We start from the raw sequence: 57671 nt of genomic DNA, 5'->3' as shown, positions 1-57671 counted from the left end.
TTGGACCGGAACCGATGATTAAAATTGATTTTAAGTCTTCTCTTTTTGGCATGCTACTATGGGTATTGTTTTAATCGTTAAATATAGGTCAAAAAAAAGGTGCTAAACTGAAACAGTAGCACCTATTAATTTATACGTTATCGACAATCATTTATTTTTTGTGTCGTGGTTCTGAGGAAACAGTAAGTTTTTTTCTCCCTTTAGCTCTTCTTCTAGCAAGAACTTTCCTGCCATTGGCTGTTGCCATGCGCTCTCTAAAACCGTGCTTATTTCTTCTTTTTCGCTTTGAAGGCTGATATGTTCTTTTCATTGTATCTCTTTTATTATGAAACCAAAGGCGTCTTGAAAAATTCTGGGCGCAAATATACAAAGAGTTTTTGCATTGACAAATCCTTTCTAAAAAATGTTTGTATTAGTTTTGTTGCAGAACAAAATAAACCAAAAAAAGTGGGGCGTCAAAACTTACACCTAACAATAATTCTTCTTTTTATTTGTATAACAACAAGTTACACCCAAACACAGTTAGGTTATAACTTAGAGCCTGGTGCTGTTTTTAAGATAAAACAAGAAGCAAAACAGTTAATGACTCAAGAAATTCAAGGAACAAAACACGAATTAACCAATAATTCAAGTGGAATTTTTCAATTTAAAATTCTAGAAAAAGAGCCCTCAGCTTTTAAAATTGAACTTCAATTTGTTGAATTTGGATTAAAAACGGAGTCCAATTTGCAAGGAGTGATTATAGAGGTGCATACTAATAATCCTGTTGAAGGTGATGTTACTTCTAACATGTTTGCGCAACTTGTAGATAGACCTTTAATACTTACCATGACCAGAGAAGGTAAAATTATAACGGTAGACGGTGGTGATGAACTGGTTGATAATATGGTAAACAATGCAGGCGATTTAGATGAGAATACTAAAAAAATCATGAAGAACTCTTTGAGTAAAGAATTCAGTTCAGCAGGATTGGCGAACAGTTTTGAACAAATGACCTACATCTACCCTACACAACCAAAAAAAGTGGGTGAAGAATGGCAAACCAATTTTAAAGGAAAAATAACCGCAACCAACAATTGGACGCTAGAAAAAGTAGTAGGTAAAACAATTTTTACTACTGGTAACGCAGAAATGACCATGCAAAATGCAGATGCAGGATTTTCTATAGATTTGACAGGAACGCAAGAATTATTGGTAGAGGCAAATGCCTCTACTGGATTTATAAATAAAATGATGGTTTCTGGCCAAGGAACCGGAACATCTGTTATCTTGGCGAACGGTGTGGAAATACCTACCACCTTAGAACAAACAATTACTTACGAATTAATTACAGAATAACAACACCCCTATGTTCAACAAAAACATAAAACTAGTTATTGCTGCTCTTATTATTGGGTATGCTGTATATCAATTTATTGAAGGAAATATTGGCAATGGAATTGCATTAATTCTATTGGCTAGTATTTTTGTTTTCTTATACTTTAGAAACGAGATTATATTGATGTCTTTCTTAAAAATGAGAAAACAAGACTTAGAAGGTACCGAGCAATGGTTAACTAAAATTAAAAATCCTGAAACTTCTTTGGTTAAAAAACAACAAGGATATTACAACTACTTGCACGGTATTATTTATTCTCAAAGAAATCTAACGCAGGCAGAAAAATACTTTAAAAAAGCACTTAAGCTTGGGCTAAATATGGATTATGATGTAGCTATGGCTAAATTAAGTTTAGCAGGTATTGCTATGCAAAAAAGACGTAAAAGAGAAGCAACAACCCTTTTACAAGAAGCTAAAAAATTAGACAAAAACAACATGCTTACAGAGCAAATTAAAATGATGCAACAACAAATGAAGAAGATTTAATCTTCTTCATTTGTTGTACCTACAAAATACTATTTACTCTCTCTGTAATACCCCTTGTTAGGGATTTCTATGGTATATTTTTTACGAGAACTGTTGTTTAAATGCGGCTCTCGCAACCAAGGATTATGCCTTTTAAGCACTTTGTAGTTAATTTCATAAAGTGATGCAAACTCTGCCCAGCTGGTTACAGCCGTATCTACCTCCACAGTAAATGTTGGCACTTGTGTATAGTAATCTTCTTTTTCTAATTGAAAACCATATTTTTCTGGGTTTGAAAGAATCTCCTTTATCGCCATAATACGAAAAACGTATCTACCAGTTTCTTGCCCCAACAGCAAATCGTAATAGTCATCCACGTTTTGTATTTTCATATATTTTTGAATACCACCAGGACCGGCATTATACGCAGCTGCAGTAAGCGTCCATGAACCAAACTTATCTTTCCATCGCTTTAGATATTCGCACGCCACTTGAGTGCTTTTTTCTATATGGTATCGTTCATCTACATTATCATTCACCTCTAGTCCATATTCGCGTCCTGTAGCACGCATTATCTGCCAAAAACCTGTTGCCCCAGCAGGACTTACTACATTTTGCAAACCACTTTCTGCAACAGCCAAATATTTAAAATCTTCTGGTATGCCGTTTTTAGCTAATATAGGTTCTATGATAGGGAAATATTTGTGCGCACGTTTCATTAAAAGTACGGCATTACTCTGCCAGTAGGTATTCACCAAAAACTCCCTATCTATACGTTCCATTATTTCTGGGTCGTCCATTGGCGCTGGCTCTCCAGCAAAATTCAAATTCTCCGGAATATCTATAGCGCTAATTTGATAGGTATCTGCCACATTTTTGTCTACTTTACTAAATGTAGAAATTGTAGTTTCCTCATCATTTTCTTCTGTTTGCTGTTGTACTGCATATATAAGTGATCCCATTACAAAAAGGAACCCTATGCCTGCCAGAATATTTTTTAAATACTTCATTATTACCTCTTATTTCAAAGCAAGATACTATGAAAATACGTCACTTTCTTCTAAAATTATTGCTGGTAAATGTTCATTAAACCATTTAGCTCTGTAAATTATCATGGTATGCTTACCATTATTAACTGTAATACAATTCTTTATATTGTTTACAGGAAAAACTTTATCTGTATCGCCATGAATATGAATGATATTTTTAAGAGGCAACTCTTGTTTCCAATTTACAATTTGATTTATAGCCCAATGCAAATACCTCCTATCCCTTACATCTAAATAGATTTGATACAGTTTTAATCTATTTTTTACCTTTTCTCCCATAGCGTATTTAGCCAAAAACTCTACGTTCTCAAAAATAGACATCGGAAAAATGCGATGGATTTGAGTTAATCGTGCTAACCTAATACGTTTTGGCATCTCTTTATATGTTTTAACACTAGAGATTATTATTAACTTTCTAACCTTTAGAAATTTAGCCATTTCTTGCACAACCAATCCACCAAAAGAAACCCCTATCAATACTGGGTCTGTATGTTTAATTTGATGAGCCATTTGTTGCGCATATGCTTTTAAGGTAGTTTTCTTATCTGGAAGATGCCATTTTAGAAAGTGACAAGTAAACAGCTCAGGGTCTAATTGTATATGGTCAAAAATGGCTGGACTAGCCGCCATACCAGGGACAAAATAGACGTGGATTTTATTGGTGCTCAATGTGTAAGGCCTTGTGTTTACTAGGATATTACCAATATTTTAACTAACTTTACAGTCTATCCTTAATTGGAAAGAAACCTATCTATAGGATTATAGAATTTAAGCTGTTAAATACGATACTAAGGTATTGTTTATTTTTTTGCTTAAAGTTAAAAGTAAACCAAAACTATATAATGGAAATGGAGATTAATGACAACAGTTTCTTACGTCAGTTTGAAGCTACAGTTGATGGACAACTTGCCAAGATTGAGTATTCTTCTCAAGAAAGAAAAGTATTTTTAACCAAATTAGTAATCCCAGAAGGCGTTACGCAAGAAGGTTTTAAAGAAAATTTCATCAAAGCCGTATTACACCACTTGCAAGAACAAAATCTCCGTGTGGTGCCAACCAGTCCCCACATTGCCGGGTTCCTTAGAAAAAATAGGCAATACAAAGAAATGTTGCCAGTAGGCATCAGAATCTAAGACATTATACCCTGACAAATTAGTCAGGGTTTTTTTATGCTATTTCTTGTTGAGTAACAAAAGAAAATCGTACTAAGCCATCTTCATCTATTGAACCCAGTTCTACTTGGTGTAACTGATTTACCAATGCTGGATTCCAAGGCGTCTTTACTTTTACATAATTTTCTGTAAAACCATGAATGTATCCTTCTTTGTTTTCTCCTTCAAACAATACAGTTCGTATACTTCCTAACTGGCTCTCATAAAAAGCTCTCCTCTTTTTAGCAGATAACCCTCTTAGCATTTTACTGCGCTTACTACGCACATTTTTGGGGACTACCTCGTCCATTGTTGCAGCAACGGTATTATCCCTCTCAGAATAGGTAAAAACGTGTAAGTAAGAAATATCTAAAGCATTTAAAAAATTATAGGTTTCTATAAAATCTTCATCGGTCTCCCCAGGAAAACCAACAATAACATCTACACCAATGCATGCATGTGGCATCACTTCTTTTATGCGTGCCACTCTATCTACGTAAAGATTAGTAAGATATCTTCTACGCATCAACTTTAAAATCTTATCACTACCACTTTGTAAAGGAATATGAAAATGTGGCACAAAACTATTGCTTTGAGTTACAAAATCTATAGTCTCGTTCTTAAGGAGATTTGGCTCTATAGAAGATATACGCAATCTATGAATCCCATTCACTTTATCCAAGGCTTGCACTAACTCAAAAAAAGTATGCTCGTGTTTTTTATTTCCGAACTCCCCTTTGCCGTAATCCCCAATGTTAACACCCGTTAGAACAATTTCTTTAATGTCTTTGGAAGCAATTTCGGCCGCATTTTTCAATACATTCTCTAAGCTGTCACTTCTAGAAATTCCACGAGCTAAGGGTATAGTGCAATAGGTACATTTATAATCACACCCATCTTGCACTTTTAAAAAAGCTCTTGTTCTGTCTCCTATAGCATAGCTGCCCACATAAAAGTCAGCCTCATTAATTTCACAAGAATGCACCTCTCCCTTATCATTTTTTGTAAGATCATTTAAGTAGTCGGTGATTTTAAATTTCTCAGTAGCACCTAAAACCAAATCAACTCCATCCACAGCAGCTAGCTCTTCTGGTTTTAATTGTGCGTAACATCCCACCGCAGCAACAAAGGCTTCGGGATTCGATTTTTGTGCTTGTTTTACAATAGTTTTAAAGCGTTTATCAGCATTTTCAGTTACTGAACAGGTATTAATAACATATATATCTGCGTTCTCAGAAAAATCTACTCGGTCAAATCCTTCTCCTTCAAACCTCCGAGCTATTGTTGAAGTCTCAGAAAAATTTAACTTACAACCAAGAGTATAAAATGCTACTTTCTTCTTCATTAACTATCTAAAATGGCCTGCAAAGGTACAAAATTTGCGGTTTTTAAGCATTTAGCCAATGTAATTACACTTGAACTAATGTGTGTAAATTAATCTTTACGCCACTTTTTAGTTAGCTCAAAAACAGCTTCAAAAAGTTCTTTTTCTACGGCATCAAATTCTATATTTCTTCGTCCCATCATGGCTTTGGCTGTCTCAAAAGCTTTATTGGTCCTGTATGTAGTAAAACCAGAGGCACCACCCCAACTATAACTAGGAATAAAATTGCGCGGAAAGCCACTACCAAAAACATTGGCATTCACCCCAACAACGGTGCCTGTATTAAACATCGTATTAATGCCAGCTTTACTATGATCCCCCATCATTAACCCACAAAATTGCAAACCGGTATGCGCAAAACCTTCCGTTTGGTAGTCCCAAAGACGCACTGCTGCGTAATTGTTTTTTAAGTTAGAGGTGTTGGTATCTGCTCCTAGGTTACACCACTCTCCTAGAACAGAATTACCAAGGAAACCTTCATGACCTTTATTACTGTAAGCAAACAAGACAGAATTATTAACCTCTCCCCCCACTTTACAATACGGTCCAAATGTAGATGCTCCATAAATTTTTGCTCCCATTTTTAACACAGCATGCTCACACATGGCCAGCGCACCTCTGATAATACACCCTTCCATAATTTCCGCATCTCTACCTATATAAATAGGTCCTGTAGATGCGTTTAGAATGCTACATTCTACCTTGGCTCCTTCTTCTAAAAATATGTTTTCTGGTGCTATAACCGTATTAGTGGTTGATATTGGTGCACTTATCCTACCCGTTGTTAAAAGATTAAAATCTTCCCTTATAGCCTCATCATTCTTTGCAAAAATTTCCCAAGTATGTTTTATAGTTAATCCTACATCATTTAACTGCTTTATCTTATAATTGGAAGCATCATATTGTAAGGAATCTTCCTTAGAAACATACGCAACAATATCTTCTTTAAAAAATAATGCTTCTCCAATATTCAACCCGTTTATTTCTGCAAGCAATGCCTTTGTTGGTAAATAAGTAGCGTTAATTACCACATTGGTTTTTCCTAATTGTAAAGGAAATTTTTGAGCCAAATAATCCTCCACAAAATAAGAGACCTCACTAGCTAAGTAATTTTCCCATTTTTCCTTAATGGTTAAAATACCAACACGGATTTCACCTATTGGCCGTGTGTACGTAAATGGTAATAATGCTTGCTTGTCATTACCATCAAAAAGAATGTAGTTCATGCCTGAGTTTTTCTAGATTGTAAAAATAAAAAAACGCCTTCGTTACAATAACGAAAGCGTTCTGATATCATTGTAAACAAAAGTTTATTACTTCTTGAACTTTTTGTACTTGTTCTTGAACTTATCAATTCTACCTGCAGTATCCACCAATTTAGTTTTACCTGTGTAGAAAGGATGAGAGGTTCTAGAGATTTCCAACTTCACCAAAGGATATTCAACACCATCAACTTCAATGGTCTCTTTAGCCTCTGCGGTTGATTTTGTGATAAAAACATCCTCATTGGACATATCCTTAAAAGCAACCAATCTATAGTTTTCTGGGTGTATTCCTGTTTTCATTACTACCTTAACTTTAAATCTATCTCAATTTTTCAGGCTGCAAATTTAGTCAAAAAATACTCACACACAATGCCTGAAGCGTAAAAATCTAAAAAATATTTTTAAAGTTGTAACAAAATTTAAAAAAAGAATACTTACTAGCTGTAATCAACTAAATCAAACACAAAGATGGAAAACAACAAACCCACCACAGGCAAGGTAGCTCTAAAATATGGCATTATCTTAGGATTAATTGGTATCACTTTTAATCTTATGCTATATTTTCAAGACTTACACTACCAAATAGATATGAGCAGAATTTTTCTTGCTTTAGGCTTAGGTGTAGTGCTAACAATAATTGCCTCAATATTAGGGATTTTAGAGTTTCGCAAAGCGAACAACGGTTTTATTTCTTTTCCAGAAGGATTAAAAATTGGTGTTGGTGCTACCCTGATTAGCGGGGTTATCGGAATTATTTTTGGTTTTGTACTAGCACATGTCATTGACCCAGATATGACGGATAAAGCCATAGAGTACTCTACTAATATGATGTTAGAATCTGGTATGGACCCAGAAATGGTAGAAAAACAAATTGAAAGCCAAAAAGATCCCAATTACGTACTACAAATTGCTGGTGGTCTAATTTTTAATCTATTTATAGGTTTTGTAGGGACTTTAATCCCTGCCCTAGCTTTAAAAAAGAGTGAACCTCAATATTAAACAAAAACACTACTTTTGAGGGGAATTACTGTAACAAACAATGCAATTATCCATTGTAATCCCTTTACTTAACGAAGAAGAATCTTTGAACGAATTATACGATTGGATTGCCCGCGTGGTACAATCCAATCGTTTTTTGTATGAAATCATTTTTATTGATGACGGTAGCACAGACAAATCTTGGGAAATTATAGTTGCACTGTCAAAAAAAGACCCGCAAGTAAAAGGGATTCGGTTTCTAAAAAACTTTGGAAAATCGCAGGCATTGCATGCTGGATTTAAAATGGCGCAAGGTGATGTGGTGATTACCATGGATGCCGATTTACAAGACAATCCAGAAGAAATACCAGAGCTCTACCAAATGATTAAAGAACAACACTATGATTTAGTCTCTGGCTGGAAACGAAAACGGTACGACTCCGTCCTTGCAAAAAACCTACCTTCTAAGCTATTTAATTGGGCGGCAAGACGCACCTCTAACGTGCAGCTGCACGATTTTAATTGTGGCCTTAAAGCCTATAACATTAAGGTTATTAAAAACATAGAGGTCTCTGGGGAAATGCACCGTTACATCCCTGTTCTAGCTAAAAATGCAGGTTTTAGTAAAATTGGAGAAAAAGTAGTACAACACCAAGCACGCAAATATGGTGCTACCAAGTTTGGCATGGAGCGTTTTATAAATGGATTTTTAGATTTACTTACCATATGGTTTGTTTCTAAATTTGGCAAACAACCCATGCATCTTTTTGGGGCTTTAGGCGCAATGGTTTTTATTATTGGTTTTGCTTTTTCTGTTTATTTAGGAATAGATAAATTATTTATCAACCCAACTGGGAGATTAATTACGAGTAGACCGCAATTTTTTATAGCACTGAGCTGTATGGTGATTGGCACACAACTGTTTTTGGCTGGCTTTATTGGCGAATTATTCATCAGAACCAAAAAGGCACCTCAGAATTACAAAATTGCAGCAGTTATTAGCCCAGATTCTGTTGCAGAAGTAGATTAACCAAAAGTTTAAGTGCTTAGTAGGCATCACTTTTAAATAATTTAATACTTTAGTCGTTACTTCAAATTAGCAAGAAAATTCTTAAAGAAAATAGATAAAAGATATGGACTCCATCATTAAGACCGCACAATCCTGGCTTACAGATTTTTTTGATCCTCAGATAAAAGAAGAAATCAATCGTCTCATCAAAGAAGATTCAGAAGAATTACAAGATTCTTTTTACAGAAACCTAGAATTTGGTACTGGAGGTATGCGTGGTGTAATGGGTGTTGGTACCAATCGTATTAACAAATATACGTTGGGTAAAAACACACAAGGGTTAAGCAATTACTTAAAACAAATCTATGCTGGGCAAGAAATCAAGGTAGTTATAGCGTACGACTGTAGGCATAATAGCGATACGCTTTCTCAAACCGTAGCAGAAGTACTTTCTGCTAATGGAATTAAGGTTTATCGTTTTTCAGCCTTAAGAACTACTCCAGAACTCTCTTTTGCTGTTAAACATCTTAATTGTCACGCAGGTATTGTTTTAACAGCATCTCATAACCCACCAGAATATAACGGTTACAAAGTATATTGGACAGATGGTGGCCAAATAGTACCACCACAGGATAAAGAGATTATTGCAGAAATTAATAAACTTAGTTTTGAGGATATAAAGTTTGAACCCAATACAGCATTAATTGAAGCTATAGACACCGATGTAGATGAGGCTTTTTTTGAAGCTTCTGTTGCTAACGGCAATTTTAATGCTGCTGCTAAGGACGATTTTAAAATTGTATTTACAAGTATACACGGAACATCCATCACTGCTATTCCAGAAGTATTGAAGCGTGCAGGCTATAACAATGTTACTGTTATAGAAGAGCAAGCTACACCGGATGGTAATTTTCCAACAGTAAAGTCTCCTAATCCAGAAGAACCAGAAGCATTGGCTATGGCTTTGGCAAAAGCAGAGGAGATTGGAGCAGATATGGTTGTAGGTACTGATCCAGATAGTGACCGTTTAGGCATTGCCGTACGTAATCTAGACGGAAAATTAGAGCTTTTAAATGGTAACCAAACCATGGTTTTAATGACTAAATTCTTATTAGACCAGTACAAAGCCAAAGGTTTTAAAGGGAACGAATTTGTAGCTACTACTATTGTTTCAACTCCAATGATGGAAAGAATGGCCAAGGAATATGGAGTAGAATGTAAAATTTCTTTGACAGGCTTTAAATGGATTGGTAAGATGATAAAAGACTTTCCCGAACAACACTTTATAGGTGGTGGTGAAGAAAGTTTTGGCTACATGGTGGGTGATTTTGTGCGCGATAAAGATGCGGTAACCTCTACCCTCTTGGCTTGTGAGATTGCCGCCCAAGCAAAAGCGAACGGTAGCTCTTTTTATGAAGATTTAATTGATGCCTACGTACAATTTGGTTTCTATAAAGAAAAATTAATTTCCATTACAAAAAAAGGGATGAGTGGTGCCGAGGAAATTAAGCAAATGCTTAAAGATTTTAAAGAGAACCCAGTAGAATCAGTTGCCGGATCTAAAGTAAAGTGGATAGAAGACTACAATACCTCTATTGCTAAAAATGTACAAACTGGTGAGGAAAAGGCCATAGATATTCCAAAGTCTAATGTTTTAATTTACGAAACGGAAGATGGCACTAGAATTGCCGCTAGACCTAGTGGAACGGAACCAAAAGTGAAATTCTACATTAGCACCAATACAAAATTGGAAAAAACCGAAGATTATAAAAAAGTGGCAGCAGAACTTGACAATAAAGTCAAGAGTATTCTTGCTGAGCTTAATTTAGCTTAATGAACTATTTCAAAAAGATTCTTCGCTTTGCGAAGCCTTACAAGATATATGCAATTTTAAACATTATATCTAACATCTTTTACGCACTTTTTTCAACATTGGCAATGATATCATTATTTCCAATGTTGAACGTGCTTTTTAACCAAACGGAAAAAATATTTACCAAACCAAAATGGAGTGGTATAACCAATCTAAAAGATTATGTAACAGATTCTCTAAACTTTTACATAACAGAACAAAGCCAAAAAACCGATTCGGGCGAAGTTCTTATGTACATGGTTGGGCTAATTATTACCATGTTTCTATTAAAGAATCTTTTCAATTATTTAGCCATGTATTTTATTACGTTTCTACGTAACGGTGTCCTTAAAGATTTACGTAATGAACTATATAATAAGACTGTAGAATTACCTATATCCTATTATTCTGAAAAACGTAAGGGCGATACTATTGCGCGTATAACTTCAGATGTATTAGAAATTCAACATTCGTTTCTATCTATATTGGAGCTAATCGTTAGAGAGCCCTTAACTATAATTTTTACAATTATAGCAATGCTCACCATTAGCCCGAAACTTACATTGTTCGTTTTTCTGTTTCTTCCGTTATCTGGATTCTTAATCTCCTTGATTGGTAAATCGTTAAAACGTAAATCGGACAAAGTTCAGCAAGAGCAAGGCTACTTCTTATCCATTTTAGAGGAAACTTTGGGCGGACTTAGAGTTATAAAAGCGTTTAATGCAGAATCTGTATTCGCCAGAAAATTTCAGTCTTCTACGAAAAGATTTTTTAGTTTTTCGAACAGTTTGCTAAACAGACAAAACTTGGCTTCCCCAACCAGTGAATTTTTCGGAATTGCAGCCATTGGTGTAATTCTATGGTACGGTGGACAAATGGTTCTTGTTGAAAAAACACTTGAAGCAGAACTTTTTATTACCTACATGGCTTTGTCTTACCAAATTTTAACGCCAGCGAAAGCAATAAGTAAAGCATCTTACGGAGTTAAAAAAGGAAATGCTGCTGCAGAACGTGTTTTAGAAGTCTTAGAAACGGAAAACCCTATTTCCGAAATAGATAACCCTATTCAACAGGACACTTTCACCAAAGCTTTGAAGATTGATAATATTTCCTTTAAATATGAAGATGAATATGTGCTAAAAAATTTCAACCTAACCATTGAAAAAGGAAAAACAGTAGCTCTTGTGGGACAATCCGGTAGTGGAAAAAGTACCGTGGCCAACCTCATCACGCGTTTTTATGATGTTAATGATGGCGAAATTTTAATAGACGGAACCAACATTAAAGATTTTACCAAAAAGTCTGTCCGTGGACTTATGGGCTTAGTTACACAAGACTCTATCCTCTTTAATGATACGGTTAAAAACAATATTGCCCTAGGTAAAGAAAATGCTACTGATGAAGAAATTATCGCTGCCGCAAAAATTGCCAATGCACATGATTTTATTATGGATTTGCCAAATGGCTACAATACCAATATTGGAGATAGTGGCAACAAACTAAGTGGCGGTCAAAAACAACGTTTATCCATTGCTCGTGCTGTACTTAAAAATCCACCAATCATGGTGTTAGATGAGGCTACTTCTGCCCTAGACACCGAAAGTGAACGTTTGGTGCAAGATGCCTTGGAGAAAATGATGCAAAATAGAACTTCTTTGGTTATTGCACACAGGCTTTCTACCATCCAAAATGCAGACCTCATCGTGGTCATGCAAAAAGGTAAAATCTTAGAACAAGGCACACATGAAGAACTTCTCAAATCCAATAAGGGTTATAAAAGGTTGGTAGAGATGCAAAATCTGGCCTAGCTAGTATAAACGTTCAATAAGAAATTTTAGACTTCGTTTTAAACCTTTTCCTAAATTTAAGGTCAAAGGGTAAAACATCTTTTTTTGGTTGTAGAAGAAACATTAGTTGCAGAGCTAAAAAACAAAGAAACCCAAGGTAAAGCCTTTGAGGTGTTGGTAAACCATTACAAAGAACGGCTGTATTGGCACATTCGCAGAATTGTGTTAAATCATGATGATGCAGATGATGTGCTACAGAATACATTTATTAAGGTATACCGTAACATTGAGGGTTTTAAAGCCAACAGCAAATTGTATTCTTGGATGTATCGCATCGCAACAAATGAGTCGCTTACTTTTCTAGAAAAAAAATCTAAAAAACTAGGAAAAAGCACAACAGAAATGCAAGCGTATTTGGTTGAGAATCTAGAGGCAGATGTCTATTTTGAGGGTGATGCCATTCAGCTTAAATTACAAAAAGCCTTGGCCACCCTACCCGATAAACAAAAAATGGTTTTTAATATGAAATATTTTCAAGAAATGAAATACGAAGAAATTTCAGAAATTTTAGAAACATCGGTAGGAGCCTTAAAAACATCATACCATTTGGCTACCAAAAAAATTGAAGCGTACCTTAAAGCGCATTAAACCAATAGAATGAAAAAGGGTCTAATAGAAAAATGAAAAAGGATAAAGATAAATCGCATCAATTACCAGAGGGCTACTTTGAGCAGTTCAACCAACGATTAATGGATAGGATTGCTAATGAGGAAGAATCTAAGACCAACAGCATTATTCCAAAAACGGACGGTTTTAGCATTCCAGAAGATTATTTAGAAACCGTGTATGCCAATACAGCAAAAGTAGTAGAACTCAATACAGCCCCAAAAATAATAGCCATCAACAGCTACAAAAAATGGCTTGCTGTAGCAGCCTCTCTTGCTTTGCTGATAACACTGTATTTTAGTACACAGCCCAAAACAAATAAAGAACTAGTTAATTTTGATGGCTTGGCTGCGACAGAAATACAAGAGTATTTACAAGCAAACACAGACGAATTAACCTCTTATGAACTTGCTTCCCTTTTACCCACAGAAGCACTTGGCAATACACTTTTTGTAGATGAATCCTTAGAAAGTGATGCCATCTTGGAGTACTTAGATGAAAATGTAGACGAATTAGAAGACTTAAATCTGGATTATGAATTATTTGAATAAACTATTACTCAGCTTAGTTCTTGGCGTAGTGTTTGTTAGCCCAAAATTACAAGCACAAGAAGAAGGCAGAGACCGTATAAAATCTTTGAAAATTGCTTTTATATCAGAAAAGCTAGCGTTAACGCCAAAAGAGGCCGAAAAGTTTTGGCCTATATATAATGAACACGAGGATACTGCTGATTTGCTAAGGCAAAAAGAGCGTAAATACTTTGGAAGAAATAGTGCAGATGCGGCAACGCTGTCAGACGCACAAGCTAGCCAATTATTGAAAGAATTAGAGGCCATGCACGAAGAAAGATATAAATCTGGAAAAGTATATGTGCAAAAATTGAAGACTGCTATTCCTGAGAAAAAAATTATACTTCTTTTAAAAACAGAAGAAAACTTTAAAAGAAAACTTATTCAGCAATTTAGACTAAGGCGCGGCAATTAAACCATATATGGATTGCAGTAAAAGAGAGACTTAACGTCTCTCTTTTTATTTAAACCTTTTTTCATTTTTACAGTCTTACATATACAAACCATAAAAATTGTAGTCATGAAAAATGTAAAGAATGTTTTTATAGTGCTATTTTTATTAGGTGGTATGCTGATGACAACTGCCCAAACTACGGTAATTAGAACCTACCCTAGAACAGGAACTGTAGTAACCACAATACGTAAACCTAAAATTGTAGTACATAAAAATACCCGTTTTTATTTTGCAGATGGAGTTTGGTACAATGTAAATAACAAAAAGTATGTAGTGGTATCTGCACCAACAGGTTTAACCATAAATCGCTTACCAAGAGCCAGAAAAGTAGTGATTGTAAACGGAAAAAGACTTTTTAAATATAGAGGAGTATTTTACAAGAAAACAGGTAGAAATTTTGTGGTAGTTAATGTGCAACACCCATTACTATCTGTTTATTTTTGATGTTTGATTGATGGGAATGGGAGCGGTATAAACTGCTCCTATTTTTATTTGCCATACGCTAGTAATAACTGTTTTTTATACCCCAAAACCATAGCGATACCGTTTAACATAGAAAATCCCAATCGTTGTAAAGTGTAAGGTAGTTTTGCACTATAAGCATCCATCATGTACAAGGCAACCACACTTTTTAATATATTCTTGGGGAGCCCGTTTTTACCAATCTTTGTATCCCTTACTAACCCGTACATAATTCGCAATCCATCACTCAAGCAATCAGGATTTTTTACTGTAACCACAAATTGCGTAGCATTCTTACCTTCATTATAAAACCGATGTGGCGTAAATGGTTTTACAGCTATTTTTTGATTGGCCTTTAATTGCGTACTTCCTTCATTTGTTTCTAAAGTCAGTACACCATTTTCTACCAAAAACTCCTCCGTTATTCTAGAATGAAAATGCAATTCCTTTTGTCCTCCTTTAGGCTCTACAATAGTTCTAAAGCGTAGCACTGAGGAGGCATCCTCTAAAATCGAGATTTCGTCCTTTATATAAGGGTTTTTAAAAGTGGTTGCCTTCATAGAAAATTACAGCTAAAACGTTTGTTTTTTCTCTAATTCTGGTAGCGCATCATCTATTCGTTTTGCTAACACTGGCAATTTAATAGTGGGTACCGCAGGGAATAAATGATGTTCTAAATGGTAAAACATACTAAAAGTAAGCTTGTTTTTCCACCCACCTCTTTGCGTTCTTGCAAACTCCGGGTTATCATGGGTATCGTGGTGTACAGTCCATACAGCAAAAAAGGACATTAAGAATTCACCTATTAACATGACTATCATGTGATACATTAACCAATGTATTTCTAAATAAAAAACCAAGGTTACAGCAATGCATATAGAAACTAGCTTCAAAAGCATATTTCTTCTGTATTTTTTGTTTCCTATCTTCCAAGTAATCTGGTGAATTTTAAAAATATGAATGGGACCATATAATATAGCACCATACCACGTCATATGTGCAGACTTGCCTTCTTGGTCTTTCTCTGTTAAGCAATATTTATGATGTCTTAAGTGATTAAACTTTACCGCATGGATAGAAACCACCATAAGTATACTATTTAAGTATAAACTTAACCACGTTAAAAATTTGTTGGTCCCTAAAGAATTATGAAATCCATTATGCACTTGCCTTAAGGCTGTTAAAAAGAAAAAGCCAGAAAATGGTAAGGCAATCCAGTAATAGCCATACCAGGCCAAAGTCCAAGATATTAAAGCCCAAGGAATGGTCAAATTGTTTTCAATTAACATCTCCTTTAACGTCAATTTCCTCAAATCCTTCCAAGCAACTTTTTTTAAAATTTCATCATGAGTCATCCTAAAATTTTATTCTAAAACGTTAAAAAAATCGGTTTAGTTTTAAACCTTCTAGTTATCACTGTTTAAAACTCAATTTTGCTATGCGTCCTTTACCTGCAGCATAAGCAATAGAATCATTTAAAAATCTTAGCGTATAAAAACCTTCTTCTGATAATGTTTTCCATGTATGACCTTGGTCTACACTGTAATTTATTCCATTAAAACCAACGCTAACTAATTCTTTCCCATCGCTATGGGGTACAAATTGAACACAACTTTTATATCCAGGATTTTTACCATCTGCTACCAGTTGCCACGTATTTCCGCCATCTTTGGTTAACGCCTTATTGGCAGCGTTACCTTCTGGTTGCGCAAAATCGCCCCCAATTACAAAACCCGTACTAGCATTATAAAAATCCATACTATACATTCCATGGTAATCTGTTGTGCCTTTGATTGGAGTCTCTATGGCTGTCCATGTTTTTCCTTTATCTACAGATTTTAAAAAACGTTTTGTTGTAGCTACCAGTGTGATATCCCCCAGCAGAACAATATTAGAATTACTAGCAGCGTAAGCTCCCTCCTCTTCTATTGCTTTGGGTAAATTAGTGCAGGCTACCCTACTCCAACTAGCACCTCCATTTCTTGTAATAAGTATGGCAAAACATCCATTACTAGTATCACCAACTGCTATACCTTCTTCTGAATTCCAAAATGCCATGGCATCATAAAAAACATTCTCACCTTCTTCACTATAAACCAAATCCATTTCTCCGTTGGTTCCCGTTTTGTACAACAAAGCTGGGGAGCCCACACTCATCATAAAAAAATCTTTAGTATTGTGGGCTATCGCTCTAAATTCTGGCACAATATTATCAAACTGCATACGATTACTGCGTAAAACGGCTGTAGGTAAAGTGTAAGTTCCGTAAAGACCATTACTACCAGCAAAAGCTAAGGTATTTTTATCTAAAAACGTAATGGCACGGATACTTGAGCTATCCTTATAAACAACTTCTACTTTAACACTATTAAACGGCAATCTTACTGCTTGTTGTTTTTTGCAAGAAGTAAGTAGCAGTATAATCGAAAAAAGCGCTATACTATTTTTCATAAAAAGTTGGTTTTACTCAAAAATAAGGGTTGGCGATTAAATATTGTGCCTTAGCTTAATAAAGCTTGCTAACAACAAAACTTAAATGATACCTTTGCATCCTTATTTTAAGATTGATGCGATTACATAGAAACTTGGTTTTTGCGGTGGTAGATGCCCTAGGAATGATTTTTAATGACGAAGAATATGCTGATAAAGTCATTGAAAAAGTATTGCGATATGATAAGCGATGGGGCGCAAGAGACCGCGGTTTTATTGCAGAGACTACATATGAGATTGTACGATATAAACGCCTGTATACCGCTATTGCAGAGGTGAACGAGCCTTTTGGCAGAGAAGATTTATTTAGGCTATTTGCTGTTTGGGCCGTTCTTAGGGGTATTCCCATTCCTGATTGGAAACAATTAGATGGCACTCCAGTACGCCGTATTAAAGGTCGTTTTGATGAATTATCGAAGACTAGAAAAATAAGAGAATCCTATCCTGATTGGATAGAAGAACGTGCATTAGCGGCCTTGGGGGCTAAACTTTGGGAGAAAGAAAGTAGAGCTTTAAATCAGCAGGCGAACGTAATTTTACGTACAAATACGCTTAAAGTAACTCGGGAAACACTACAGCAGCGTTTAGCAGAAGAAGAAATAGAAACTACACTTTTAGAGAACTACCCTTTTGCCTTAGAACTTGTTGAACGTAAAAACGTTTTTACTACTCAAGCATTTAAAGAGGGCTTATTTGAAGTTCAAGACGCATCTTCTCAATTAGTTGCTCCCTATTTACAGGTAGAACCGGGTCATCGAGTGGTAGATGCTTGTGCGGGTGCTGGTGGCAAAACCTTGCATTTGGCATCTTTAATGGAAAACAAAGGACAGCTCATTGCTATGGACATTTATGAAAGTAAGCTAAAAAAATTAAAGGTCCGCGCTCGTAGAAACGGTGTTCATAATATGGAACCTAGAGTCATAGAAAACACCAAGTCTATTAAAAAATTACATGCTAAAGCAGACCGGTTATTGCTAGATGCGCCATGCTCTGGCTTGGGAGTAATACGCAGAAATCCTGATAGCAAATGGAAATTAGAACCCGAATTTTTAGTACGTATTAAAGGCGTGCAACAAAATATTCTCCGTAATTACTCTAAAATGGTAAAACCTGGAGGCAAAATGGTATACGCTACTTGCTCTATTTTACCCGAGGAAAACTATGACCAAGTTGCTGCATTTTTAAGCTCAGAAGAAGGAGCGGCATTTACCTTCGTAAAGGATAAAAAGGTATTTGCTTCGGAAAGTGGCTATGATGGTTTTTATATGGCTTTGTTAGATAAAAAGTAAAATTACAACTCATTTTCAATGAGTTACTTATTTACAAAAGTCTTAAGGAAAGGCAAAAGTACTGGGATAAGCCTTTTATCTTTATTACCTTTGCCTTATATGACGCCTAAATTACACGAACAACGTAATTCTAGAATCTTAAGTTTTGGATACACGGTTTTTAGAAACCAATCCGAAAAATTCATCCCGCCAACAGTCTAAGGGAACACTCCACGTACATCTCAAAACTATTCCTGTTTGCTATCTAGCAAAACGGGCCAATGGTTTGCGTTATTTTTTTGGCTTCTACTGCCGTACACTTCTATTTCTATTATTTAATGACTATAAACACCTTTGATGCCTATTCAAGGCTATCCTCTATACAGATAAATAGGTTGGTTAATTTTTTATACGACCACCAAGACCAAGGAAAACTTTCTAGAAACAGCATTCGCAGTGCTATACAATATGCTGCTAAAGAGCGTCCAGGATTTGGAGGCTATATTTTTTGTCTAGAAGAAGAAGAAAAGCTACTTGGTGCTCTGGTCATAAATAAAACAGGGATGTATGATTATGTTCCAGAAAATTTGCTGGTAACAATAGTTGTCCATAGTCAAATTAAAGATACAGGTTTAGAAGAAAAACTATTGGATTATGCCATTAACTATTGTCGTGGAGAGATTGGAGTGTTCATCAATAAAAGTAATGCAAAAGAAAAGACACTAAAGGCTCACGGTTTTGAGCCCAATTATTTAGAAATGAGATTAAAACAATAAGCTATGTTAAAGATTGAAATAAAAGAAGGAGAAAAAATAGAACGTGCATTAAAGCGCTACAAGCGCAAAGTACGTAATGTAAAACTACATGACCAGGTAAGGGATAACAGATATTTTACCAAACCTTCTGTGGTTCGTAGAAAACAGCTAGAAAAGGCGGCTTACAAAGAAAAGTATATAACCGAATTAGAAAACGATTAATTCTATAATTTTTTAAAAACACGGGTGCACGTAGGCATTCACAACAACATGAGAGTATTACTTATTGGTGCAGGAAACATGGGACTCACCTACGCAGAAGGGATGGTAAAATCCAAGCTGTTAAAGAAAAAGAACATAATGGTATTAGATAAAAGCAAAGATGCTTTGGACCGAGTGGACAAAATGCCAAATTTTGACACATTTGACCGTTTAGAAGATTGTGTTCCCATTGCAGAAATTATCATGGTAGCCGTAAAACCCTATCATTCAGAAGAACTGTTCCAACGTATAAAACCGCTTTTAAATAATGAACAAATGGTCATCTCCATAATGGCTGGTGTTACCATAAACTACATGCAAGAAGCACTAGGTATTGATAAAATAGTTAGGGCCATGCCCAATTTACCCGCTAAGGTGGGTAAAGGATTAACTAGCTACGTTTCATCAGAAAAAGTATCCAGACTAGAACTTTTTATGGTGGAAGATTTATTAAGTACTACAGGTAAAGCATTACGCGTAGACAATGAAAAATTTATAGATGCTTCTACTGGTATTTCTGGTAGCGGACCTGCCTACGTATTCTATTTTATGGAGAGTATGATGGAAGCTGCACGCCAAATGGGTTTTTCAGAGAATGTATCTAAGGTACTGGTAAGCCAAACCTTTACAGGAGCGGTAGAATTGTTCAATCAATCTACATTAACTCCAGATTCTTGGATGCAACGTGTTGCATCTAAAGGTGGTACAACACAGGCTGCACTAGATTCTATGCAAGACAATAATGTAAACGAATTAATTAAAGATGCCGCATTTGCTGCTTTTAATAGAGCTGTAGAATTGGGCGAAGAATATTAAATCATGTATAAAAAATTAGTGGTTATTAAGGTTGGAACCAACGTAATGACCAATAAGGACAATAGGATAGTTAGACCCATACTTAAAAATTTGGTGAGACAAATAGCCGAATTGTATGATAGGGATATTATGACCATACTAGTTTCTTCTGGTTCTGTCATTGCAGGGAAAGAAGTATTGGGTAAGGCAAAAATTGAAGATACTACACAACGCAGACAAGTTTATTCTGCTATAGGGCAACCAAGGATGATGCGATTGTATTACAACATATTTAGAGATTACGGTATGAAATGTGCTCAAGTGTTGCCTACCAAGCGCGATTTTAATCCTGGGATTCACAGGGACAATATGATTAATTGTATTGAAGGTTTACTGTCAGAAGGGGTTATCCCAATTGCCAATGAAGATGACGCCGTCTCTGTAACCATGTCTATGTTTTCTGATAATGATGAGTTAGCTACCTTAATTGCCGAGCTAATGAATGCAGACAAACTTATTTTATTGACAGATATTGACGGTTTATACGATGGTCACCCAGATGACGAAACCTCTAAAGTTATCCGCAATGTTGAGCCAGAAGAAGATTTAGAGAAATACATAGAGAATCCAGACAAGGAAGAAGGTGAAGGCCGGGGTGGCATGGGTTCTAAACTTGGCTATGCACAATTGGCTGCAAGTAAGGATATTCCTTGCTATATTGTAAACGGAAAAAAAGAAAACATAATAATAGATATTGTAGAGGAACGCCCTGTTGGCACAAAAGTTTCTCAATAAATAAGATAAATGAAATTACTTACAACAGATATAAAAAATGCCGTTTTAAACAGTATGGAGAAACTGTTGCAAACGCATAAATCAGATTTACTAGAAGCCAATAAAAAAGATTTGGATGCTTTTATCAAGGAAGACCAAGCTTTGTATGACCGTCTTGTGATGAATGACAAAAAAGTAGAGCAAATGGCACAAGCTGTTAAAGAGGTTAGACTGCAAGAAGACCCCGTTAATAAGGAGCTAAGCATGCAAAACTTGGACAATGGCTTACAAATTATAAATAAAACTGCACCTTTTGGTACTATCATGATTATCTATGAGTCGCGCCCAGATGTGACCGTTGAAGCTGCAGTTTTAGCCTTTAAGGCAAACAATAAAATATTGCTTAAAGGTGGTAAAGAAGCCTATCATAGCAATAAAGCTTTAGTAAAACTTTGGCACCAAGCTCTGAAAGAGAATGGCCTGCCTAAGGACTACATACAGTTTCTAGAAATGGACAGAACGCAAACACAGGCATTCTTAAAAAATCCAGACCAACCGCTAGATTTAATTGTACCTAGAGGAGGAGAACGCTTAATTGCTTTTGTTAAAGAGCATGCAAAATGTGCTGTATTGGTAAGTGGCAGGGGTAACAATTTTATGTACGTACATCCCGAGGCAGATTGGGAGATGACAAAGAAAGTGTTGTTAAATGCTAAAACGCATAAAATTTCGGCCTGCAATGCGCTTGATAAAATTTTGTTAGATGTTACTATTCCTGATTTTGAAGCCAAAGTAAAAGAATTGGCACAATTATTAAAGGAGTACAAGGTTAACCTTATAGTAGACAAGCACATCCATTCTATATTACCTAACGAATTAAAAATAGATAATGAAGATATTTGGAAAGAAGAATTTTTAGCGATGAAATGTGTACTTGGTGCTGTGTCTAATCAAGAAGAAGCCATGGAAAAAATAAATTTACACTCCGGGGGCCATTCAGCAGCCATTATGACTGCGGATAACCAAGCAGCTCAACAATTTATGGATGGTGTGGATTGTGCGGCAGTCTACCAAAATGCTTCCACAAGATTTACAGATGGTGGACAAATGGGTGTTGGTGCAGAACTTGCCATTAGTACTGATAAATTGCACCATAGAGGTCCCTTAGGATTAAAACAATTGGTCACCAATAAATACTACGTATTTGGTAACGGACAAATTAGAGTTTAGTAGCAAAGCTATACTTACATTTTTCAAAAGACAGGAGCGTATCCTGTCTTTTTTTATTCCTAAACACAATAATATTGTAAGTTTTTTCGTATCTATTAGAAGTATATTATTACACTAATTTAAAATTTTGTATATTTACAGCTCCCAAAATAGCTTATGCCTAAAATCCCAATGTAATCAGCTCTTACAATTGGTATTTATGGTAATTGCCAGATATACAATCGAGTAGTGATTTACAAAAAGATAAATTAACTATCTATTTGTATGGATTTTTATCAATTAGGCATATTTCTACTACAAGGTACTTTGGTTGCCGCTCTTATCCAATTCTTATTTAGGATTAGGAAATCTATGGGTTTGGGTATGCTCTTTGCCTGTTTGGGACTTTTTCAATTCATGCAAGTATTTTTAGCTATTGGTATTTATGTTAAAATATCAGATGGAATTCTTGTTTCTTTTGCTTCGGTACTTTTTACAGCCTCCCTTTTTGCACTACTTCTCATTTATATAAAAGAAGATGCTAATGAAACTAAAAAAGTTATTTATGCCCTCATTGCATCTAATATAGTCATCGCTCTAATACTCTATAGTCTTAATTTAAACTTAGAGGTTGCTAACACGTATAATCCTTACAACATCACGACTAGATTAATGAACGTAAAGGCTAAAGTTCTAGTCTTTGGCACGTTTGTATTGTTCTTAGATGTTTTACTTATCATCTTGCTTTATGAGTTTATTTCTAAAATCACCAAAACCCTTTTCTTAAGAATACTCACTACCATGTTAATAGTGGTATGTATAGATAGTATCCTATTTAACACGATGTCTTTTTGGAGTAGAGAAAACTTAATAGCCATTATAACCTCTAGTATTATTGCTAAATCGGTAACCGCCTTTTTTTACAGTATTCTATTTACCTTTTATTTAAAACGATTAGAGCCCAAATCCAAAGAAGATACCCTGTCTAGTGTTAAAGACATATTTAAGACGCTTAGTTATAAGGAAAAGTATAAGCTTATTGCTAAGGAGGCTAAAAAGGCAAATCTGGAAATACAAGAAAAAGAACTACGCTTTAGAACCTTAACTGCGGTAACCCCTGTAGGTATTTGGCATGCCACCCCATCAGGAGAAATGACCTATGTTAATAGAAAGTATTTAGAAATATCTGGTCTTACCACTCAAGAAATTGAAGCCCAGAAATGGCAAGAAGCTGTACACCCAAATGATATTGGGCGCATACAACATTGCTGGGTAAAGGCAATGGAAAGTAAAGATGTTACAGAGGCAGAATATAGATTTATCCATAAAGACGGTAGTGTTAGGTGGGTATTAGGTAGCGCAACTCCAGAAACAGATACAAAGGGCAATGTGTTGGGTTTTGTAGGCACCGTGACAGATATTACCAACCAAAAGCTATATGAAGAACAACTGACGAAACTTAAAAATAAGGCGGAAGAAAGTAATCGACTAAAATCGGCATTCTTGGCAAATATGAGTCATGAAATTAGAACCCCTATGAATGGTATTCTTGGTTTTGCAGATTTATTAAAATCGCCTAACCTCTCTGGCGAAGAACAACAAGAGTTTGTGGATATCATTAAAAAAAGCGGCCATCGTATGTTAAATATTATTAATGATATTATCAACATATCTCGGTTAGAAGCGGGCACTATGGAAATCCACAATGCGTATTTTGATGTACATGGCTTACTAAAATATAAATTTGATTTTTTTAGTCCAGAAGCAGCCGCCAAAAATCTTACTTTAAGTTGTGATACAGACCTTACCTCTGGCCAACTATTTGTAAAAGGTGATAAGGATAAAGTTTGTTCTATATTAACCAACTTAATCAAGAATGCTATAAAATATACAGATGAAGGACGTATCCATTTTGGATATTATATAGAAAATCAAGATTTAATTTTTTATGTCAAGGATACAGGCATCGGTATAGAAGAAAGCAAACACAAAGCAGTATTTGAGCGTTTTGTGCAAGCAGATATAGAAGATAAAATGGCAAGACAAGGTGCGGGCCTTGGACTATCCATATCTAAAGCTTACGCCAACCTTATGGGTGGCGATGTTTGGTTAGAAAGTGAATTTGATAAAGGTTCTGCATTCTATCTATCCATACCGTACATACCCCAACAACAAAAAACAGCTTAAAAATGGAGAACGTATTGCATAGAAAATTACAAGTGTTGGTAGCAGAAGATGATAGTATTTCCAGTTACTTAATAGAAAAGATATTAAAGCAATTCAACTGTACAATTACTCATGCTAAAAATGGAAGTGAAGTAGTAGCACTTTGCCAACAGAATCCAAATATTGACTTGATTTTAATGGATGTAAAAATGCCCTATATAGATGGCTTAGAAGCTACAAAACAGATAAGAGAATTTAATAAGGAGATTATTATTGTAGCACAAACCGCATTTAGTTTAATAGGTGATAAAGAAAAAGCTATAGAAGCGGGTTGCAATGAACATATTAGTAAGCCCATAGAACAAGAAAAATTAATGACCATCATTAATAGATACTTCAATTAAATTCTACATCATACTTGCCCATAAAAGGAACTAAGCAAAAATGGAGAACGCTCGGAACAAAAGACAGGGTTCCTTTTATACTTCAATTCATAATTATAATTTCTTAAAATAAAACAACTTTTTATGTAACTAGTTACATTTATTTGTAATTTTGGTAACCAGTTACATTGTTTATGGAAGATTTTTTAATAGAGATGGGTATAAATGGTATTACAGCAAGGCTTAAACGGCTTAATGATGCCTTTATGTACCAAACAAAAGATTTGTATGACACCCTTAATGTGGACATAGAACCCAATTGGCACATGGTGTTTCTATTATTAGAGAAACATGGGGCTTTAACTATTACAGAATTAGCAGATGCCACACGCTTATCGCACCCAGGGATGATAAAACTGGTTAAAAAAATGAAGAAGAATGGATACGTACAGGCTTTTAAAGACAAGGCAGATCTCCGTAAACACAATATAGAACTAACTGATAAAGCTACATCTATGCTGCCAAAAATTCATAAATACTGGGCGGCTGGCGAAAAAGCTTTACAAGAACTTTTAGCTCATAGCCCTTCTTTATTACATCAATTAGAAAGTGTAGAAAAACAAATGAGTAAAGCCGACTTTAAAGAACGAACCTTAAATAACTTAAAACCATAGTATGTAAAGATGAAATTGCTTATTGCTATTCTAGGTTGGTCCGGTTCCGGACTGGTAATCATTGCCTATGCGCTAACTTTAATGCAAGGACAAAAATACCTTAGGTACGGTAAGTATCTTAACCTGTTTGGAGGATTGTTTATAGCTATTAATTGCTATTATTATAACGCTATGCCACCATTTTTCACCAATATTATCTGGACTATGATTGCAACAGCTACTATTTTTCAAGAAAAAAAACGTAAGCGGATTTCCACTAAACATAGAAAACTTACCTAAGTCAATATACCAAGTTTGGTAACATATGGGTTAGGTATTATATGGTTTAGAGCTAAAACAACTCCGGCTGTTCTACTATTTTTACAAAGAATAAAAAGCTGATAGCCAGAATGTTTCATAAAAAACCAATTGATGTTGTTGTATATAGAAATTTAAAAAACAAAATTTCTGCAAAAGCTGCGAAATCACTCAAAGATTCACTAGTCAATTTTGGCCAAGAGGTTACCTTACACTACAAATACGCTATAGATGTTAGCAACCCAATAGAAATTTATGCTGTAAAAGCAATATTGGCTGTAAGAGAACAAAATAAAGAAGAAGCCCTATATCAAGCAATTGCAACAGAAACAGACCTTAACGAAGTCAAAATAGATGGTTTCGTTAGGGAATTAGATATAAATTTTTCTGCTTACCAAAAAGAAATACATAGTAACACGCTTGAAAAACAAGTGTATGCAGAAAGTAAAGAAGCAGAAACAGCAGGTGTACCTATTTTTCCTGGAATTACCATCAACGGAATTCCGTATAAAGGTCCTTGGGATAAAGAATCCATCATAGGTGCGCTACAAAAAAACGGAGCTACTTTAATTAGAGCTGCCATGCAAGGACTTTTTAAATGGGGTGCATCTGCAGCATTAGCTCTTATCATTGCTACTATAGCGGCATTAGTCTTAGTAAATTTAGGAGACGCAGCCTTGTATGAGCAATGGCGTCACTACCCTATTGGCTTTACTTTTGGCACGCTAGATTTTACGCTAACTGTAGAAGAATGGATTAATGATTTTTTTATGGCCATCTTTTTTCTACTCATAGGTCTAGAAATTAAAGAAGAACTTATAGAAGGAGAACTATCCACTAGAAAAAAAGCCACCTTACCCGTTGTTGCTGCTATCGGTGGAATGCTAGTCCCAGCTGTGATTTATTTTTTCTTAAACAGTAACGGAGAACAGCTTCATGGTTGGGGCGTTCCTATGGCCACTGATATTGCATTTACACTTGGATTAATGGCAATCTTAGGTTCCCGTATTCCTGTATCCTTAAAAGTATTTGTTTCTGCTTTGGCAATTGCAGATGATTTGGGAGCTATTCTTATCATTGCCTTATTTTATGGCCATGGGTTTCAAATTGGCTATTTTTTGGCTGCATTAGGTGTGCTTCTTTTTATGTTTTACTTTAACAGAAAACGGGTGTATAATGTTTCCGTTTATTTGATTTTAGGGCTCGTCCTGTGGTTTTTGGTCTTTAAAAGTGGCCTTCATGCAACTTTGGCGGGGGTACTGACCGCTTTATTGATTCCGGCTCAAGGCAAGGCAAACCTGCAACTTATCGCAAAACAAACCTCCATCATTTTTCAAAAAGAAATAGGGGAAATAAACAACAGCAATTTTGATAAAAAGAAAATAGCTCCAGAATCCCTCTTAGTATTAAAAAAGGCTATTGAACGTTTAAGAGAACCAAGTGAATTTCTCTTACATAATCTAGAAAAATTTGTCAATTTTATTGTACTGCCACTTTTTGCTTTCTTTAATACGGGTATTGTTTTAACTGCTGGGGACTATAACCTTTTCGTCCCTGCAAATATAGGTATCATCCTTGGGCTGTGCCTAGGAAAACCGTTAGGTATTGTTGGATTTAGTTGGTTAGCTACAAAACTACAATGGGGTAAACTGGCGCCTGAAATAAGCTGGAAAAGCTTAATAGGTGCCGCATGCTTAGCAGGTATTGGTTTTACCATGTCTATTGTTGTAGCCTCTAGTGCATTCACGGGACAAGCGCTAACCGCTAGTAAAATTAGTATTCTTCTAGCCTCTGTAATTGCAGCCAGTTTAGGCCTAGGAATTCTATATACTGCAACGGTTAAAAAAAGCACTTTGGATTAGCATAATTAATGGCAGATTGTACTATCAACAATGGCAGTTAAAAACTAAAGTTCTAGCCTTGTGCGTATGTGAGGCAAAATCGTATTTTTGCGTTTTCTTACTTATCCTGAATTACGTTTGATAAAACAGGTGAAAACGGAGAACAATTTCAGTAGAAATACTGAGGTAAAACCATGAAAACAGCTGATATGATTCATTTCTTTGGCGATATAACCACCAAGGTTTTCGCAGTACAAGCCAATCAAGAGATTAACTCGGAAAATCAACAGAAATTAGAATGGTTGTTTGGCAACCAACCTAAAATAAATGCGGCGTCTTTAGACGCCTTTTTTGTTGGCCCACGGGCTGCAATGATAACGCCTTGGAGCACCAATGCTACAGAAATTACGCAGAACATGGGTATTTCTGGTATTCTAAGAATAGAAGAGTTTATGGTGGTACCCGAATCATTCTCAGATTTTGACCCCATGCTTTCTCAAAAATACAAGGGGTTAACACAGGATATTTACACTATCAATGTAGTTCCAGAAGCAATCCTAGAAATAGAAGATATTGCAGCCTTTAATCTACAAGAAGGTTTGGCTTTGAACGAGGAAGAAGTAACCTATTTAAATGAATTATCAGAAAAATTAGGAAGAAAACTAACGGATTCAGAAGTTTTTGGTTTTAGCCAAGTAAATTCGGAACATTGTAGACATAAAATCTTCAATGGAACTTTTATTATAGATGGCCAAGAAATGCCTTCTTCTTTATTTAAGTTGATAAAGAAAACATCAGAAACGCATCCTAACGATATTGTTTCTGCCTATAAAGACAATGTGGCTTTTATAAAAGGTCCTAAAGTGATGCAGTTTGCACCTAAAACTGCAGACAAACCAGATTTTTATCAAGAAAAAGAGTTCAATTCGGTCTTATCGCTAAAGGCAGAAACCCACAACTTCCCAACCACGGTAGAACCTTTTAATGGTGCTGCTACGGGTTCTGGCGGAGAAATTCGTGACCGTCTTGCGGGTGGTAAAGGTTCTTTGCCATTGGCAGGTACCGCCGTGTATATGACGTCTTATTCCCGCTTAGAAGAAAATAGACCTTGGGAAAAGGCATTCCCTGAGCGCAATTGGTTGTACCAAACTCCGATGGATATTCTTATAAAAGCCTCTAATGGCGCATCAGATTTTGGCAACAAATTTGGCCAGCCATTAATTGCAGGTTCTGTCCTAACTTTTGAACATAAAGATGAAGCACAGCAACTAGGTTTCGATAAGGTTATTATGCTGGCAGGCGGTATTGGCTATGGTAAAGAAGAACAAGCTTTAAAAGACACTCCAAAAAAAGGCGACAAAGTTGTTATTCTTGGAGGAGATAACTATAAAATTGGTATGGGCGGGGCTGCTGTATCTAGTGCTGATACGGGAGAGTTTGAGTCTGCCATAGAATTAAACGCGGTTCAACGTTCTAATCCAGAAATGCAAAAAAGAGCCGCTAATGCCATACGTGGATTGGTAGAGGCCGATGAAAACCCTATTGTCTCTATTCACGACCATGGCGCAGGCGGACATTTAAACTGCTTATCAGAATTGGTAGAAGAAACTGGCGGGCTTATAGATTTAGACAAATTACCCGTGGGTGACCCTACCCTATCTGCTAAAGAAATAATTGGCAACGAAAGCCAAGAACGTATGGGCTTGGTTATGGGTGAGAAAGATATGGATTTGCTAGCGCGAATTTCTGAAAGGGAACGTGCACCAATGTATGAAGTTGGAGCGGTAACCGGCGACCAAAAATTTACGTTTAAGTCAAGCTCTAAGGGTGATACTCCCATGGATTTAGCTCTTTCTGATATGTTTGGGAGTAGCCCTAAAACCATAATGGAAGACCAGAGTATAGCTACCAATTATCTGCAGGAAGGCTACAGTCTAGAACACTTTATGGATTACCTAGAGCAGGTACTACAATTAGAGGCTGTTGCCTGCAAGGACTGGCTAACCAACAAAGTTGACCGTTGTGTGGGTGGCCGAGTGGCTAAACAACAATGTGCTGGCCCCTTACAATTGCCATTAAACAATTGCGGTGTTATGGCTTTAGATTTTAAAGGCAAAGAAGGTGTGGCCACAAGTATTGGTCACTCCCCTATTTCTGGACTTATAGACCCTGTTGCTGGGAGCCGTAACAGCATTGCAGAGGCGTTAACCAATATTGTTTGGGCGCCTTTAAAAGACAAATTAAAGTCCGTCTCTTTATCTGCCAACTGGATGTGGCCTTGCCGCAACCCAGGAGAAGATGCACGCTTGTACCAAGCTGTAGAAGCGGTTAGTGAGTTTGCTATTGCTTTGGGAATCAACATTCCTACAGGCAAGGATTCTTTGAGTATGAAACAAAAGTACAAGAATCAAGAAGTGATTTCTCCTGGCACAGTAATCATTTCTGCGGCGGCCAATTGTAACGACATTACTAAAATAGTTGAACCTGTTTTACAAGTTGGCAAAGGAGATATTTACTACGTAAATCTATCTAAAGACAAGTTTAAATTAGGAGGTTCATCTTTTAATCAGATACTAAATTCAATTGGTACAGAAGCGCCATCGGTAACTGATGCTGCCTACTTTGCAAAAGGGTTTAATACGCTGCAAGAATTAATTGCGGCAGGAGAAATTACCGCAGGGCACGATATTGGCTCCGGCGGTTTAATCACCACCTTGTTAGAGCTTTGCTTTGCAGATACCCAACTTGGGGCAAACATAGATATTACAGCATTAGGAGAAGAAGATACTATCAAGACGTTATTTGCAGAAAATATTGCAGTGGTTATACAAGCATCTGCCACAGCCGCAGAAAAATTAATAGCTGCCGGCATAGACTGCCAATCCATTGGCACTGTGAGTAAAGAACCTACCCTATTCATCAAAAATAACAGTGTAGAAATAGGATTACCTGTTGCTTCATTACGAGACACTTGGTTTAAAACTTCATATTTATTAGATCAAAAACAAACTGCAGGCGACCTTGCTAAAGAACGATTCGATAATTACAAAAATCAACCCTTACACTATCAATTCCCAGCTCACTTCCAAGGAACTACTAGTCCAGTAAGTACAGCAATAAAACCTAAGGCTGCAATTTTAAGAGAAAAAGGGAGTAATTCTGAAAGAGAGATGGCAAATGCCATGTTCTTAGCTGGTTTTGATGTTAAAGATGTACATATGACCGATTTAATTTCTGGTCGTGAAACATTAGAAGACATTCAATTTTTAGGCGCCGTAGGTGGCTTCTCTAATTCTGATGTATTAGGGAGTGCCAAAGGTTGGGCAGGTGCAATCAAATATAACGAGCGAGCCAACAAGGCCATTAAAGATTTTTTTGCTAGACCAGACACCTTATCTGTAGGTATTTGCAATGGTTGCCAATTGTTTATGGAGTTAGATTTAATTAATCCAGAACATGGGCAACAGCATGGTAAAATGGTCCATAATGATAGCCACAAGCATGAGAGCAACTTTACCTCTGTAACTATTGCTAAGAATAATTCTGTGATGCTTTCTACTTTGGAAGGTGCAAAATTAGGGGTGTGGATTTCCCATGGGGAAGGTAAATTCAATTTGCCCTTAACAGAAGACCAATACCAAATAGTAGCAAAATACGGTTACGAAGGGTACCCTGCCAATCCTAATGGTAGTGATTATAATACCGCCATGCTTTGTGATGCAACTGGTAGACATTTAGTTACCATGCCACACATAGAACGAAGCATTTTTCCATGGAATTGGGCACATTACCCTAAAGATAGAACGGATGCCGTATCTCCTTGGGTTATCGCTTTTGAGAACGCAAGGGATTGGATACTTGCTAAAAAGTAACTAAAAGAGAACCGCCCCAACGCAATAGCGTGGGGCGGTTACAACTAACATCAATATAACCAACTATTTAACCAATATTCTTCCGCTCCAAACACGTTTGCTAGAGCTTTCTACACGGTAAAAGTACAAGCCTGCTTGTAAGCCTTTACGCGCTATAGAAATTGTATTTTGACCCGCTACGCTATTACCCTCTTGAGTATGCGAGCTTATATTTCTTCCATTTCTGTCAAACAATTCCAAAGTATACTCCCCTGCAACTTCGTCATAGAAATATAAGGTAGCTTCTGTTTCCATTGGGTTTGGACTCACTATACTTTTATTTAAATTCTCATCCACAAATGGCGCAGGCATACTAGCAGAAGTAAATTCTATCGCTTTTAAAGCTAATTGTTTGTTTTCTGCAGCGCCTGAGTTAGACTTCATGTTAAACTGTACCACTTTTACCGATGAGAAATCGCCATTACCACCATTGCTAGTTTTAAATTCATTTGCTGGCAAATAAAAAGCTTGCTCTTCTGCAGATAAATCTATAGTTGTGGTAAGGAAGCTACCATCGCCTTGTATTAATTGTACTTCCAAGGCCCCAGAACCACTCGCTGTGAAGGCTAAGTTGTCATAATTAGACAAATCCACCGCTTTAAATCTTGGACTCATTGCTCTATACACTCCTACATAGGTATCTGTTGTGGCACTTAAATTTACATTACGCTCTACCGGGTATCCTTCTCCCATATAAGCATCTTCAGTTTGCATTACTTCATAATTATGAATAGTAGTGCCCACTTGGCTATCATCTACTCCCCAAGGTGCATCAGCAACAAATAAATCGTCTGGTGTATCGCCATTGGTATTTGAAATTCTAAAACCAAAATCAAAAATATTTCCAGTTTCTACGGCTACTGTATCTATGTACCCTGCAAGTGCAGTTTGTAAACCAACCTGCTCTGTTTCACTCGTTTCAGTTCGTTTTATACCTCCTTCTAAAGAAATTTCTTCTGAACGATTATTGTTTACCACATTCATATGTACAGCACCACGCTCATAACGTGCAGACTTCACAAATACTGGTGGTGGTGTAGAACTTGCAAACGCTGCAATAGAAGCGTTGGATTCTAATAGATTCAAAATTTCATCTGCCAATTTCAATAAATCGTCTACCGAATTAGACCAAATTTGGAAATTATAGTATGCTGTATCTTCTTGGTAAGCATCAATATTCCAGTGCGATTCTATTACAAACTGATTATTTTCATTTAACCTAGCTGAAAAGCTCAACGCAAATTCTGTTGCACCATCTGCTTGCTTAATAATAGATCGTATAAAATCTTTCTCCCTTAATTGTATGGTAGATACAGATAATAACTGTGCACCTAGAAAACGGTCACAAATAAATTTACTATGTTCATATACCTTATCTTCAGTCTTTATGACCATTAACGCACTAGAAGTTTCTGTACCTTTTAAGTAATCTACCGCATAAATATCACTGGCATTGGTTAACGCCAACAAATCTTCTGGAGCAGATTCTACCGTACTAGATTCACCAATTACATTTAGCGGCACCAGTGCATTTAGTTCAATCGCAGAAGGATTATACACTCCTTTTCTAAGATAATTCTTATTTCTTTTTACCCTCTTAGCGGTAAGTGGGTTAAACTTGTAATTAGATTTTGCTCTGTAATAATTACGCTTGCTAATTAGGTTGGCTAATCTATCATTACTTTCTAATCCTCCATTATTACCACTAGAGGCTAGTTGTATTACTGGACAAGCCGCTACACCAGAACAAGATGGGTCATCACAATCTATTAAGCCATCACCATCATCATCAATTCCATTTAAACAATCTTCTTGAGGTACTGGGGCAGATGGGCAGCGTGCACCATCATTAGAGGCAGATGCTGGACCAAAAGCAAAAACGTTAGAATCCATAATACCACCTACAATATTCTGTACATTGCGGATAATGTATACAGTGCCTGTTTGGTTAGCAGAAACATAAAAATTTCCGTCAACATCAAAATAAACAGCTCCATAGGTATAATTGTTCCCGCTTAAAATTGGTACTTCTCCAACATTTTCTACATTTCCTGTCTCTACTTCTATACGGTATAAACGGTTGGTTTTCTTCTCTACCGTATACAACATATTATCTGCTGCATTAAAAGCCCAATCATGCACATTGATGCTCTGACTCAAAGTATTACTACCCATGTAGGTTAAATAAGTAGGCGATTCAGGATTTAAATCTACATGGTAATAAGTAGATCCCCCTGCTCTAAAATAGTATTGTCCAAATAAATCAATATCTCCTATGTAGTTCATGCCAGTTGGTGGTATTTCTGGAATGGTATAGATATCAGTATCAAAGTTTTTACCCATTCTTACAATTTGTCTACCACCATAATAGCCCCACAAATATCCATCTGCGGAATTATAGGCCGCCCCGTTAATTGAATTTGGGGTTACGTCCTGTTTTACTAAATAGGAACTACCAGATGCTAAATCAATGGCATAAACATCATTGTATTGAAATAGATATGCATTGTAGTCACAATCAAAGGGTTCGGATTGTGCGTTTGCTGTTCCAGTAAATACTGTAATAGCCAAGACCAGCAAGTAATTTAAAGAAAAAGTAGTGTAATGGTGTTTCATAATTATAGATTTGGAAGCTCAAAACTAAAATTAATTTGAAAGTATTTTCCTACTTTGTTGTGTAAGACGATATTTTGTAGGTAAACGGTTCAAATCTATCGATAAAAAGGAGTTATAAAATTTACTTCTAATTGATTAACAAGTGTTAAAATGAATTATTTTTATTTAAGGAATGATTTTGTTACGAAATTGTTTTTAAAATCACATAAGCTTTCCCTATTTTGCAACCCTCATTAGAAACTGAATATGCAAGAAGTAACGAGACTGTTTGATTTCCCCCATTACCAGCTGCAAAATTTCCCACTAGAAAAGGCATTGGTAACCAAAAAAGGAGGACAATGGGTAGCCACCTCAACACAAGAATACATTAATAAAGCAAACGCGGTAAGTCGCGGATTGCTTAGAATGGGTGTGCAACCCAATGATAAGATTGCAGTGATTTCCATGACCAATAGAACGGAGTGGAACATCATGGATATGGCCATACTACAAATAGGTGCCCAGAATGTACCTATTTACCCCACCATATCAGAAGAGGATTATGAATACGTTCTAAACCATTCAGAAGCTAAATATTGCTTTGTGTCTTGTAGCGAAGTATTGACCAAAGTACTGGCTATAAGCGGTAAGGTTAAGAATTTAGTAGACATTTATTCTTTTGATGATTTGGCAAATTGTAACAATTGGGAAGAAGTTGTTGCAAAGGGTAAAGACGATAGCAACCAAGAAGAGGTAGAAGCTAGAGCAGCCGCTGTAAAACCAGAAGATTTAGCAACCCTTATCTATACCTCTGGTACTACAGGTAGACCTAAAGGGGTAATGTTGTCTCATGACAACATAGTTTCTAACGTTATTGGCAGTAGCGAACGTGTACCATTTGAACAAGGAGCAACAGCTTTGAGCTTTTTACCTGTTTGCCACATTTTTGAGCGAATGATACTTTATTTGTATCAGTATTCTAGTATTGAAATCTTTTTTGCAGAAGGTTTAGATAAAATTAGCGATAACGTAAAAGAGGTAAAACCAGAAGTAATGACGGTGGTACCACGGTTATTAGAAAAAGTGTATGATGCTATAATTGCCAAAGGTGCTGCACTAACTGGTATCAAAAAGAAACTATTCTTTTGGGCAGTAGATGTTGGTTTACAGTTTGAACCCTATGGTGCCAATGGATGGTGGTACGAGCAAAAACTTAAAATTGCACGTAAACTCATTTTTTCTAAATGGAAAGAAGGTTTAGGAGGCAATTTAAGTACCATGGTTTCTGGTAGCGCTGCTTTACAACAACGATTAGCTAGAGTATTTGGGGCTGCAGAAATGCCAGTAATGGAAGGGTATGGTTTAACGGAAACTTCTCCTGTAATATCTGTAAACCAAGTAAAAGGTAAAGGCTGGAAAATTGGTAGCGTTGGTAAAATCATAAATAAAGTAGAAGTTAAAATTGCTGAGGACGGCGAAATTTTATGCAAAGGTCCTAATGTGATGATGGGCTACTACAAAGATTCAGAAAAAACAGCAGAAGTTATTAAAGACGGCTATTTCCATACCGGAGATATTGGAGAAGTAGATGCGGAAGGATTTTTACGTATAACCGACCGTAAGAAGGAGATGTTTAAAACCTCTGGTGGTAAATATGTGGCGCCACAGATTTTAGAAAACAGATTTAAACAATCGCGTTTTATAGAACAAATTATGGTTATAGGCGAAGGCGAAAAAATGCCAGCTGCTTTTATACAACCTAACTACGAATTTTTACAAGAGTGGGCCAAAAGGCATAATATTAGTTACACCTCTAACGCAGACCTTATTAGTAAACCAGAAGTTTTGGAGCGTTATGAAGAAGAAGTGACGTTAGCGAATGCTGAATTTGCAAAATGGGAAAAGGTTAAAAAATTTAAATTAACTGCAGATGTCTGGAGTGAAGCGGAAGGTCACCTTACCCCTACTATGAAGTTGAGAAGAAAAATTATAAAGCAGAAATACGCAGATTTATACCAAGAAATTTACGGGCATTAGCCTATAATACCTATTATAAAAGGATTTGTGCTATTTGTACATTCTTTAAGAATAAGCATAATTAATATCAGAAAAATTAAGGGTTCTCCACGGAGAACCTTTTTTATTTGTCAGATAATCAAATTTATTATGCATGCATAATAAATTTTTCTTATATTTGGAGCCATAATGAGTTCTATGAAAGACATAACCATTGACTGGGCTTTAAGAGCCACTTGGCAAGCGGTTACTAGAATGTACAATGAACAAGCCAAAGAATATGATTCTTCTATGGCTATCGGATTTACATTGTTGAGCATTGACCCAAAAGCGGGAACACCATCCACAGCCCTTGGGCCAAAAATGGGGATGGAGGCTACCAGTCTTTCCAGAATTATTAAAAGTATGGAAAGTCGCGGACTTATAGAAAAGAAACCTAATCCTAATGATGGTAGAGGGGTTCTTATACATCTAACGCCATTTGGGACAGAGATGCGCACTAAATCTAAAGACGTTGTACTTCGTTTTAACGAAGTGGTATCACGCATGGTCGAGAAAGAAGATTTAGAAGGTTTCTTTAAAACAGTAGAAGCCATCAATCAACTAATACAAGAAAAAAAAATATACACTAATTCAACAACTTAATATTCTAAAAGTACATGAAGAGGCATATTAACAAGATTGCTGTAATTGGATCCGGTATCATGGGTAGCGGAATTGCCTGTCATTTTGCGAATATTGGTGTGGAGGTCCTATTATTGGATATTGTACCAAGAGAACTGAATGACAAAGAGAAGGCTAAAGGATTAACTTTAGAAGACAAAGTAGTACGTAACCGTATGGTGAACGATGCTTTGACAAAGGCTTTAAAATCAAAGCCATCCCCTATTTACCACCAAAAATTCGCTAACCGAATTACAACGGGTAACCTAGAGGATGATATTGCTAAAGTTAAAGATGTAGACTGGATTATAGAAGTAGTAGTAGAGCGCTTGGATATTAAGAAGACAGTGTTTGAAAATCTTGAGAAATATAGAAAACCGGGTACTTTAATTACGTCTAACACCTCTGGTATTCCTATTAAATTTATGAGCGAAGGCAGAAGCCATGATTTCCAGAAGCACTTCTGTGGAACACACTTCTTTAACCCTGCACGTTACCTAAAATTGTTCGAGATTATTCCAGGCCCAAAAACGGACCCAGCTGTACTAGAATTTTTAAATGGGTATGGTGAGCAGTTTTTAGGTAAAACTTCTGTAGTTGCCAAAGATACTCCTGCGTTTATTGGTAACAGAATTGGTATTTTTAGTATCCAAAGTCTTTTCCACGCCGTAAAAGATTTAGGGATGACGGTAGAAGAAGTAGACAAATTAACCGGGCCTGTTATTGGCAGACCAAAATCTGCTACCTTCCGTACAGTAGACGTAGTTGGTTTGGACACCTTGGTACATGTAGCCAATGGTATTTATGACAACTGCCCAGATGATGAACGTCACGACTTGTTTAAACTACCAGATTTCATCAATACCATGATGGAAAACAAATGGTTAGGTAGTAAAACAGGACAAGGTTTTTATAAAAAAGTAAAGGGCGAGAACGGTAAGAGTGAAATCCAAACGTTGGATTTAGATACCATGGATTATCGTTCTAAGAAGAGTGCAAAGTTTGCAACGCTAGAACTTACTAAAACCATAGATAAAGTTGTAGATAGGTTTGCTGTTTTATGTGGTGGCAAAGACAAAGCGGGCGAGTTTTACCGTAAAAGCTTTGGTCAATTATTCGCCTACGTATCGCATAGAGTTCCAGAAATCACAGATGAGCTTTATAAAATAGATGATGCCATGAAAGCTGGATTTGGATGGGAACATGGTCCTTTCCAAATATGGGATGCTGTAGGCTTGGATAAAGGTTTAGAATTTATAGCAGCAGAAGGGCAAACCGCTGCCAATTGGGTAGAAGAAATGAAAGCTGCTGGGGTAACTTCATTCTACTCCGTAAAAGATGGCGCTACCTATTTCTATGATATTCCTAAAAAAGAAATGGTAAAAATTCCTGGACAGGATGCCTTTATCATTTTAGATAATATCAGAAAATCTAAAGAGGTATTTAAAAACTCTGGTGTTGTTGTAGAAGATTTGGGTGATGGAATCCTTAATTGTGAATTCCAATCCAAGATGAATACCATTGGTGGCGATGTTTTAGCTGGTTTAAACAAGGCTATTGACTTGGCTGAAAAAGACTTTCAAGGGTTGGTAGTGGGTAACCAAGCGGCTAATTTCTCTGTGGGCGCTAACATTGGTATGATATTTATGTTAGCGGTAGAACAAGAATATGATGAGTTGAACATGGCTATAAAAATGTTCCAAGATACCATGATGCGTATGCGCTACTCTTCTATCCCAACGGTTTCTGCACCACATGGCATGACTTTGGGTGGTGGATGTGAACTTTCTATGCACGCCGATAAGGTAGTTGCCGCAGCAGAAACTTATATTGGACTAGTAGAATTTGGTGTTGGGGTAATCCCTGGCGGTGGTGGCTCTAAAGAAATGGCCATGCGTGCATCAGATTCTTTCCGCAAAGGCGATGTAGAACTTAATGTGTTACAAGACCACTTCTTAACTATAGGTATGGCCAAGGTTTCTACCTCTGCTTATGAAGCGTATGATTTGGGTATTTTACAAAAAGGTAAAGACATTGTTGTAGTTAATAAGGATAGACAAATAGCTACTGCTAAGGCACATGCTAAATTAATGGCAGAGCAAGGCTACACTAAGCCCCCTACAAGAAAAGACATTAAAGTTCTTGGTAAACAAGCCCTAGGGATGTTCTTAGTGGGTACAGATTCTATGGAAGCTAGCCGTTACATTAGTGAGCACGACAAAAAAATTGCTAACAAGCTAGCGTACGTAATGGCAGGTGGTGATTTATCTGAGCCTACTTTAGTAAGTGAGCAATACTTATTGGATATAGAAAGAGAGGCCTTTTTATCACTATGTACCGAAAGAAAGACCTTAGAACGTATCCAACACATGTTGAAAACAGGTAAACCATTAAGAAATTAAATTTCGCTTTTAGCGTAATGCTTAAAGCCTAAAGCTAGAATAATGAAAACAGCATATATAGTTAAAGGATATAGAACTGCGGTTGGGAAAGCTCCTAAAGGGCTCTTCCGTTTTAAGCGCGCAGATGAGTTGGCGGCAGAGACCATTGAACATATGATGAAGGAGTTGCCACAACTAGACAAAAAACGTATCGACGATGTAATTGTTGGTAACGCCATGCCAGAAGGTTCTCAAGGGCTTAACATGGGACGTTTAATCTCTTTAATGGGATTAGATATTGTTGATGTACCAGGAGTTACCGTTAACCGTTTCTGTTCTTCTGGATTAGAAACTATTGGTATTGCAACTGCCAAAATACAAGCCGGAATGGCAGATTGTATTATTGCGGGTGGTGTAGAAAGTATGAGTTCTGTTCCTATGACGGGTTTTAAAACAGAATTAAATTATGATGTGGTAAAATCTGGTCATGAAGATTATTACTGGGGTATGGGTAACACTGCAGAAGCAGTTGCTGAGCAGTTTAAGGTATCTCGTGAAGAACAAGACCAATTTGCCTACAACTCACACCAAAAAGCATTAAAAGCACAAGCGGAAGACCGTTTTCAGTCACAAATTGTTCCTATTGATGTAGAACAAACCTATGTAGATGCTAACGGTAAAAAAGCAACTAAGAAATATACGGTTACTAAAGATGAAGGTCCTAGAAAGGATACTTCTTTAGAGGTACTTGGTAAATTACGTCCTGTGTTTGCCGCTAACGGTAGTGTTACTGCAGGGAATTCTTCGCAAACGAGTGATGGTGCAGCCTTTGTAATGGTAATGAGCGAAGACATGGTGAAGGAATTAAATTTGGAGCCAGTAGCACGTCTTGTTAATTATGCGGCAGCAGGCGTTGAACCAAGGATTATGGGTATTGGACCTGTAAAAGCAGTGCCAAAAGCATTGAAACAAGCTGGATTAAAACAAGCTGATATTGAATTAATTGAGTTGAATGAAGCTTTTGCTTCTCAATCCATAGCAGTAATTCGCGAGTTAGATTTAAATCCAGATATTATCAACGTAAACGGTGGTGCCATTGCGCTAGGGCACCCACTAGGTTGTACTGGAGGTAAACTATCTGTACAGTTGTTTGATGAAATGCGTAAGCGCAATATGCAAGGAAAGTACGGTTTGGTAACCATGTGTGTGGGTACTGGACAAGGCGCGGCAGGAATTTTTGAGTTCTTGAAATAATCCTTAAAACTGAATTAGTAATTAAATCAATAAACGTATAAAAGAATAAAATAGAGGAGTCTCCGTAAGAATGACGATGTGGTGATAGTGTGATTTTTTTCGCTCCTCTATTTTTTTATTCTTTTAAAACCTAAAAAATATGGCAACAGAAAAGAAAGACATCCTAAGAGGTGGACAGTTTTTGGTTAAAGAAACCAAATGCGAAGATGTTTTTACCATCGAAGACTTGAATGAAGAGCAGAAGATGATGCGTGATAGCACCAAGGAATTCGTAGATAGAGAACTTTGGGCACATTGGGAACGTTTTGAAAAGAAAGACTACGCTTATACAGAAGAAACCATGCGTAAAGCAGGTGAACTTGGATTGTTAAGTGTTGCTGTACCAGAAAAGTTTGGTGGTATGGGCATGGGCTTTGTTTCTACCATGTTGGTTTGTGATTATATTTCTGGAGCTACAGGTTCTTTTAGTACAGCATTTGGTGCACATACTGGGATTGGTACTATGCCAATCACTTTATACGGTACAGAGGAGCAGCGTACTAAATATGTGCCTAAATTGGCTTCTGGAGAGTGGTTTGGTGCTTATTGTTTAACTGAGCCAGGTGCCGGTTCTGATGCTAATTCTGGTAAAACTAAAGCTGTTTTGTCAGAAGATGGTAAACACTACAGCATCACCGGACAAAAAATGTGGATTTCTAACGCTGGTTTCTGTAATCTATTTATAGTTTTTGCTCGTATTGAGGACGATAAAAACATCACAGGTTTCATCGTAGAAAACGACCCAAGCAACGGTATCACTTTAGGGGATGAAGAAAAGAAATTGGGTATCCACTCCTCTTCTACGCGCCAAGTTTTCTTTAATGAAACAAAAGTGCCTGTAGAAAACATGTTATCAGAAAGAGGTAATGGTTTTAAAATTGCTATGAACGCTCTAAACGTTGGGCGTATTAAATTGGCGGCTGCTTGTTTAGATGCACAACGTAGAGTAATTAATGAAGCTGTAAACTACGCCAATGAGCGTATTCAGTTTAAAACTCCTATCATGAACTTTGGTGCTATCAAGTCTAAAATTGCAGACATGACCACCAACGCTTATGTAGATGAATCTGCTTGCTATAGAGCAGCTAAAAATATTGAAGACAGAATAGCTATTAGAGAAGAAGAAGGAAACACTCACCAAGATGCAGAACTTAAAGGTGTAGAAGAATATGCTATAGAATGTTCGATCTTAAAAGTTGCGGTTTCTGAGCACGTACAGGAAACTGCCGATGAAGGTATCCAGATTTTTGGTGGTATGGGCTTTAGCGCAGACACACCTATGGAGTCTGCCTGGAGAGATGCTCGTATCTCTAGAATCTATGAAGGTACCAACGAAATTAACAGAATGTTATCTGTAGGTATGCTGGTTAAAAAAGCGATGAAAGGTCATGTAGATTTATTAGGACCAGCTACAGCAGTTGGAGAAGAGTTAATGGGTATACCTTCTTTTGATGCACCAGATTTTTCTGAGTTGTTTGCAGAAGAGAAAGACTTAATTAAGCGTCTTAAGAAAGTATTTTTAATGGTAGCAGGTAGTGCTGTACAGAAATACGGAACAGAATTAGAATCGCATCAACAATTATTGATGGCTGCTTCTGATATCCTTATCCAAGTTTACATGGCAGAATCTGCCATCTTAAGAACTGAGAAAAATGCGAAGCGTTTTGGAGAAGATTCTCAAGCTACGCAAATTGCAATGAGTAAGTACTATTTGTATAAAGCAGTAGACATCATCAACCAAAAAGGTAAAGAAGCGATTGTTTCTTTTGCTGAGGGTGATGAGCAACGTATGATGTTGATGGGTCTTAAGCGTTTTACCAAATACACAAATCAGCCAAATGTGGTTGCCCTTAGAACGCAAATTGCGGATAAAGTGGCTGCTGACAATGGTTATACCTTTGACTAGTTATGTTGACTTCTTAAATGAAGTAAGCTTGAAAACCGTTCCAATTGGGACGGTTTTTTTATTTCTTGTTATTGTTTGATGCCTTAGCTTTGTCCTATGGAAAACAACATCTTAGAACAGGCGTATTCGGTATCGCATTTTGAAGAATTTCTACCCCAGTTTTTAGCAGAATTTAAGGCAAGAATTAAACCTGAAGCCACTTCTAAAGTGATTGATTGGAAAAACCCAGAAACCGAATTAGATTTCTGGAAAAATTATTTGAAAGAAGGGCATCCTAACCAATTGTTTCCAGAATTATTTAAAAGAACAACACACATACAACATCCCAAATATGTAGGGCACCAAGTGGCCTCCCCTACTCCAATTACTAGCTTAACCGCAATGGCTGGCGCATTAATGAATAACGGAATGGCGGTGTATGAGATGGGGATGAGTCCTTCTGCTATAGAACGTATAGTCACAGACATCATTTGCGAAACTATTGGGTATACCACAGAAGCTGGTGGTTTTCTAACTTCTGGTGGTACTTTAGCCAACCTAACCGCACTCTTAGCTGCCAGAAGAACAAAAGTTAAAGAAGATATTTGGAATGACGGATACACAAAACCTTTAGGAATACTGGTATGCGAAGAAGCCCACTATTGCATAGACCGCGCCGCTAGGATTATGGGGCTAGGCAGTAAAGGCATCATAAAAATAGCCGCAAAAGCCAACTATTCTATGGACACTGACCAACTAGCAGGAGCATATCAAGAAGTCTTAGATGCTGGTATACAGGTTTTTGCCATTGTAGGTTCTGCTCCTTCTACAGCTACAGGTGCTTATGATGATTTGGCTGCAATTGCACAGTTTGCCAAAGAAAAAGATTTATGGTTTCATGTGGATGGCGCCCATGGTGGAGCTGCTATTTTCTCTAAAAAATACAAGCATTTACTAGACGGTGCCGCAGAGGCAGATTCTATGATTATAGATGGCCATAAAATGTTAATGATGCCCGTGATAACCACAGCTTTGGTATTTAAAAACAAATGGCATGCCCAACAAACTTTTAGTCAACAGGCAGATTATTTATTAGACGATAGTCAAGAAGACCAATGGTACCAAAGTGGTAAAAAAACGTTTGAATGTACCAAAACCATGATGAGTTTACATTGGTTTATTTTGATAAAGTTTTATGGCTTGGAATTGTTTGATGCTTTTGTTACCAGACAATACAATTTGGCAAAAGACTTTGCAGCAGTAATCCAAAACACCCCAAATTTTGAACTAGCGGTAGCTCCACAAAGTAATATTGTATGTTTTAGATATGTAAAAGAAGGCATGTCTGCTGCAGCGTTAAACCAGCTTAATGCAGCAATAAGGCAACAAACCTTAGAAGAAGGCGAATATTATATGGTACAAACAAAATTAAGAGGCACGCATTATTTACGTACCTCTTTAATGAATCCGTTTACTACACTAGAGCATTTAAAAGACCTATTGCAAAAAATAAGTGATTTGGCTCTAAAAAACTGCTAAGTAATATGTTCTAATATTTTTTCTTCGCGGTGTTTGTTAGAGAAAAGAATAGCGCATTCTATCAATGCCAAATGGGAATAGGCCTGTGGAAAATTACCCAGTAATCGTTTAGACTCAAAATCAATATCCTCACTAAATAAGCCTAAATGATTGCTGTACCCAAGTACTTGCTCAAATAATTGCTCCGCTTTTTCTTCTTCGCCCATCTTAAACAAGCTCTTTATAAACCAAAAAGTGCAAATGGTAAAAGACGATGAAGGCAGACCAAAATCGTCCTCATTTTTGTAACGATACAGCAAGCCGTCATTATTTAAATCTTTATCTATCGCCATAACGGTACTTACAAATTTGGGGTCCTTGGCATCTATAAATCCGTAGGATTCCATGAGTAAAACCGAAGCATCTAAATACGTAGAACCGTAAGACTGTACAAATGCCTTAACCTCATCGTTCCAAGCATTCTCTAAAATATCGGTTCTTATTTTTTCTTCTAGTTCTTTCCACATTTCTAATTTGTGGTGTTTACCAAATATCTCTGCTACCTTTATCGCCCTATCTAAAGCTACCCAACACAACACTTTAGAAAAGGTAAAATGGCGGTCTTCTTCTCTAAATTCCCAAATGCCTTTATCTGGTTCTTGCCAATGTTTATCTACAATCCAGACAATACCTTTGGTAATACCCCATAATTCTTCGCAATTTTCTAAATCCGTTCCAAACCTGCTGACCTGTTCATGGATGACATCCATTAGTATACCATAAATATCGTTTTGGGTTTGTTGGTAGGCGGCATTACCAATACGTACAGGTTTAGAGCCTTTGTAGCCGTCTAAATGGTCTAGGGTAACTTCCGTCAGCGTTTTTTCTTTATTAATACCATACATGATCTGGAATTTCTCGTCCTTATCTGGCATCAAATCAATAATAAACTGCAAATAACGCAGTGCCGAGTTTTTGTGCCCTAGTTCTGACATTACTTTAATAACCATAGAGGCATCTCTTATCCAACAAAAACGGTAATCCCAATTTCTTACTTCACCAATAGTTTCTGGTAAAGAAGTAGTGGCAGCAGCCAACACAGCACCAGTTTTGTCATAGGTGAGCATTTTAAGCGTCAATGCACTCCTTAATATTTGCTTGTTGTACTTTTTATACGTTGGTGTTCTATCGCACCAATCTAACCAATATATTTTAGTGCGCTCCATCTCTAAATACACCTTTTCTATGTTAGGTGCCAAGAGTTTTTCATTATAGGTAATCAAAAAATAACCATCCTCTTGCAATTGTAGCGTATCACCAGCCACCACTTTTTCTTTATTGAAAGAGGTGTACAGAAAAACAGTGTCGTATTGTTGCTCATCCGTAAGGCTTACAATAAAATGTTCTTTTATAAAAGAGTTGGTAGCCTCTCTAGCATATTCTAATCTTGGATTATATTTTATTTTAAATTCTGGAGTTCCAGATATTAACTTAACATAACGAACAACCTCTGGTTGGGCATGGTAATTTCCATCCTTTTTGTGGTATCTAGGCATAAAATCGCGCAGCTCAAAACAATCTACCCCATTGCTAAACCGGGTGACTAGAATGTTGGTACGGTTCTCGTAAGCCTGGCTAATAGCATAGTTATCGTCTACCAAAATTTCAAAACTCCCCCCTTTATTTTCGTCCAAAAGCTTGGCAAAAATAGAAGATGAATCAAACTCCGGTAAACAGCACCAATCCATAGAACCTTTAACTGATATGAGTGCTGCACTCCTGCAGTTGCCTATTATTCCATAATTTAGATTATCCATAAATTAATTTTTCGCAAAAGAATTCTTACAAATAGTTTATGACGTTGAATTTCCCGAAATTTCAAGAAACATAAAAGTAAAAACGGTTAAAAACATCAAAATAATGAGTAGAACTATCATAATCTCAAATCGATTACCCGTTCAGTTAAAAATTGACAATGGAGAACTTTCTGCCCAACCTAGTGTGGGTGGTTTGGCTACCGGTCTAAAATCTGTACATAGAGAAGGAAACGGTTTGTGGATTGGCTGGTCTGGATTAACCCAAGAAGATACCCCAAAAGCAATGGAGTCTAAAATTGACCAAGCTTTGGCAGAACTTAATTGCGCTAGAGTAGATTTAAATGCAGAAGATATAGAAGGTTTCTATTATGGCTTTAGCAACCGTACTATTTGGCCACTCTTTCATTATTTTTTAGAATATTCTGAATTTGAGCTCAATTTTTGGGAGGTTTACAAAAGTGTAAATCAAAAGTTTGCAGACGCAATTATAGAAGCTGCCAATGATGATGATATTATCTGGGTACATGATTACCAATTGATGTTAGTACCCCAAATGGTAAAAGAGAAAAAACCCGATGCTACCATCGGTTTCTTTTTGCACATACCTTTCCCTTCTTATGAGATTTTTAGAACCCTACCTTGGCGAGAAGAGGTATTAGAAGGACTTTTGGGGGCAGACCTTATTGGATTCCATACTTACGATTATGAACGCCATTTTTTAAGTTCTGTAAGGCGTTTGCTAGGTTTAGAGGTTAGTTTTAATGAAGTGTATCTAGATAACCGAGTAATAAAAGTAGACTCTTACCCCATGGGTATTGATTATGCTAAATTCCATGACGCAGCCAAACAGAGTTTACAACTCAGCGGAGCGGACCGTACGGATTTGCAAATGAAATTGGACGAGCATAAAAAATCTGCTCCAGGCACCAAACTCATCGTTTCCATAGACCGTTTAGATTATAGTAAAGGGATTGCCTCACGGATAAAAGCGTTTGAGTATTTCTTAACCCAAAATCCAGAATACAAAGAAAAGGTACGTTTAATAATCCTTGCGGTACCGTCTCGTTCTAACGTTCCGCAATACCAATTACTTAAAAAAGAAATAGATGAGCTCATTGGTAGAATTAATGGCGAATTGTCTACGGTAAACTGGACGCCAATATGGTATTTTTATCGCTCTTTACCTTTTGAAAATTTAATAGATTTATACACTTCTAGTGATATTGCTTGGCTTACCCCAATACGAGATGGGATGAATCTGGTAGCTAAAGAATATATTGCATGTAGGATAGATAAAAGTGGGGTTTTAATTTTGAGTGAAATGGCTGGTTCTGCAAACGAAATGAGTGAAGCACTCCTTATAAACCCTAATAATTTTGAACAGCAAGCGCAAGCACTAAAGCAAGCGATTACTATGCCTTTAGAAGAGCAGCAAGAGCGTAATTCCTTACTGCAAAAACGCTTAAGTCGTTATAACGTAGAAACTTGGGCTAATGACTTTATGACTGCACTACAGGAACAACAACAAGAAGAGAACGTTTATGTAAGCCAGAAAATAAATAAAAGTCTTTTAGAAACCTTAGTGGCCAACTATGATGCTGCTAAAAAGCGTATACTCTTTTTAGATTATGATGGCACCCTATCTGGTTTTCATAAAGACCCGCAAAAAGCATCTCCAGATGAAGAATTATATCAGTTATTAGATACACTACACCACCAAGAAAACACTACCCTATTTTTAATCAGTGGTAGGGATAAAGAAACTTTTACCAAGTGGTTTTTACCTAAAAAATACAACATGATTGTGGAGCATGGGGTATGGATTTCTAGAGGTGGAGAAGACTTTACCCTTTTAGAACAGGTAAAAGGAGATTGGATGGAAAAAATAAGACCAGTTTTAGAATCTTGGGTAGACCGTACACCTGGTTCTTTTATAGAAGAGAAAAACTATTCCTTGGCATGGCACTACCGTAACACGGACCCAGACTTTGGAGAAAAAAGAGCTACCCAGTTAAATACTGTACTTACAGGTCTCATTGGCAACGATGATATTAGCGTATTGAACGGTAATAAGGTTATGGAGGTAAAAAGCAGCAATGTAAATAAAGGTAGAGCATCTGTACGCATGTTAGCAGAGGGCGACTACGATTACATTTTTGCTATTGGAGACGATTGGACAGACGAGTTTATGTTCCAAGAGTTACCAGAACAAGCGGTTACCGTGAAGGTGGGACTAAAAAAAACGCATGCCAAATACCATGTAGAAGGCACTAAGAAGGTGAGAGAGGTTTTAAAACGATTTGCTAAAATGTAAGTCTATTTATTTTTTTTTAACTTCCACAATAAAATATAATCCACGGTTAGTATTAGCTGTGGATTATTATTTTTAATACCACTTATTAGAACTCAAAAAAAATGAAAAAGCTAGCAACTCTCCTATTTATGCTACCATTGGTAGCTTTAGCCCAAGTAGACACCCGTATTTATGATATTATAGAGGCTGTTTCTGCAGAGCGAATTGAAAAAGATATTACCACTTTGGTAAATTTTGGCACCAGACATACCTTAAGCGATACCACAAGTGCTACTACAGGTATAGGTGCTGCCAGAAGATGGATTAAAAAAGAATTTGAACAAATCTCTAGTGATTGTAACAACTGTTTAGAGGTGTTTTACCAGAAAAACTTTGTGCCCAAAGGCGATAATGCCCGTATTGTTAAGGATGTTTGGGTGGTAAACGTTGTCGCTATAAAAAAAGGCACAAAGTACCCCAACAGATATATTATTATGAGTGGGGATATAGATTCTAGAATAAGTGACCCAAATAATTATACAGACACCTCTCCCGGAGCAAATGATAATGCCAGTGGCATGGCTGGCACCTTAGAAGCTGCACGTGTATTGTCTAAATACGACTTTGAAAGTAGTATAATTTTTGTTGGGCTCTCTGGAGAAGAACAAGGCCTTTATGGTGGTAAAGGTTTAGCTGCCTATGCTAAGGAAAAGAATTGGGATATAGTAGGTATTCTAAATAATGATATGATTGGGAATATTACTGGGGTAGATGGGATAGTAAGTAATACTGATTTTAGAATTTTTTCTGAACCTGTACCGCCCACAGAAACCGAAAACCAACGAACAGCCAGAAGATTTTATGGCGGTGAGGTAGATGGTATTTCTAGACAATTGGCACGTTACGTACATAAAATGACTAAAACCTACATGCCAGAGATGAATCCTATGCTTATTTACCGTTTAGACCGTTTTGGTAGAGGCGGCCACCACAGACCTTTTAACGATGCTGGTTTTGCGGGGATACGCATAATGGAGGCGCATGAAAATTATACCCAACAGCACCAAGATTTACGAACAGAAAATGGCATTGCCTATGGGGACGTTTTAGAGCACGTAAACTTTAACTATGCTAAAAAATTAACGGCTGTAAACGCCATAAATCTAGCAGGTATAGCATGGGCTCCACCGGCGCCAACTCAGGTAAAAATTGGTGGTATAGTACAGCCTTATGCCAAACTAGTTTGGGAAGAAGTTCCGGGCGCAAAAGGCTATAAAGTATACTACAGAGATACAACTTCTCCTACTTGGGATAATTTTAAGTATGTAGAGAACGTTAAAGGAACAACTTTAGAAGGTATTGTATTAGACAATTACTTCTTTGGGGTGGCTGCCGTTGGTGCAGATGGGCATGAGAGTATTGTAGTTTTCCCTACGGGAATTATTAGAAATTAAACATGAAGAACCTTTTTACCCTAGCAATCTTCTTAGTTACGCTTACAGCGAGCGCACAAGATGTTGCTATTACAGAAGACGATTTTTTAAGAGGAAGTATAACGCCAGAACGAGCGTGGTGGGACCTTACCTATTACCATTTAGATATTACGGTAAACCCAGAGACCAAAACCATTAAGGGCAGCAACCTTATTAGGTTTAAAACGTTAGAGGAAGGTTCCATGTTGCAGGTAGATTTGCAACCGCCATTATACATAGAAAAAATTACCTACCAAGACCAAGAATTGGCTTATAAAAAGAAAGGTACCAATGCGTACCATGTGTTGTTTGATGCTCCTTTGCCAAAAGGGGAAGAAGCAGAAATAAAGGTGTATTATGCGGGTAAACCACGAGCAGCTCGTAGAGCACCATGGGACGGTGGTTTTTCTTGGAAAACTGATAGCAAAGGCCTGCCGTTTGTAGCTACATCTTGCCAAGGTCTTGGTGCAAGCGCATGGTGGCCATGTAAAGACCATATGTATGATGAGGTTTCTTCTATGGATATAAGTGTTACTGTACCCTCTAACCTAATGGATGTATCTAACGGTACCCTAACTAAGGTAGAAGAAAACGGAGCCACCAAAACCTACCACTGGCACGTAGACAACCCAATAAATAACTACGGAGTTAATGTAAATATTGGGGACTATGTGCATTTTGATGAAGTGTACCAAGGAGAAAAAGGACCGTTACAACTAGATTATTATGTGCTAAGAGAAAACCTAGAAAAGGCAAAAAAACAGTTTACCCAAACCCCGATGATGTTAAAAGCATTTGAACATTGGTTTGGTCCGTATCCGTTTTATGAAGATGGTTTTAAACTGGTAGAAGTCCCTTATTTAGGAATGGAACACCAAAGCTCTGTTACCTACGGTAATAATTTTGAGAATGGCTACTTGGGCAGAGATTTATCGGGTTCTGGTTGGGGAATGAAGTTCGATTTTATTATTATTCATGAAGCTGGGCACGAGTGGTTTGCCAATAATATTACTTATAAAGATATTGCAGACATGTGGGTGCATGAGGGTTTTACGGCCTATTCTGAAAGTTTGTATTTGGACTATCATTTTGGTACAGAAGCTGCCAATGCCTATGTTATAGGGACGCGCAAGAATATTAAGAATGATGCTCCAATAATAGGTAGATACAATCTTAATAAAGAAGGTTCTGGCGATATGTATTATAAAGGGGCCAATATGCTACACACTATTAGACAAATGCTGAATGACGATGCCAAGTGGCGTTCTATACTACGCGGGCTCAATAAAGATTTTTATCACCAAACTGTGACTACACAACAAATAGAAAAATATGTAGCAGACCATTCTGGACTAGATTTAACCGCGTTTTTTGAGCAATACCTGAGAACCACAGACATCCCCGTACTAGAATACAAGTTTAATGGTAAAAAATTACAATACAGGTTTACCAAGGTGGTTGATGGTTTTACCATCCCTGTAAAATTTTGGGTGGGTGATGCTCCCGTATGGGCAACCGTAAACACAGCATGGCAAAGCACTAAAGTTAAAGGAGATACGGTTACAGTAGACGAAAACTTTTATGTAACGCCTAAAATGGTAAAATAAACCAACTACAACCCTACAAATTTAGATACCTCAAACCGTATACATTGGTTTGGGGTATTTTTATGCGTTCTTTGTGCCAGAATTCCCCGTTACTTTTTTAATAACAACTTCTAAAAGGTGTATTAGCGCCTAATTCTAAACACTTAATTAGGTAAAAATTAAATTGTACATTAAAACATCGTACAGGGACGATACCCTTTTTATTTACGCTTCGCCCTAAAAAACTATAGGCACTAATTTTCATCGTCCTAAAACACTATTTTTAAACTACTTATTCTTGGAATGCCCCTACTCCATGTACGGCTGCCAAGTAACTAAAACGTATTTGGTTTTGTTATTTTCGGTCCTTTTTAAAAATCCATATTCAAACACAAACAAATAAACATCGCCCTTAGTATTCTTCCAATAATGCGTAAAAAACTTAGGGTTAAACCCTTGTTTATGCAATTCTTCTGCACGGACTATAGCTTTACCTGCTTTGTTGTAACTGCGTAATACTTTTCTGTTGGTTCTTAATTGCTTTTCCACCCTAAGGTAAAAGGTTTCTGTTTGTTGTCTTTTTTCGTACTGATGTATGGATTTACATTTAACAGAGCAATAAATTTTATCGGTTCTACCTTTGACAGTTGTATGGCAAACAGGGCACATTCTATCCATAATAAACGCATATTATACGCTTAAAATACGATTTATGGTCCATTTTTATATTAGGATTGCAAAATGATGACAACAAAATCCATTACGCTGCACCATTTAATGATTGGTAACGAACGTAAAATTGGCATTCAATTTAGTCCAGATAAGCTAATCCAAGATTTACTAAAGGGTTTACCCAATTGTAAATGGAGTACGGAATACAGCATGGCCTATATACCCAATACTGCTGCTAACTTAGCTGCCATTTACAGCACTTTTAAAGGGGTAGCTTGGATTAATTACAATAAATTTTTGACCAACAGACCCATAAATACCAACAATCCTGAAGTTAATGTTAGCTATTACCGAGAACGGAATCTACCCCCAGGGTATAGACGGTGTCCTGAACCCTATCTACAACGGTTAGAGCTTAAACGCTATGCCAACAATACGGTTAAAGTATACGTGCAATTTTTTGAGCAGTTCATTAACATGTACCCAGACCAAGCATTAGAAACTTTAAACGAGACTGATGTACGCAGGTATTTACAAACCTTGATACATAAGAACTTATCTACCTCTTATATTAACCAAGCTATTAATGCTATTAAGTTTTATTATGAAGGGGTGCTGGGCATGCCCAACAGGTTTTATGACTTGGAGCGGCCCAGAAAAGAGCGCCATTTACCCAAAGTAATCTCTAAAGAAGAAATTTTAGCCATAATTACACATGCCCGTAACCTAAAACACAAATGCATAATACAATTACTATACTCTGCAGGTTTACGACGTAGTGAATTGGTACAATTAAAATTGGAAGATATTGATAGCCAGCGCATGCTTATCCATGTAAAACAAGGAAAAGGCAACAAAGACAGATATACCCTTTTGAGTACTAATGCACTAGCAGATTTACGATTATATTGTGAACAGTGGCAACCTAATACTTATTTGTTTGAAGGAATGAACGGGAAACCCTACAGCCCCGTTAGTGTTTTAAAAGTAGTAAAATCTGCTGCAGAACGCGCGGGGATACGCACAAGGGTTACACCGCATATGCTGCGGCACAGTTTTGCTACCCATTTGTTAGAAGCAGGCACAGACATAAGGCAAATACAGGTTTTATTGGGGCATAGTAGCACCAAAACAACAGAAATTTATACACATGTTGCCAACCATACTTTTACAGCAATAAAAAATCCTTTAGATTAGTAGAGATAAAGTAGATATATCCGTCATATGACGGATATCCAATTGTTGTGCTTCATGTTGAAAAAAATTAGAAATGGAAGTAAGTCTTGCATTTTACAGAAAAAAGGACTGGGGAAAATTCTTGAGGATGATTGATGACAGGGAGAGTATGTTCGACACTTGGAAGGAATGGAACAAATCCTATCTTAGAACAAAGAAAGAACTCACGTCAAATGGACTAAAAGTCAATGAAGTTGAAGTGGATTTAGCCGAACTTTACAAATATTGCCGAGAAAATGGACTGAAAAACAACGGAAGGACAAGGTCACAATTCGTATCTAACAAAAGATGAACAAAAAACATATTGATAGACTAAAGGATATTCTAAGCGAATGGAATCCACTTGGTGACATGGCAAATCAAATAAGCGATTTGGAAAATTATGAAATCGAGGCGACCGACATCCTCTTCCACATCAATAAAAAAAATTCGGTGGAACAAATATCAAAAATAATAAAGACCGTTTTGGAGCAGGCCTTTGATATTGACGTGAACAAAGAAAAAAGTCTTGAAGTCGCACACAAGATTCACTTAATGATTAATGAAAAATAAAACACGAAAGCACAACACCGGCTATAATTCATTGCTGCATTTTCGCTAAATTTAAACCCATCGACCATTAACAGGGCCCGATTTCTCCCGGACAATTTCCGTTGGAAATGTCCGCAACGAAATCATAGCCCAACCGTTGTCTGTAATGCTAGAGCTGCTTTCTCGAGCAAAAACCATTTAAAGTTTACTCAGCCGTTTTTCTTACTCGCTGTTGTTATGTCGGACTTTTTAAAGCCAAAATCTGCCGCTAACGAAAACATCACAAACCGATTGCTAACTCGTACGGAAGCCTTCCAATCAGTACGGAGGGTTACGCAAGCAGAACGTGGTGACTTCCCACTCCGTGGTGGCCCTGCGGGGCAATAATCACTACAGACAACAAAACCTATAATTCATTGGGGGTCGATTTTCTAATCGAAAATCGACGGCAAAAAGTTATCTTTAACCTATGGCGGAATTTTCACTGCGTAAAATTCCCCAACAAATTATAGCTAACACGTTGTACGCAAGCTAAAAATCCAACACACAGTCAAGCACATTTGGTTTTTCCCACTGCAAAAAGCCAACGCTGAAAAAACCAAAAGAGCTTGCCTTTCCCAAGCTGATTTAAAACAAAAAACAGAATTGAATTGGAATTTTAAAAAATGTCCGTAAATTTGTCCGTGTACGTAAAAACGTCCGTAAATTTATGGCGACAATCAACTTTTATTTAGACAAGCCTGACAAAAAGGGATTTGCACCAATTCATCTGAGAATAAACTGCAACGGAAATCAAGTCAAGATTTCAACTGGACAAAAAATAGAGCCGAAAAACTTCAACAAGTCCAAACAAAGAGCAACTGGAATTACCGTAGAAGCTAACGAAATCAACCACTATTTAGATTTTTTGAGAGAGCGTGCTGACGAGCTTTTACACCATTCTAACAAAAAAACCTTTGTTCAAGAAGAAGTAAAAAGTGTCTTGAATGAACATATAGAAAACTATAAACAAAATAGTAACGTGAACATTGTAAAAGAGCAAGTTTCACTATATGGTAAACCATTCACTTTTGTGGACTTATTCGCAGGTGCAGGAGGTTTTAGTGAGGGATTTCTTCAAGCTGAACACAACAACAAATTCTTTGATTTCATTGTAGCAAACGATATAAACGAGAATTGTGAATTAACGCACATTGTTCGTTATAATCATCAATTAGGGTTAGATGCAAAATTTCTACAGCAAGATATTACAGAACCTGACTTTTTGGACAATCTATTAGAAAAAATTGATGGGAGAAAAATTGATGTTGTTTGCGGTGGACCACCTTGTCAGAGTTTCAGTCTTGCAGGAAAGCGAAAGAAATTTGACAAAAAAGACGATTTGTTTTCTCACTATTTAGAAGTCATCAAGGTATTGCAACCTAAATACTTCGTAATGGAGAATGTAAAAGGTATTTTAACCAAAGAGAAAGGAAAAATAAAAGAATTAATCTTAAAGGAGATAAACTCTATTGTGGATATCAAGGAAATTCCCCAGTTGATTTCTTTTATTAGAAAAATCAGAAAAGATTCAAACTCTTTCCTTTTTGAAAGTATTATAAAAAGAGTTGAACTTGAAAAACTACTTGAAAAGGATAAAGAATCTGGGAAAGCAGATTTTATCGGGTTTGTTGAAAGCAGATTTAGAAAACTTACCCCAAAAATTGCGGATTATAAAACAAGTAAAACCGATGAAAACATTAATACTATTCGTCACGGTTTTAATCTGTTAGCAAGAAATAAAGAATGGGAAAAACTGAAAAGAGACATCATTAAGGAAAAAGATTTTTGCAATATTGATAATGACAATTTTGTAAATGGTTTCACAGACTTTCTAACAGAAATAAGTCCTGAAAATGTTATTTCCAAAATTGAGAAGTCTTTTAGTTCTTTAAAAGTGTCTATTAAACATAAAAAAGACTGTGAGGATATAATTACTGCTTTAAAGATTTATACTACTTCTTTTGATGAATCAATTCAAATATTGAAAACCCATTGCAACAAAGTTCAAAAGGATGAATTGGAGGAAATTTTAGAAAGTATTAGACTGTATAAAATAGAAAAACCTTTTGTAGCTAATGCTTCTAACTATGGTGTTCCTCAAAATAGAGAGCGAGTTCTATTTATTGGTTGCAGAAAAGACCAAAAGTATATTTCTGAAATTCCCGCAACAGTTTCTGAAGATGAAAAAGTTACCATTTTTGAAGCCTTGTATGATTTAGATTTTGTCGGCAATAATGAAGAAGCTCATCGTTATGAACCTATTGATATTTTCTCTCAATATAACGGAACAGCGAAAAAGATGGTTAAACTTCTGAAAAAGAGAAAAATAGATGGGAAGCCAATTTCCAAAGGTGGAAAATCATTTGCTGAATGGTCTAAAAAAGGAAGATTGATTGAACGGTTTAAACCACAAACCAAACCTTTTTATGTGAGAAACACGGAAGCACTCGAAAACGGAGAAAAATTCTTTGATATTCTAAATAATCACAAAACAAGTAATCAAAACGAAACTGTTATAAATAGGCTTGAAGTGATTTTAAAAAATGGAGACTACAAAAAAGCAAAACCAGAACTCGAAAAGCTTAATCTATCATCTAACAAACGAAATTATAATGTTCTAAAACCTGATGAACAAAGCTCAACCATTATGACTATTCCAGATGATTATATTCACTATAACTCACCAAGAGCTTTGACGGTTAGAGAAATGGCAAGATTGCAATCGTTTGACGATTCTTTTGTATTTCAAGGAAAACGTTCAACTGGAGGAAATAACAGAAAATCTGAAGTACCTCAATACACGTTGGTCGGGAATGCTGTTCCACCATTATTGGCAAGAGCGATAGCAAGTGAAATTTTAAAGAATATCAAGTGAGAAAACTTACAGAAGCAGAGCAAGAAAAAATTAAGCTACTAACCAAAAACCAAGTTTCACTTACTTTAATTGAACCAACTGAAACTGGACTTAAAAAATCGATAATGGATGCGACTGGTTCCGTGCGTAGTTATTTGAAAAGTGAGAGCATCCACGATTATGAATTACAAAGTCAAGGTCCAGATAGCAAAGTGATTATTCCGACTGTAATACATACAGGATTTAAAACCTTAAAATCAAAAGCTTCACTTTATCGTCCAATAACAAAAAATGGAGACCCAAGAATATGGTTTTATGGCTTAACTAAAGTTGCTGACCCAAATGACATCATTGGGATAACTTTTTTTGATGATAAATTCCATATTTTCAATTTAACGAAGCTGAACGTTATTGAGCTTTTAAATTCGGCCATAATCAATCCATTTAAAGAGCTCATTTCTGCCATAAACTTTGAAGAAAGTGAAATTTCAATTGAGTTACTTAATAAGCTAAAAATTATATCAAAAAAAGGATTTGTAAAGTCCGAGGTAAACTCTGATACGGGAATTGGAAGAACAATTGAATCATTACTCGGAATAGAAATGAATTCTTCCAAAGCACCAGATTACAAAGGAATTGAATTAAAATCTTTTAGAGATAAAAGAAATAACCGAAAAGGACTTTTTGGGAAAACCCCAAATTGGAATTTAAGCAAATTTAAATCCAGAGTTGAAATACTTGACACTTTCGGGTATTGGGAAAGCGGAATTTTTCGACTCTATAACACAATGAGAGGAACTGGCAGAAATGCTCAAGGTCTTATGTTAAGAATCGAATACAATAAAGACTGGTTATTAGAGAACTCTGACAGACCAGAGATAGGAGACTTTCTGGTCTGGGAACTTGAAACGCTTCGAAAAGCATTATTGAAAAAGCATAAAGAGACGTTTTGGATAAAAGCGGAAAGTAAAATTGAAAACAACAACGAATATTTTCATTTTAAAGAGGTTGAACACACTAAAAATCCAATGGTAGATAAATTTGAAATTCTCATTGAAACTGGTGCAATAACTATGGACTATCCTATTAAAAGAATGCCAGATGGAAAAGTAATAGATAAGGGTTGTAATTTTAAACTCAACGCGAATTGTTTGGATTTGTTATTTCCGCCAAGTGCATTTTATGACTTAACAGCATAATGGAAATGCCAACGCTAAAAGCCATACACATTTGCAATTCGCTACGGCCAATACATAAGCCAAAATTGCAAAAGAGTATATCTTTGCCAACGCTGAATGACGAACGGAATGAAAAAAGCCAGCGTACAACAATGTGTATAATTCATTGCTAATTATAGCCTACTTACGAAAGTCCCCGCGGACTTTCTATTCGGTTTGTATTTGCTAAATTAGTTGCAGAAAAACGCAACGAAATCATACACCAGACCGTCAGACTGTCTCAAAACCCACCCTTTTATCACCTCAATTTACTTTGTCACCTTGGTGATATTTCGTAACTTAATGT

The 57671-nt window shown here is 36.6% G+C and carries 50 protein-coding genes (1 of these 50 running past the window's edge); 37 read left to right on the top strand and 13 right to left on the bottom strand.

What is annotated here, in order from left to right:
• Both carB and rpmH read right to left on the bottom strand, forming a co-directional pair.
• Positions 1–52, bottom strand: partial view of a carbamoyl-phosphate synthase large subunit gene (gene carB / locus FBT53_RS12450; RefSeq protein WP_136951518.1) — the 5' portion only. The gene continues 2801 nt to the left of window position 1, outside the view; 52 of the gene's 2853 nt are visible here — the first part of the coding sequence; its start codon is at positions 50–52; its stop codon lies off the left edge, out of view.
• A gap of 99 nt (positions 53–151) precedes the next feature.
• Positions 152–310: a 50S ribosomal protein L34 gene (rpmH, locus tag FBT53_RS12445; protein WP_082433296.1), complete on the bottom strand. Its 159-nt coding sequence runs from the start codon at positions 308–310 to the stop codon at positions 152–154.
• A 272-nt stretch (positions 311–582) separates the two neighbouring features.
• On the opposite strand from rpmH, the gene FBT53_RS12440 reads away from it, so the two are divergent.
• Both FBT53_RS12440 and FBT53_RS12435 read left to right on the top strand, forming a co-directional pair.
• Entirely contained in the window at positions 583–1338 is a 756-nt protein-coding gene (locus FBT53_RS12440; RefSeq protein WP_169630359.1) for a DUF6263 family protein, read from the top strand.
• A 10-nt stretch (positions 1339–1348) separates the two neighbouring features.
• A complete protein-coding gene (locus FBT53_RS12435; protein ID WP_136951516.1) occupies positions 1349–1864 on the top strand; it encodes a DUF2892 domain-containing protein in 516 nt (171 codons plus the stop codon).
• A gap of 29 nt (positions 1865–1893) precedes the next feature.
• Here FBT53_RS12435 and FBT53_RS12430 read toward each other — a convergent pair whose 3' ends face one another.
• Together FBT53_RS12430 and FBT53_RS12425 are read right to left on the bottom strand one after the other, a co-directional pair.
• The gene (locus tag FBT53_RS12430) at positions 1894–2853 is read right to left on the bottom strand and encodes a lytic transglycosylase domain-containing protein (RefSeq protein ID WP_136951515.1); all 960 of its coding nucleotides are present in this window, start codon (positions 2851–2853) and stop codon (positions 1894–1896) included.
• 27 nt (positions 2854–2880) lie between these two features.
• Positions 2881–3561, bottom strand: coding sequence for an alpha/beta hydrolase (locus FBT53_RS12425; protein ID WP_169630358.1), 681 nt, complete (start codon positions 3559–3561; stop codon positions 2881–2883).
• A gap of 173 nt (positions 3562–3734) precedes the next feature.
• Between FBT53_RS12425 and FBT53_RS12420 the strand changes: the two genes are divergently transcribed.
• Positions 3735–4025, top strand: a complete 291-nt coding sequence (locus FBT53_RS12420; RefSeq protein WP_209066180.1) for a GNAT family N-acetyltransferase — start codon at positions 3735–3737, stop codon at positions 4023–4025.
• Between the two features lie 34 nt (positions 4026–4059).
• On the opposite strand, the gene mtaB is transcribed toward FBT53_RS12420, so the two are convergent.
• The 3 genes from mtaB to FBT53_RS12405 all read right to left on the bottom strand — a co-directional run bounded on the left by mtaB (position 4060) and on the right by FBT53_RS12405 (position 6992).
• Positions 4060–5388 carry a tRNA (N(6)-L-threonylcarbamoyladenosine(37)-C(2))-methylthiotransferase MtaB gene (gene mtaB, locus FBT53_RS12415; RefSeq protein WP_136951513.1) on the bottom strand — a complete coding sequence of 443 codons (1329 nt, stop codon included), beginning with the start codon at positions 5386–5388 and terminating at the stop codon, positions 4060–4062.
• An 89-nt stretch (positions 5389–5477) separates the two neighbouring features.
• The gene (locus FBT53_RS12410) at positions 5478–6653 is read right to left on the bottom strand and encodes a GlmU family protein (protein ID WP_136951512.1); all 1176 of its coding nucleotides are present in this window, start codon (positions 6651–6653) and stop codon (positions 5478–5480) included.
• Between the two features lie 87 nt (positions 6654–6740).
• Positions 6741–6992, bottom strand: coding sequence for a type B 50S ribosomal protein L31 (locus FBT53_RS12405; RefSeq protein WP_136951511.1), 252 nt, complete (start codon positions 6990–6992; stop codon positions 6741–6743).
• Between the two features lie 168 nt (positions 6993–7160).
• On the opposite strand from FBT53_RS12405, the gene FBT53_RS12400 reads away from it, so the two are divergent.
• The 8 genes from FBT53_RS12400 to FBT53_RS12365 all read left to right on the top strand — a co-directional run bounded on the left by FBT53_RS12400 (position 7161) and on the right by FBT53_RS12365 (position 14451).
• Positions 7161–7691 (top strand): DUF4199 domain-containing protein, encoded by a 531-nt coding sequence (locus tag FBT53_RS12400; protein ID WP_136951510.1) that lies wholly within the window; start codon positions 7161–7163, stop codon positions 7689–7691.
• A 40-nt stretch (positions 7692–7731) separates the two neighbouring features.
• Positions 7732–8700, top strand: a complete 969-nt coding sequence (locus tag FBT53_RS12395; protein WP_136951509.1) for a glycosyltransferase family 2 protein — start codon at positions 7732–7734, stop codon at positions 8698–8700.
• Positions 8701–8803: 103 nt separating this feature from the next.
• Positions 8804–10513, top strand: coding sequence for a phospho-sugar mutase (locus FBT53_RS12390; protein ID WP_136951508.1), 1710 nt, complete (start codon positions 8804–8806; stop codon positions 10511–10513).
• Positions 10513–12339: an ABC transporter ATP-binding protein gene (locus FBT53_RS12385; protein ID WP_136951507.1), complete on the top strand. Its 1827-nt coding sequence runs from the start codon at positions 10513–10515 to the stop codon at positions 12337–12339. Before FBT53_RS12390 ends, FBT53_RS12385 begins: the two co-directional genes overlap by 1 nt.
• 84 nt (positions 12340–12423) lie before the next feature.
• Positions 12424–12966, top strand: coding sequence for an RNA polymerase sigma factor (locus FBT53_RS12380; protein WP_136951506.1), 543 nt, complete (start codon positions 12424–12426; stop codon positions 12964–12966).
• 32 nt (positions 12967–12998) lie between these two features.
• Positions 12999–13535, top strand: coding sequence for a hypothetical protein (locus FBT53_RS12375; protein WP_136951505.1), 537 nt, complete (start codon positions 12999–13001; stop codon positions 13533–13535).
• Positions 13519–13968, top strand: coding sequence for a sensor of ECF-type sigma factor (locus FBT53_RS12370; RefSeq protein ID WP_136951504.1), 450 nt, complete (start codon positions 13519–13521; stop codon positions 13966–13968). Before FBT53_RS12375 ends, FBT53_RS12370 begins: the two co-directional genes overlap by 17 nt.
• Before the next feature lie 105 nt (positions 13969–14073).
• Entirely contained in the window at positions 14074–14451 is a 378-nt protein-coding gene (locus FBT53_RS12365; RefSeq protein ID WP_136951503.1) for a DUF6515 family protein, read from the top strand.
• A gap of 44 nt (positions 14452–14495) precedes the next feature.
• Here FBT53_RS12365 and FBT53_RS12360 read toward each other — a convergent pair whose 3' ends face one another.
• Genes FBT53_RS12360 through FBT53_RS12350 form a run of 3 tightly spaced genes read right to left on the bottom strand, consistent with a single transcriptional unit; the run spans position 14496 to position 16920 of the window.
• A complete protein-coding gene (locus FBT53_RS12360) occupies positions 14496–15029 on the bottom strand; it encodes a cupin domain-containing protein (RefSeq protein ID WP_136951502.1) in 534 nt (177 codons plus the stop codon).
• A gap of 12 nt (positions 15030–15041) precedes the next feature.
• Positions 15042–15824, bottom strand: a complete 783-nt coding sequence (locus FBT53_RS12355; protein ID WP_136951501.1) for a fatty acid desaturase — start codon at positions 15822–15824, stop codon at positions 15042–15044.
• A gap of 58 nt (positions 15825–15882) precedes the next feature.
• Positions 15883–16920: an oxidoreductase gene (locus FBT53_RS12350; protein WP_136951500.1), complete on the bottom strand. Its 1038-nt coding sequence runs from the start codon at positions 16918–16920 to the stop codon at positions 15883–15885.
• A 116-nt stretch (positions 16921–17036) separates the two neighbouring features.
• On the opposite strand from FBT53_RS12350, the gene FBT53_RS12345 reads away from it, so the two are divergent.
• The 12 genes from FBT53_RS12345 (at position 17037) to purL (ending at position 31254) form a co-directional block, all read left to right on the top strand.
• The gene (locus tag FBT53_RS12345) at positions 17037–18248 is read left to right on the top strand and encodes an RsmB/NOP family class I SAM-dependent RNA methyltransferase (RefSeq protein WP_136951499.1); all 1212 of its coding nucleotides are present in this window, start codon (positions 17037–17039) and stop codon (positions 18246–18248) included.
• Between the two features lie 260 nt (positions 18249–18508).
• Complete coding sequence (locus FBT53_RS12340) at positions 18509–19003, top strand: hypothetical protein (protein ID WP_136951498.1); 495 nt, start codon at positions 18509–18511, stop codon at positions 19001–19003.
• 3 nt (positions 19004–19006) lie between these two features.
• Positions 19007–19204 carry a 30S ribosomal protein S21 gene (gene rpsU, locus FBT53_RS12335; protein ID WP_136951497.1) on the top strand — a complete coding sequence of 66 codons (198 nt, stop codon included), beginning with the start codon at positions 19007–19009 and terminating at the stop codon, positions 19202–19204.
• Positions 19205–19252: 48 nt separating this feature from the next.
• Positions 19253–20059: a pyrroline-5-carboxylate reductase gene (gene proC / locus FBT53_RS12330; RefSeq protein ID WP_136951496.1), complete on the top strand. Its 807-nt coding sequence runs from the start codon at positions 19253–19255 to the stop codon at positions 20057–20059.
• A gap of 3 nt (positions 20060–20062) precedes the next feature.
• Positions 20063–20833 (top strand): glutamate 5-kinase, encoded by a 771-nt coding sequence (gene proB, locus FBT53_RS12325; RefSeq protein WP_136951495.1) that lies wholly within the window; start codon positions 20063–20065, stop codon positions 20831–20833.
• A gap of 9 nt (positions 20834–20842) precedes the next feature.
• On the top strand, positions 20843–22042 hold the full coding sequence (locus FBT53_RS12320) for a glutamate-5-semialdehyde dehydrogenase (RefSeq protein ID WP_136951494.1): 1200 nt from the start codon (positions 20843–20845) through the stop codon (positions 22040–22042).
• A 264-nt stretch (positions 22043–22306) separates the two neighbouring features.
• The gene (locus FBT53_RS12315) at positions 22307–24208 is read left to right on the top strand and encodes a PAS domain-containing sensor histidine kinase (RefSeq protein WP_136951493.1); all 1902 of its coding nucleotides are present in this window, start codon (positions 22307–22309) and stop codon (positions 24206–24208) included.
• 2 nt (positions 24209–24210) lie between these two features.
• The gene (locus FBT53_RS12310; protein ID WP_136951492.1) at positions 24211–24591 is read left to right on the top strand and encodes a response regulator; all 381 of its coding nucleotides are present in this window, start codon (positions 24211–24213) and stop codon (positions 24589–24591) included.
• A 173-nt stretch (positions 24592–24764) separates the two neighbouring features.
• Positions 24765–25244 (top strand): MarR family winged helix-turn-helix transcriptional regulator, encoded by a 480-nt coding sequence (locus FBT53_RS12305; RefSeq protein ID WP_136951491.1) that lies wholly within the window; start codon positions 24765–24767, stop codon positions 25242–25244.
• Positions 25245–25253: 9 nt separating this feature from the next.
• Entirely contained in the window at positions 25254–25523 is a 270-nt protein-coding gene (locus tag FBT53_RS12300) for a hypothetical protein (RefSeq protein WP_136951490.1), read from the top strand.
• Positions 25524–25633: 110 nt separating this feature from the next.
• Positions 25634–27403, top strand: a complete 1770-nt coding sequence (gene nhaA / locus FBT53_RS12295) for a Na+/H+ antiporter NhaA (RefSeq protein WP_136951489.1) — start codon at positions 25634–25636, stop codon at positions 27401–27403.
• A 188-nt stretch (positions 27404–27591) separates the two neighbouring features.
• On the top strand, positions 27592–31254 hold the full coding sequence (gene purL / locus FBT53_RS12290; protein ID WP_136951561.1) for a phosphoribosylformylglycinamidine synthase: 3663 nt from the start codon (positions 27592–27594) through the stop codon (positions 31252–31254).
• 63 nt (positions 31255–31317) lie between these two features.
• On the opposite strand, the gene FBT53_RS12285 is transcribed toward purL, so the two are convergent.
• Positions 31318–33909, bottom strand: a complete 2592-nt coding sequence (locus tag FBT53_RS12285; protein ID WP_136951488.1) for a T9SS type A sorting domain-containing protein — start codon at positions 33907–33909, stop codon at positions 31318–31320.
• Between the two features lie 246 nt (positions 33910–34155).
• Here FBT53_RS12285 and FBT53_RS12280 point away from each other — a divergent pair, with 246 nt between their 5' ends.
• From FBT53_RS12280 to FBT53_RS12255, 6 genes are all read left to right on the top strand, one after another.
• Complete coding sequence (locus FBT53_RS12280; RefSeq protein WP_136951487.1) at positions 34156–35925, top strand: long-chain fatty acid--CoA ligase; 1770 nt, start codon at positions 34156–34158, stop codon at positions 35923–35925.
• Between the two features lie 177 nt (positions 35926–36102).
• The gene (locus tag FBT53_RS12275; RefSeq protein ID WP_136951486.1) at positions 36103–36549 is read left to right on the top strand and encodes a MarR family winged helix-turn-helix transcriptional regulator; all 447 of its coding nucleotides are present in this window, start codon (positions 36103–36105) and stop codon (positions 36547–36549) included.
• A gap of 14 nt (positions 36550–36563) precedes the next feature.
• Positions 36564–38969, top strand: coding sequence for a 3-hydroxyacyl-CoA dehydrogenase/enoyl-CoA hydratase family protein (locus tag FBT53_RS12270; RefSeq protein ID WP_136951485.1), 2406 nt, complete (start codon positions 36564–36566; stop codon positions 38967–38969).
• Between the two features lie 42 nt (positions 38970–39011).
• Positions 39012–40202, top strand: coding sequence for an acetyl-CoA C-acyltransferase (locus FBT53_RS12265; protein ID WP_136951484.1), 1191 nt, complete (start codon positions 39012–39014; stop codon positions 40200–40202).
• A 139-nt stretch (positions 40203–40341) separates the two neighbouring features.
• Complete coding sequence (locus FBT53_RS12260) at positions 40342–42147, top strand: acyl-CoA dehydrogenase family protein (protein ID WP_136951483.1); 1806 nt, start codon at positions 40342–40344, stop codon at positions 42145–42147.
• Positions 42148–42243: 96 nt separating this feature from the next.
• Complete coding sequence (locus tag FBT53_RS12255; RefSeq protein ID WP_136951482.1) at positions 42244–43665, top strand: aminotransferase class V-fold PLP-dependent enzyme; 1422 nt, start codon at positions 42244–42246, stop codon at positions 43663–43665.
• Here FBT53_RS12255 and FBT53_RS12250 read toward each other — a convergent pair.
• Positions 43662–45461 carry a glycoside hydrolase family 15 protein gene (locus FBT53_RS12250; RefSeq protein WP_136951481.1) on the bottom strand — a complete coding sequence of 600 codons (1800 nt, stop codon included), beginning with the start codon at positions 45459–45461 and terminating at the stop codon, positions 43662–43664. The genes FBT53_RS12255 and FBT53_RS12250 overlap by 4 nt on opposite strands.
• A gap of 103 nt (positions 45462–45564) precedes the next feature.
• Between FBT53_RS12250 and FBT53_RS12245 the strand changes: the two genes are divergently transcribed.
• From FBT53_RS12245 to FBT53_RS12235, 3 genes are all read left to right on the top strand, one after another.
• Positions 45565–47775: a bifunctional alpha,alpha-trehalose-phosphate synthase (UDP-forming)/trehalose-phosphatase gene (locus tag FBT53_RS12245; protein ID WP_136951480.1), complete on the top strand. Its 2211-nt coding sequence runs from the start codon at positions 45565–45567 to the stop codon at positions 47773–47775.
• Between the two features lie 101 nt (positions 47776–47876).
• Positions 47877–49208, top strand: coding sequence for a M28 family peptidase (locus FBT53_RS12240; RefSeq protein WP_136951479.1), 1332 nt, complete (start codon positions 47877–47879; stop codon positions 49206–49208).
• A gap of 2 nt (positions 49209–49210) precedes the next feature.
• A complete protein-coding gene (locus FBT53_RS12235; RefSeq protein ID WP_136951478.1) occupies positions 49211–50833 on the top strand; it encodes a M1 family metallopeptidase in 1623 nt (540 codons plus the stop codon).
• A 288-nt stretch (positions 50834–51121) separates the two neighbouring features.
• On the opposite strand, the gene FBT53_RS12230 is transcribed toward FBT53_RS12235, so the two are convergent.
• Positions 51122–51490, bottom strand: coding sequence for a hypothetical protein (locus tag FBT53_RS12230; protein WP_136951477.1), 369 nt, complete (start codon positions 51488–51490; stop codon positions 51122–51124).
• Between the two features lie 63 nt (positions 51491–51553).
• On the opposite strand from FBT53_RS12230, the gene xerA reads away from it, so the two are divergent.
• From xerA to FBT53_RS12210, 5 genes are all read left to right on the top strand, one after another.
• Complete coding sequence (gene xerA, locus FBT53_RS12225) at positions 51554–52681, top strand: site-specific tyrosine recombinase/integron integrase (protein ID WP_240729829.1); 1128 nt, start codon at positions 51554–51556, stop codon at positions 52679–52681.
• 327 nt (positions 52682–53008) lie between these two features.
• A complete protein-coding gene (locus tag FBT53_RS12220; RefSeq protein ID WP_136951476.1) occupies positions 53009–53272 on the top strand; it encodes a DUF1871 family protein in 264 nt (87 codons plus the stop codon).
• 216 nt (positions 53273–53488) lie between these two features.
• Complete coding sequence (locus tag FBT53_RS16110; RefSeq protein WP_169630357.1) at positions 53489–53638, top strand: hypothetical protein; 150 nt, start codon at positions 53489–53491, stop codon at positions 53636–53638.
• Between the two features lie 322 nt (positions 53639–53960).
• The gene (dcm, locus tag FBT53_RS12215) at positions 53961–56168 is read left to right on the top strand and encodes a DNA (cytosine-5-)-methyltransferase (protein WP_136951475.1); all 2208 of its coding nucleotides are present in this window, start codon (positions 53961–53963) and stop codon (positions 56166–56168) included.
• Positions 56165–57346 carry an MvaI/BcnI family restriction endonuclease gene (locus FBT53_RS12210; RefSeq protein WP_136951474.1) on the top strand — a complete coding sequence of 394 codons (1182 nt, stop codon included), beginning with the start codon at positions 56165–56167 and terminating at the stop codon, positions 57344–57346. Before dcm ends, FBT53_RS12210 begins: the two co-directional genes overlap by 4 nt.
• Positions 57347–57671: the final 325 nt, after the last annotated feature.

The sequence above is a fragment of the Flavobacterium sp. ASW18X genome (assembly GCF_005144745.1).
GTDB lineage: Bacteria > Bacteroidota > Bacteroidia > Flavobacteriales > Flavobacteriaceae > Croceivirga.
This window is presented reverse-complemented; position numbering and strand designations above follow the sequence as displayed.

Excerpts from the sequence above, each read along its gene's own strand:
- rpmH (WP_082433296.1), bottom strand. The coding sequence starts at position 310 with ATGAAAAGAACATATCAGCCTTCAAAGCGAAAAAGAAGAAATAAGCAC.
- FBT53_RS12440 (WP_169630359.1), top strand. The coding sequence starts at position 583 with ATGACTCAAGAAATTCAAGGAACAAAACACGAATTAACCAATAATTCA.
- FBT53_RS12435 (WP_136951516.1), top strand. The coding sequence starts at position 1,349 with ATGTTCAACAAAAACATAAAACTAGTTATTGCTGCTCTTATTATTGGG.
- FBT53_RS12430 (WP_136951515.1), bottom strand. The coding sequence starts at position 2,853 with ATGAAGTATTTAAAAAATATTCTGGCAGGCATAGGGTTCCTTTTTGTA.
- FBT53_RS12420 (WP_209066180.1), top strand. The coding sequence starts at position 3,735 with ATGGAAATGGAGATTAATGACAACAGTTTCTTACGTCAGTTTGAAGCT.
- mtaB (WP_136951513.1), bottom strand. The coding sequence starts at position 5,388 with ATGAAGAAGAAAGTAGCATTTTATACTCTTGGTTGTAAGTTAAATTTT.
- FBT53_RS12410 (WP_136951512.1), bottom strand. The coding sequence starts at position 6,653 with ATGAACTACATTCTTTTTGATGGTAATGACAAGCAAGCATTATTACCA.
- FBT53_RS12405 (WP_136951511.1), bottom strand. The coding sequence starts at position 6,992 with ATGAAAACAGGAATACACCCAGAAAACTATAGATTGGTTGCTTTTAAG.
- FBT53_RS12400 (WP_136951510.1), top strand. The coding sequence starts at position 7,161 with ATGGAAAACAACAAACCCACCACAGGCAAGGTAGCTCTAAAATATGGC.
- FBT53_RS12395 (WP_136951509.1), top strand. The coding sequence starts at position 7,732 with ATGCAATTATCCATTGTAATCCCTTTACTTAACGAAGAAGAATCTTTG.
- FBT53_RS12390 (WP_136951508.1), top strand. The coding sequence starts at position 8,804 with ATGGACTCCATCATTAAGACCGCACAATCCTGGCTTACAGATTTTTTT.
- FBT53_RS12385 (WP_136951507.1), top strand. The coding sequence starts at position 10,513 with ATGAACTATTTCAAAAAGATTCTTCGCTTTGCGAAGCCTTACAAGATA.
- FBT53_RS12375 (WP_136951505.1), top strand. The coding sequence starts at position 12,999 with ATGAAAAAGGATAAAGATAAATCGCATCAATTACCAGAGGGCTACTTT.
- FBT53_RS12370 (WP_136951504.1), top strand. The coding sequence starts at position 13,519 with ATGAATTATTTGAATAAACTATTACTCAGCTTAGTTCTTGGCGTAGTG.
- FBT53_RS12365 (WP_136951503.1), top strand. The coding sequence starts at position 14,074 with ATGAAAAATGTAAAGAATGTTTTTATAGTGCTATTTTTATTAGGTGGT.
- FBT53_RS12360 (WP_136951502.1), bottom strand. The coding sequence starts at position 15,029 with ATGAAGGCAACCACTTTTAAAAACCCTTATATAAAGGACGAAATCTCG.
- FBT53_RS12355 (WP_136951501.1), bottom strand. The coding sequence starts at position 15,824 with ATGACTCATGATGAAATTTTAAAAAAAGTTGCTTGGAAGGATTTGAGG.
- FBT53_RS12350 (WP_136951500.1), bottom strand. The coding sequence starts at position 16,920 with ATGAAAAATAGTATAGCGCTTTTTTCGATTATACTGCTACTTACTTCT.
- FBT53_RS12345 (WP_136951499.1), top strand. The coding sequence starts at position 17,037 with ATGCGATTACATAGAAACTTGGTTTTTGCGGTGGTAGATGCCCTAGGA.
- FBT53_RS12340 (WP_136951498.1), top strand. The coding sequence starts at position 18,509 with ATGGTTTGCGTTATTTTTTTGGCTTCTACTGCCGTACACTTCTATTTC.
- rpsU (WP_136951497.1), top strand. The coding sequence starts at position 19,007 with ATGTTAAAGATTGAAATAAAAGAAGGAGAAAAAATAGAACGTGCATTA.
- proC (WP_136951496.1), top strand. The coding sequence starts at position 19,253 with ATGAGAGTATTACTTATTGGTGCAGGAAACATGGGACTCACCTACGCA.
- proB (WP_136951495.1), top strand. The coding sequence starts at position 20,063 with ATGTATAAAAAATTAGTGGTTATTAAGGTTGGAACCAACGTAATGACC.
- FBT53_RS12320 (WP_136951494.1), top strand. The coding sequence starts at position 20,843 with ATGAAATTACTTACAACAGATATAAAAAATGCCGTTTTAAACAGTATG.
- FBT53_RS12315 (WP_136951493.1), top strand. The coding sequence starts at position 22,307 with ATGGATTTTTATCAATTAGGCATATTTCTACTACAAGGTACTTTGGTT.
- FBT53_RS12310 (WP_136951492.1), top strand. The coding sequence starts at position 24,211 with ATGGAGAACGTATTGCATAGAAAATTACAAGTGTTGGTAGCAGAAGAT.
- FBT53_RS12305 (WP_136951491.1), top strand. The coding sequence starts at position 24,765 with ATGGAAGATTTTTTAATAGAGATGGGTATAAATGGTATTACAGCAAGG.
- FBT53_RS12300 (WP_136951490.1), top strand. The coding sequence starts at position 25,254 with ATGAAATTGCTTATTGCTATTCTAGGTTGGTCCGGTTCCGGACTGGTA.
- nhaA (WP_136951489.1), top strand. The coding sequence starts at position 25,634 with ATGTTTCATAAAAAACCAATTGATGTTGTTGTATATAGAAATTTAAAA.
- purL (WP_136951561.1), top strand. The coding sequence starts at position 27,592 with ATGATTCATTTCTTTGGCGATATAACCACCAAGGTTTTCGCAGTACAA.
- FBT53_RS12285 (WP_136951488.1), bottom strand. The coding sequence starts at position 33,909 with ATGAAACACCATTACACTACTTTTTCTTTAAATTACTTGCTGGTCTTG.
- FBT53_RS12280 (WP_136951487.1), top strand. The coding sequence starts at position 34,156 with ATGCAAGAAGTAACGAGACTGTTTGATTTCCCCCATTACCAGCTGCAA.
- FBT53_RS12275 (WP_136951486.1), top strand. The coding sequence starts at position 36,103 with ATGAAAGACATAACCATTGACTGGGCTTTAAGAGCCACTTGGCAAGCG.
- FBT53_RS12270 (WP_136951485.1), top strand. The coding sequence starts at position 36,564 with ATGAAGAGGCATATTAACAAGATTGCTGTAATTGGATCCGGTATCATG.
- FBT53_RS12265 (WP_136951484.1), top strand. The coding sequence starts at position 39,012 with ATGAAAACAGCATATATAGTTAAAGGATATAGAACTGCGGTTGGGAAA.
- FBT53_RS12260 (WP_136951483.1), top strand. The coding sequence starts at position 40,342 with ATGGCAACAGAAAAGAAAGACATCCTAAGAGGTGGACAGTTTTTGGTT.
- FBT53_RS12255 (WP_136951482.1), top strand. The coding sequence starts at position 42,244 with ATGGAAAACAACATCTTAGAACAGGCGTATTCGGTATCGCATTTTGAA.
- FBT53_RS12250 (WP_136951481.1), bottom strand. The coding sequence starts at position 45,461 with ATGGATAATCTAAATTATGGAATAATAGGCAACTGCAGGAGTGCAGCA.
- FBT53_RS12245 (WP_136951480.1), top strand. The coding sequence starts at position 45,565 with ATGAGTAGAACTATCATAATCTCAAATCGATTACCCGTTCAGTTAAAA.
- FBT53_RS12240 (WP_136951479.1), top strand. The coding sequence starts at position 47,877 with ATGAAAAAGCTAGCAACTCTCCTATTTATGCTACCATTGGTAGCTTTA.
- FBT53_RS12235 (WP_136951478.1), top strand. The coding sequence starts at position 49,211 with ATGAAGAACCTTTTTACCCTAGCAATCTTCTTAGTTACGCTTACAGCG.
- FBT53_RS12230 (WP_136951477.1), bottom strand. The coding sequence starts at position 51,490 with ATGGATAGAATGTGCCCTGTTTGCCATACAACTGTCAAAGGTAGAACC.
- xerA (WP_240729829.1), top strand. The coding sequence starts at position 51,554 with ATGATGACAACAAAATCCATTACGCTGCACCATTTAATGATTGGTAAC.
- FBT53_RS12220 (WP_136951476.1), top strand. The coding sequence starts at position 53,009 with ATGAACAAAAAACATATTGATAGACTAAAGGATATTCTAAGCGAATGG.
- FBT53_RS16110 (WP_169630357.1), top strand. The coding sequence starts at position 53,489 with ATGTCGGACTTTTTAAAGCCAAAATCTGCCGCTAACGAAAACATCACA.
- dcm (WP_136951475.1), top strand. The coding sequence starts at position 53,961 with ATGGCGACAATCAACTTTTATTTAGACAAGCCTGACAAAAAGGGATTT.